The sequence below is a fragment of the Acinetobacter parvus DSM 16617 = CIP 108168 genome (assembly GCF_000368025.1).
GTDB classification, from domain to species: domain Bacteria; phylum Pseudomonadota; class Gammaproteobacteria; order Pseudomonadales; family Moraxellaceae; genus Acinetobacter; species Acinetobacter parvus.
The window spans coordinates 1,392,106-1,449,776 of sequence record NZ_KB849212.1 but is presented as its reverse complement, the minus strand read 5'-3'; the positions used below and the strand labels follow the sequence as shown (position 1 = coordinate 1,449,776).

The following is a 57,671-nucleotide window of genomic DNA, read 5'->3' as shown; positions in this document are numbered from 1 at the left end:
GTGGCAATCTGCGTGATGGGATATTGAAAGAAATGTGTGCGGTAGTTTTCACGTTTTTTCAATACGGTAATCCATGACAAGCCTGCCTGCTGCCCCTCAAGGCACAGCATCTCAAACAGCTGTGCTTCATTATGCTCGGGCTTGCCCCATTCTTTATCATGGTAGGTGATATAGAGCGGATCAGAGGAACACCAGCCACAGCGTTGAATTGTCATATTGGATGCTTCCTATTGTTATTATCAGGGAAAAATTTAGAGTTTGAATGTGACCCAGTCATCTTGACGGGTATCCCAATAATACAATTCCGCTGTGGTTAAATCAGTAAATTTAAGCCAAAAGTCCTTGCCTGATTTATCTGCAAAACCTGTGCTAATCAGCAGAGCATCTTCGGTAATTTCCATAATCCAGCCTTGATAGCTTGTACCATTGATGATGATTTTCTGTTGATTTCCAGACTCTGCAAATTTAACCAGTCGTTCAATCAATGCTTCTGACATGCTGTGTTCCTAACGTAAATATGAGTATGGATTGACTGCTCCACGCCCTTTGCCATTTAAATAAATACCATAATGTAAATGTGGGGCAGTCGCACGAGCATTGCCTGTATTGCCTACATAACCAATGAGGTCGCCCTTATGAACATAATCCCCCACATTAAGCCCCCGTTTATGACCATCTAAATGGGCATAGTAGTGCCAAGAACCAGATGGCCCAAGAATCCAGATGACCTTACCACCTAAATTATTATTACGTAAATCAGCCACTAAGCCCTCAGTGGCACTATACACTTTCGTGCCACGCTCCGCCATGATGTCAATGCCTTCATGGCTGCGACCATGACTGCGTGCCGAACCCCAGGTATCACGCAATTGATTGCGACTGATCCCCTTGACAGGAACAGGCAGGCGGCTGTCCAGACGCATCATTTTAAGTTTGTTCACCTGTGCATTTGGCAAGGATGCAGGCTTCTTTGGTGCAGTGGTACATGCTGAAAAGATTAGCATCAGCATGGCAAGAACCGTATAGCAAATCGGGTAACGCACACAAACTCCTTGCGTTCGAATTTACAGCATGCAGGTTTTAGGCCTTTTGTTTGGCTGTAATCAGTTTTTTCATGGCCGTTGGAATGCCTTTGGCAATCGCGGCTTCTGGACAGAGCCATATTCCATTCAGTTCAATGCTGAGCTGTTCTTTTTGGTCATGTTCCACGTGGAACAGTTTTTCATTGAGCACCCATGTGAAATGAGTGAAACTATGGCTAATCTGCAAAGATGATACTTGAGCTTGCAGCTTAAAGTGCTGCTCAATCTGTTGTAATTCGGTTGCCTGCTCAATGATCGGCAGGCAATACAATCCGCCCCATAACCCATGTGCCTCACGCTGTTGCCAAAACCATTCATCACCCGACTGGATCACAACCACATCAGCCGTTCTGACAGGAACGGGTTTCTTGGCCTTTTTGAATGGCAGTTCCTGTTCAAGCCCTTGTTGATAGGCCTGACAATGTTGCTGCATCGGGCAGTAAAGACATAAAGGCTTTTTCGGGGTACAAATCGTTGCACCCAAATCCATGATTGCCTGAGTATAGTCATGGTTGCGCTGTTCAGGGCAAAGTTGCTCGGCAATTTCCCAAAGCTTGCGTTCATTTTGTGGTTTGGACAGGTCATCTTCAATCGCAAAAAAACGTGCTAAAACCCGTTTTACATTGCCATCCATAATCACGCCATATTGTCGTAAGCCAAGAGACATTAATGCACCAGCAGTTGAACGACCAATGCCTGGTAATTCAATCCACTGTTCTAATGTTTCAGGAAATTTACCTTGTTGACTGACAATGGCTGCGGCTTTATGCAGGTTACGCGCACGGGCATAGTAGCCTAGACCTGCCCAATAAGGCGCAACATCCTCCCAACTGGCTTGGCCTAAATCCTGTACAGTCGGAAATCTTTCAATAAAGCGATCAAAATATTGCAGAACAGTTTTAACTTGAGTTTGTTGCAGCATTATTTCTGAGACCCAGACCTTGTAGGGATTATCGGCAATTTGCCAAGGCAGGTTATGGCGACCATGTTGGTCGTACCATGTCAGGAGTGCGTCAGAAAATGAAAAATCAGGCATGAATCAGAACAATCAAAAGCAGAGGGGTAGTATAGCGGAAATGGGGAGAGGGGTTTTGTTACTTTTGACCCGTCAAAAATAAGGCATCGCTTACGCAAATTATATTTGATTTCGTATGGCTTATGAGGCTGTATAGTTTCTTCTAAATGGAGTCATGCCGAGTACTCCTCCAATTTTAGGATAAGCTTTCAGCTGGACTTACTTTTCAAGGATGAAAAGTAAGCAAAAATCCTTTGTTTGGCTGACGGCACATCCTTGATGCCGCAGCCAAACAGGCGGCATCCATGCCGCCTTTGCACGAGCAAATATTTTCAAAATTTTAGATCTCAGATTTGCACTAGCAGCTATTTCCGAGAACCTAAATTTTGTATTTACCGATTACTTCAAATGCTTATCTAACAACTCATACATGGCTTCAAGACCCTGACGTTCAGCCTCGGCGTTATAGCCTAAGTCAACATTATTGGCTTTGGCCCGTTCATCAGCAAGCGGATTACTAAAACCGTGTTTGGCATCCTCAAAAATAATCACTTCATGATCCACTTCTGCGTCATGCATTTCCTGACGGAAGCTTTCGACATCATCCAAAGAAACCATGGTGTCAATCTCACCATGTAATACAAGAATTTCAGCCTGAATTTTTCCTTTTTGTGCAGGTGCTTTCGGGCTTAAATTCGCATGGAAAGTCACCACAGCTTTCAAATCGGCACCAGATCGCGCCAAATCCAGAACAACTTTACCACCATAGCAAAAACCAATTGCTGCCAATTTTTCAGTATTGACCTCTGGTTGTGCTTTTAAAGCATCTAAGCCTGCTTGAGCACGATCAACCACGGTGTCTACATGATCAAATGTTTGCATCATCCATGCTAAGGCTTGTGGTACATCCGTAGTAACTTTCTTGTCGCCATACATGTCAATCGCCAGCGCAGCAAAGCCATGCTCCGCCAACTCACGGGCGCGCTGTTCTGTATAGTCATTACGACCCCACCATTCAGGTGCAACAATCACACCTGCAACAGGTTCATCTGTAACAGGTGCAGCAAAATAGCCAATAAGGCGTTCGCCATCTGGAGCGCTATATTCAATTTCACGGGTATGGATGGCAAAGTTCATTCTATTGTCCTGATCTGTATTGTTAGAATGCATTGATTAAAACATAAAAATAATGGTTTGCTGGAGAAGAAATAAATAGAAACATGATTTTTATCAATAAAAAAAGAAGAATATTAAATTCTTCTTTTTTATTCTCTCTAAAATTTTTTTAGACTCGACCTCTGGAAATAAAACCAACAATTGCCAAAATTACGGCAACCACGAGTAAAATCACAGCAAAGTCTTTAGATAAACCTGCAACACCACCAAAACCCAACAAGCTGGCGATTAATGCAATAACTGCAAAAATAATAGCCCAACGGAACATATTAATATCTCCTCAATTTTTCGTTATGTTTAAAATATATCTTGACTTTTCTGAATAAAATGTACTGTTTCTGTGGTATGAGTGTGTAATAGTTAAAGAATTGTTAATGAACAGATCACTGCGCTGGCCCATCAGAAGTCTGGTCAATGTTATAATCAGCTCAAACTGAAACTGAAAAACGGCCTATGTCATCTGAACTCCGTCCAAACTTCTGGAAACACTACCCACTTGAGCAGCTTAGCCTGACTGAATGGGAAGCCTTGTGCGATGGTTGTGGTTTGTGCTGTCTGGTCAAGCTTGAGGATGAGGACACTGCTGAGGTGGCCTATACCAAGGTGGCATGTAAATTACTGGACTGTAAAACGGCACGCTGTTCAGATTATCCAAACCGCCAGCAACGGGTGCCTGACTGTATCCAACTCACGCCAGAACGCTTGCAGACCATTTCATGGCTGCCGCCAAGCTGTGCTTACCGTCGCTTAAAGGATGGGAAAAACCTGCCCTCCTGGCATTACCTGAACACAGGCTCACGCCAGAGTGTGATCAAGGCGAAGAAATCGGCCGCTGGACGTTGTATTTCAGAAGATGAGGTCGATCAGGAACAGATTGAGGACTATATTGTGCGCTGGGTGCGTTAAGCATGAACTTAACGATTGGTATTGCATAAAGCAACATTTCTACAGCATTGTTACTGGCTAATCTCCGTAAAATAAATCGTATAAACAGGGAGATAGACAGTGATTAAATGGATGGCAACCCCTTTTCTGTGCAGCAGTTTTTTATTTTTGCTGGCCTGTGGTTCCAGTGAAACCAATTCAGGAACTCCTAAACAGGACGCGGCACAAACAAGTGCCCAAAACAATATCGCACAAAGCTATCGTGTTGAAACGATTGCCCAGTTCAATGAACCGTGGGCCATCAGCAGCTTGCCTGACCAGCATCTACTGATCACAGAACGTAAGGGACAATTAAAATTATTCGATCCAAAAACCAAAAGTATTGTCAATGTCAGTGCTGTTCCTGCGGTGAGTTATGGTGGACAGGGCGGCTTGGGCGATGTCATTTTACATCCTGATTTTCAGAATAATCACTGGCTGTATTTAAGTTATGCCAGCAAAGGACAGGATGGCTATGGAGCGGAAATTTCACGGGCAAAGCTGGATTTATCCAATCCTGCACAGCCAAAACTGACCGATTTAAAAACCATCTGGCAACAAGTGCCGAAAGTCTCAGGGCAGGGGCATTACGGCCATCGGATGATGTTTGGGCCTGATGGAAAATTATGGGTCAGTTCAGGCGAGCGACAAAAATTTGATCCTGCTCAGGATATGCAAAGCAATCTAGGTAAGGTTCTGCGTCTAAATGACGATGCTACGCCAGTCAAAGATAATCCATTTATCCAGCAAGGCGGTGTCACGGCGCAAATTTGGTCACTGGGTCATCGTAATCCACTGGGCATGGCCTTTGATCCGCAGGGGCAGCTTTGGGTGGTGGAGATGGGGCCAAAAGGCGGTGATGAGCTAAATCGTATCGTTAAAGGAGAAAATTATGGCTATCCGATTGTCTCCAATGGTGATCATTATTCAGGCTTGCCGATTCCTGACCATCATACCCATCCAGAATTTAAGGCACCTGAGATTGACTGGACACCTGTCATTTCACCCTCCAGTCTGATGATTTATACAGGCAATCAATTTCCCTTGTGGCAACAAAAAGCCCTTATTGGTGGATTGTCCTCCGAGGCGATTATTGTGGTTGATCTAAATGCCAAGCCTGTCAGGGAAGTGCAGCGACTGGACATGAAACAGCGTATCCGTGGCCTGCATCAGGCACAGGATGGTTCAATCTGGGTGATTGAAGATGGCCCTAAAGCAAAATTACTTAAACTGAGTGCCAAATAAACTTAATTACTGATGTTACGCAGTAAGTGCATTTTTGGGCACTTTCACCACAATATGTTGTGTTTGAATTTTTGAAAATTTACAACATATAGGCTAGGTGCGTGGCATCAGTTATTCATGTACCTGAACAGCAGCAATCGCAATATGCATGAGGCTATAAAAATGATCAGCCGATTCGAGTGTCAGCAGGCATGTTTGATGCTGAAGCTGATGGCATAAAAAGCACCAGCTCGGATATGCTGAAATTTCTGGATGTCCATATCAATGTGCAGCAGTTAAAACAGGTGCCACCAATGGCTTTGCTGCTCATGTCGCCTTTATTCCCCAGCAAAAAATTGGCCTCGTGAAGCTTGCCAATACCAATTTCCCCAATGAGGCAAGGATTAAAGCCAGCTATGAAGTGGTGCAGCAGCTCATTGAAGCAAGCAGTGCGCAATAGAATGACGCAGTGCATGCAGATTCAAATTGTAGATTTGCGCCAGACGCAATAGACTAGGATAAAACAGCAGAAAGCCCTTGATGATGTCAGATACGCATATTCCACTTCCTGAACGCTTACGTCCCCGTGATTTATCCGAAATCATCGGGCAGGATCATTTGCTGGGTGAGCATGCACCCTTGCGCCAGATGATTGATCAAGGACATTTGCCATCGATCATTTTCTGGGGGCCTCCTGGAGTAGGTAAAACCACCATTGCCCTATTGCTGGCTCAGGCGGTGGATCGTCCTTTCATTAGCCTGTCTGCACTGAATACAGGTGTGAAAGAACTGCGCGAAGTGATTGCCGAAAGTGGTGATCTGCTTACGCCAATAGTGTTTATTGACGAAATTCACCGTTTTAATAAGTCGCAGCAGGACGCCTTACTGGGTGCGGTGGAGAAAGGCAAAATTACCCTGATCGGGGCCACCACTGAAAATCCATCCTTTGAGGTCAATAGCGCACTGTTGTCCCGTTGTCAGGTCTATACCCTGAACAGTCTGGATGCGGATGCGATTCAAACCCTGATCAATAGGGCGATTCAAACTGATTCATTTTTAAGGCAACGGCATATCCAGATTGAGGAATATGATGCGTTGGTTCAGTTTGCCGCAGGAGATGCCCGCAAGGCACTCAACCTGATTGACCTGATTGCCAGTACCTTTGAGCCCGATATTGAAAATATCGTGACCAATGCCATCGTGGTCAGGGTGGCACAGCAGAATATTGCGCGTTATGACAAGTCAGGCGAGCAGCACTACGACATTATCTCAGCATTTATCAAGTCGATTCGGGGCAGTGATCCAGATGCAACATTGTACTGGATGGCTCGCATGCTCAAGGGGGGCGAAGACCCTGTGTTTATCGCCCGTCGCATGTTGATTGCCGCTTCAGAAGATATTGGTAATTCCAATCCCAATGCCTTGTTGCTGGCAGGCGAATGTTTCCGTTCAGTGCAGGCGGTGGGTATGCCCGAAGCTCGGATTATTCTGGGGCAATGTGCGGTGTATTTGGCCACCAGCCCGAAAAGTAACAGTACCTATTTAGCCATCAATCGCGCGCTGGAACTGGCAGATAAAACAGCGAATTTGCCTGTGCCTTTGCATTTACGCAATGCACCGACCAAGTTGATGAAACAGCAGGGCTATGGCGTGGATTATCTGTATCCACACAATTTCCCAGAGCATTTTGTGATGCAGGAATATCTGCCGCCTGAGTTAAAAGGCACTAAGCTGTATGAATCTGCCAGAAACAAGCGTGAAGTTGAGGGCGAACGTTTGCAGCAACGTCGTTGGCAGCAGGAACAGCAGCAATAACTCTGAGCTGGTCTGGGTCTATAATGTAGCAGGCAAATGGACAGATATTTTTATAGTGATACTAGACACTTCATATAAAACAACGCATCATCGCCGTTTATCACGGATGATAAAGTTCCATCAATGTCCACCCAAAAAATTAATGCTGCGGAAAGTATACGGGGCCTTGCCTGTCTTGCGGTGGTGTTGTCACACCTGTCGCTGACATTCTTTCCACAACTTCATAATTTTGGTGAAAGTGCGGTTCCGCAATATGCTCTTTTCGCCCAGTTGCACAACTCGCCGCTGGCATTTTTCTATTCAGGAACAGGCGCGGTTTTTGTGTTCTTTGTCCTGAGTGGTGCGGGACTATGGGCAAGTCTTTTTACCGTGATCATGAGTATTATGCTGGCATATCCGTATAGCCGTTATGTGGATGATGCAGCAATCAAGATTTCAAACCAATTGGCGAGTCGGTTCTAGGTTCAATTGACCGATAATAAAAAAACCAGCCTAAATGGCTGGTTTTTTATATGAAAACTTAAGCTCTATAAAAGCTTAGATATCATCTAGGTTGATGCCCAAACGTGCAGCAACTTCTTCATAGGCCTCAACTACACCACCTAAACCCTGACGGAAACGGTCTTTATCTAGTTTTTTCTTGGTGTCTTTATCCCATAAACGGCAACCGTCTGGAGAGAACTCATCACCCAGTACAATACGGTCATGGAACACACCAAACTCAAGTTTAAAGTCAACCAGAATCATGTTGCCCGCGTCGAACAATGCTTTAAGCACATCATTCACCTGATAAGTCAGCTCTTTCATTTTTTCAAGCTGTTCAGCATTCGCCCAACCCAAGGCAATCGCCTGAGACTCGTTCACCATTGGATCGCCAAGCGCATCGTCCTTAAAGAACAATTCGAAAGTTGGTGGCGTCAGTTCCTTGCCTTCCTCAACACCCAAGCGACGGCACAGTGAACCCGCAGCATAGTTACGAATCACACATTCAACTGGAATCATCTGGAGTTTCTTAACCAGCACTTCAGTTGGAGAAAGCAGTTTTTCAAAATGCGTCTCAATGCCAGCTTCAGCCAGTTTTTCCATGATAAAGGCGTTAAAACGGTTGTTGACCTTGCCTTTACGATCTAGTTGTTCGATTTTTTCGCCATTGAACGCAGAGGCATCATCACGAAAGACTAAAATCAGGTGGTCAGCATGATCTGTTTCATAGACAGATTTTGCTTTACCAGTATAGAGCAAGGTTTGTTTTAACATGGGGGAACCTTTATTTAGAAAATGCCTAGTCAATCACTAGGCTGGCCAATTTTGGTAAATCTGGGTTAACACTTCCGTTGCCGTGGCTTGGTCTGCAAAGGTGGTGTCAAGTTTAAACAGGGCAACAGTGTTGCTTGTGCCTACGGCAGAGAGCTTGAGCAGGTAGTTCTGGTCGCCTACCTTGATGGTTGCCTCATAACCATTCTCCGCCTGTGAAACCACCTTGTAGTTGAGGCTGCTCAAGGTTGCAAAGGTATACTGCCAGGCGGTTGCGGTTGGTCCATCTACCTTAAGCAGTGGATTCTTGTTGCCATCCATCACCAGTTGTGGACGACCTAAAGTCGCAGTTGTGCTTGCAGCAGGATTGCCTGAACTCTGCATTGCCTCTGGACGGGGAAGCGCATAACGGTTGCCCGTCTTGTTTACAAAATTTGGCGCATGCTCGATGGCAAGCGCGTCAACCGTAGGAGCTGGATACAATGGTGTAAATGGTCTGACCGTTGCATTGTCAGGGAATTTGAGGGGTTCAAGTGCCTGCGCCTTTTTATAATCCAGAGAATGGTTATTCAGGGCAAAACGACCACAACCAGCCAAACTTAAAGCTGAAATGACCAGGACAACACCAAGACGTAATTGCATCATAAATTGCTCGTATTAGATAATTCCCGCAACTTTTAAACCATTGCGAAGAGGTTCACGATATTGTTCCGCAAGCGGGGTCAAAGGCAGGCGAATGCCTGTACCCATGTAGCCCATCTCATGCAACGCCCATTTCACAGGAATTGGGTTTGATTCGCAAAACAAAATATTGTGTAGATTTGCAATTTGCTGATTCAGGTCTTGCGCTTTCGCCTGTTCTCCCGCCAGTGCGGCCTCACACACTTCACTCATTTGCTTAGGTGCAACATTTGCGGTGACGGAAATATTGCCTTTGGCACCCAGCAGAATCAGTTCCCATGCGGTTGCGTCATCACCTGAATAAACGGCGATCTTGCCATTTAGACCGTCAATGAGTGCCTTGCCACGAGGAATGTCACCCGTTGCATCCTTAATGCCGACGATGTTCTTGACATCAGCAAGGCGGATCACTGTCTCATTTTGCATGTCCACGCCAGTACGGCCTGGAACATTGTAAAGAATCTGTGAAATTTCAACCGCTTCAGCAATGGCTTTATAGTGCTGGTATAAGCCTTCCTGTGTCGGTTTATTATAGTAAGGCGTGACCAAAAGCGCTGCATCAGCGCCAACATCTTTGGCTGCCTGAGTCAGTTCAATCGCTTCACGTGTCGAATTCGCACCTGTTCCAGCAATGATCGGAATGCGTTTATTGGCAACACGGATCACTTCCTGAATGACCTTGATATGTTCTTCCATGCTCAAAGTTGAGGCTTCGCCTGTTGTGCCGACAGCGACAATGCTATGTGTGCCTTGCTGGATGTGCCACTCAACAAGCTTCTCAAGACTCTTCCAATCCACACCACCATCTTCAAACATAGGGGTAACGATTGCGACAATTGAGCCTTGAATATTCTGTGCTAGCTGAGTCATTTTAAAAAAATATCCTATTTTCCCATCCGAATTTGAAGTGAATAAAAAACGAAATAATGGATGGTTGCAGTATTTTGATTGGTCATTCAGCAATGAGCTTGGTTGAATGACAATTATGCAAATTATGACTGATCGAGCGCATAAGAACAATATGCTTTAGTCAAACTGTGGAAAACTTTAATTCATCTCGATAAAAATTCAGAGAACAGTGGCGGTAAAGTCAGCAGCAGGGTAAGGTAAAAACAGCAGCTTAAGGTTGAATTATAAAATGCAGAAACATTCCAGACATAGCGCATTGATCGTGGTCGATGTCCAAAATGGCTTTACGCCTGGCGGTAATCTGGCGGTCGCCGATGCGGACCAGATTATTCCATTGATTAATCAGTTGGCGCAGCAGTTCGATACGGTTGTGCTGACACAGGACTGGCATCCTGAACAGCATATTTCCTTTGCGGAAAACCATAAGGATAAAGTGCCCTTTGAAACGGTTGAACTGGCTTATGGTACGCAGGTGCTATGGCCAAAACACTGTGTGCAGGGCAGCCATGATGCTGAATTTCATCCGAGCCTCAATATTCCAGCCGCGCAGTTGATTATCCGTAAGGGCTTTCATCCAGATATTGATAGCTATTCCGCCTTTATGGAGGCTGATCGCAAGACACCCACAGGTCTCAATGGCTATTTAAAGGAACATCAGGTGGATACCGTTTATATTGTTGGAATTGCCACGGACTTCTGTGTGGCATGGACGGCTTTGGATGCTGTACATTTTGGCTTTAAAACCTATGTGGTTGAGGATGCCTGTAAGGCGATTGACTTGAATGGCTCACTGCAAAAGGCCTGGCAGGAAATGTCTGGGCAGGGGGTTCAGCGGATACAGTCATCCAACCTGCTTGCCTAGGCTTGTGACGGCCATGCTAAAAACGTAAACTTTTGTTCACGAGTAAATGCCTTATTGTATTTGCGGACTAGAATAGTAATAGAGGGTGTTATGACTGAAGAAATAGATAATTTTGACCGCAAAATTATTCATCACCTCCAGCTTAATGGACGTTTGGCCAATCAGCAACTCGCTGAGTTGGTGGGCTTGTCTACTTCCCAGTGTTCACGCCGTCGGATTAACCTCGAACAGAAGAAAATTATCACAGGCTATTATGCGCAGATTGCCCTGGATGCTGACCCAACGCCGATTATGGGGATTATTGAGGTGAAATTGCAGAATTATAATGATGCAACCCATGATCGTTTTGTTGAGTTTCTTTTGCATGAGCCCGCAGTTAAAGATATTCATAAACTCACAGGCAGTTATGATTTTGTACTTAAAGTTGCGGTCAAGAGTTTGGATGAAATGGTGAAATTAATTGGTACTTTGTCATCCAGTAACTTTGGAGTCAGTAATTTAAATACATCTATTGTTTTAGAAAAATTAAAGGAAAATGGCATTGCGATTAAATAATAAATACTTTGCTACCCTTATAATGCCAGTCAAGATAACGTTATCACAGCGCAAACTTTTTGTATTTTAATGTGTTATTTTAATTATAAATTGCATTTATGATAAAAATATAATAATAAATTGCGTAAAAACTATAAAAATGATCAAATATATCAATCCGCATCCACATTCAGGATGCTCTCCCTGCTGTTGTCTTCTTTCTTGAGTTATACCGTTATGAGTACTGATCAACATGTATCTTTGCTAAGCCCAGCCGTGCCTGTGGTAGACCAACACTCAAGAGTGGAGGACGCTCTGGCGATGTTGATTGGAACATTTATTTTATCGTTTGCCATGACCCTGTTGCAGCAGGCAGGCATTATGACAGGTGGAACGGCAGGATTGTCGTTGTTGATTCACTACATCACTGACATCAAGTTTGGCATCTTATTTTTCTTGATCAACATTCCATTTTACTATTTTGCCTATAAAAAGATGGGTATTGCCCTTGTGGTGAAAACCTTTGTCGCGGTGGCATTACTGGCTGGGTTTACAGAAACCATTCCCCATTTCTTTCAGTTGTCAGAGGTCAATCCAATCTATGCCACGATTTTTGCCAATGTGCTAATGGGGGTAAGTTTCCTGATCCTGTTTCGGCATCGTTCAAGTCTGGGTGGCATCAACCTGCTTGCGCTGTATTTGCAGGAACATTTCAAGATTCCAGCTGGAAAGGTACAGATGGGAATTGATGTGGCGATCTTATTAACATCACTGTTTTTTGTGGACTGGAAACTGGTTTTAATTTCTATTTTAGGTGCGGTAATCCTGAATTCAATTATTTTGCTAAATCATAAAAATAGTCGTTATGTGGCATAAAATAAATTTTTTAAATTCTTAATTTATAGTTGAAAATGATGGTAAAGGGTAGAAGAAAGGCGAACTGTACGAGAGTAATAAAGTTTCATACTGATCCTAACCTATCTTATTGATATTTCTACTTCGTAATGAATGGAAGAAAAAATAAAGTTTCATACTCAGCTTTATCATTTCTTCCATTTTTACTTTTCATCGAGTAATAAAGTTTCATACTGAAATGAAAGTTTAGGCTCGTTCTATTTATTTTCATATTATATCAATGATGTTAGAAAGTCGGTGTAAGCTTTCAGTTTTTCAATATTTTGAAGTAATTGGTTTTTTCTTCTTAATATTTCAGTTTTTAGTTCTGGAAAGTCTATCAGTGCTTGTTCAGAAGCTTTGATTTGATTTTCATAAATCTTTTGCTTTTCTTTTAATTCATTAGTCTTGAAATTAAGTTTTTTTGAATCAGTTTTAACAATTGCTAAATCAAATTGTTTTCTAAATTCATACATGCTTTCTGTTTCAACAAATGTTGAAAGCCTTGGATTGTCAGAATGAATATGTTTAACTAAGTGTCCTTGTTGTACCATTTTTCTCAGAAGCCTATAAAGTTGCTGTTGGTTGATTCGTTCCTTTTCATCTTTTGAAAGATTCAAGTTGTTCCAAATTTTGTTTGATGTCCATCCATCAATTTGGTTGTGGGAAAGAAGTTCTAGAAAAGATTGAAAGATAGGAGAAGCAATTTGTTTCATGGAGAAAGGCTAGAAAACTTAAAAAGAGGATTATAATCCGTGGATATATAATCCTCAAATAGTGATAGTTCTGTTTTTTAAGCATTTGAATGTTTATGTCAGAACTTACTATTCAATTTGGCCAATTGGTTCGCAAATACAGAAAAGAAAAAAACATGTCACAAGAACAATTGGCATTGCTCTGTAATATGGATCGAAGCTATTTGGGACGGATTGAAAGAGGTGAGGTTAATCCCACTTTGGAAAAAATTTACGAATTGGCAAGTGCTTTAGAAACTTTACCATCTAAATTACTACCTTGATTTTTAATTATTTCTTTCTGATAATTAAGTAATTCTAGTTTTAGCTCATGACAAATATTATTAAATTCATTTAATAAAAATAACCCTATACCCTCTGCCATTAATGGGGGAATCGCATTGCCGACTTGAGTGTATTTAGGGCAACTTACTTTTCTTCTATCCCCACCAGTTGTATAAGGACCATGAAATTCGAACCAATCAGGAAAGGATTGCAAACGAGCGCATTCTCGGACAGTTAAGATACGTGGTTCATCATAGTGTAATAAATCATCTGGCAAAGTTGTGATGGTGGGAGCGCATTCCGATGCATCTAAAACTTTAGTAATCTGTTTTTTTGTATTGAAAGTATCTAATACATAATCTTTTGGTAAAGTCCTCATTCTTCTTAATTTATATTTTTCAGATAAATAAGGGCTATTTAGGTCTTTTAAAATTCGTTTAAATTTTGCTTTTATTATCGGGGTATGGTTGGCTAATCTCAGACCAGTAGGTAAAAAATCTTGACTAAGACCTTTTCTCATTAAATCAATATAACTTCTATTTAAATTTTGAGGACAATGCGTACTAGATATTTGTAAGAACCTATCACTTGGAATATCAGTGACATTTTTTAATTTATAAGCACGGTTATATTTGCTTAACGTTTTTAAATCAGCAATAGCTTCTTGAGCAGAAACTTTGATCGGCAAATTTTTATTAGCTTTAAAGTTTTTAGCAAATAGATTAAATTTCTCTTCAAATAAGGGAGTTACTTTTTTACTGAACTCTAATATTTGTTTTTTAGATAAAGATGGATTGACTCCAATTATCTCTTCAATATTAATACCAAATAATATGAATCGAATCCGATGTTGAGGGACTCCCCATACAGAAGAATCTTCAATAAATGTTATTGGCAGATAGCCCAGTTCTGCTAAGTTACTTTTGATGCTATTAGCGGTGGCTGGTTGATCTTTAATTTTATATGTTATTCCTTTAACATTTTCCATTAAAATAATCTTAGGACGTACTAAAGAAACTACTTTCAGATAATCATATACTAGTGTACTTCTTGGATCATTGGGATCTCTACGTCCAGCAGTTGAGAAACCTTGGCAAGGAGGGCCTCCAGCAATTAAATCAATAGATTTAGTACGACCTAATTCTGCTAGAAGATGAGATTTTTCTAATATAAGATTGTGTATGTCATAAGGTTGAATAGGTAGATCTTGTTGATTCCACTGATATTGTTTAGAACTTGTTCCATCAATCAAGTTGAATTTTAAAGATTTAAATGCATCTGGATTTTTTTCTATAGCAAAAGTACCTGTAAGACCTGCCTGAAGAAGTCCTAAGGAAAGCCCGCCACAACCTGCAAATAAATCTATAAAGTGCATAACTTTACTTCATAACCAAACATAAGTAATTTAAAGGACAAGGTTGAAGAAGTCCAGGAATATTATGCATTATCACTACTCATGATTTCAGCTGAGATTAACTGTTGAGGTTGTTCTATTGCTTCCATAATACTATTGAGTTGCTCAGCAGTTGTTTGTAGTTTCGCCAAGTCATTAGTACATATCTGATTTAAATAATCATCAGTGTGATAACCAGCCTCTTTTAAAAGATCGATTTGTTCTTTAACGAATTGGGCATAATAATTGATGCCACCACTGATCATTATGTCATCTAAATTGCTAATATTGGCTAGTTTATTTAAAGAATTCTTGGCTTGTTCAGCTTTGGTGGGAAGAGGTGGATTAGCATTCGGAAAGTTCATGACACGTGTAAAGACAAAACACATAGACATCATATCATTAGTGTTCTCGCCAGTAATATCGTAACGAACTACGTTACTCAATTTTACTTTAAAATGTCTGTTGTGTGCAGTTTTAACAAGCCAATTCATTAAACCAACAACAAGCATATTAATATGCTTTTGATTTTCTAAATCAGATCTAACAATCGAATTATTATTCAAAAGAATACTGGAAAAAACCCTAATAAACTCTTGGAAATAAATTACCTCACTTAAATTCTCATCAATACAGGCAACTAGTTCTTCATAGAGTCCTGAATTTGTAGTGTCCTTTGATGATCTTGTAGTGATAAATAGTACCCAGTTTTCTGAAATTTTTTGAAATTGATACTCCATAAAGTTGTGCAAAGCTTTTAAACGGTTCTCAGTAGCATTAGGGATAACATTTTCACAAAAATCCAAATTTACTACATCGAAGCAGCCAAACTCCATTAACTTATCAAATGCAATGGATGAAGTATTTTCAAGATAGTCAAAATTTAGTTGCTCAACTTTAGAGCTTTTATCAACTCCATCTAAATCCATAATTTTACTAAGTTGAGTTTGTGCAGATGACCAACCTATTTCAGTGTTAATCAAACCAAACAAACAAATCTTTTTTTGAAGTGATGGCAATTTTTGCTGAAAAAAACGAATATCCAATAAATCATTACCTGGTAATCCAAAATACTTAATAGTATCTATGCCAGGTTTTAATTTTTTTACAATATGCTCATCAATTTGAGTCCACCATTGTTTGTGGCGAATCCACTGTTTTCTTGGTTTATGCCATGGTAAAAACTCTTTTTTTTCAATGACATTTTTTGTGGTTTCTTCAGGTGTTCCAAAATCATCAAATGTAGTATCAAAATCATCAAATTTCATTTTCGCTACTCTCAATCTACATTTAAAACTTTAGAAATCATTTCAAATATGGTTTTTCTATCATCAGCCGATAAACTATCGAGTAAATCAAAAGAGTCAAGAACTTGAATAATAGCTGATACTTTTTCCTTTAATGCTTCTTGGCGCGGATTAGGTCTTTCATCACCAACCCATCTTGAGAATTCATTCTGATCTATTACATAACTATCAATTTTAATTTCATTATTTGAAACAAATTCAACGGGTCTAATTTCATCAATTTCTTTACCTTGTTTACTAGCAGTAGCAATGACCAAATCGGATAATGATTGACTACGAAAATTAGTCAAAGTTTCTGAGTTTTGAAGTCGTTTTTCTCTTTTAATTTCTTTATATTTACTAATAACTTGCCTTAAAGCATCGTGAAGCCAACGCATAATAAGTTGATAGTGTGGATGTGATATATTAAATGATTCTCTATCAATATTTAATGCTGAATCTAAACCTTCATTTAAAAAAATCTCAGCTGTTAACTGTCCTCGAATTGTATATTCTGAAACTTGATACTTCATAAACGTAGTATCAAATAGAATACCAGAAGCATTATTTATTCTAAGAATAACTCCATTATGCTCTTTGGGAATTACTTTTGGACACCATAAAATATAAGCATCAAAGGATAATTCTCCACCAGTAATATTTGGTTCATACCTACTTAAGTCTGGTTTTGCTGAACCAATAAATAGTATCGGTTCTTTTACGATGGCTTGAGTAGAGGGTAGCTGAGTAAATTTAATAGGCCTAAATAACTCAATATCATCTATAAAAACTTGGAAACCAGTGGAATTTGTTTCAGTTTTAAGAGTAAATAAATCTTTAATAGTAGTGTTATTATTTAATGAAATTTTTTCAGATTTCCCACCTTTTTTATTACTTAGTTGAAAAACATGCGGATAATCTTCATTAGTTAATAAAAATGGGTGTTTTTCAATGTAATCTACAGGAACAGATAAGCCTAATACCCATAGCATATTTAAGTAGTTATCAAGGTCTTCTTCTAATTTTGGTGTAACAGTCGTATTGGTCCTTTCAATCATAGAATTATAAAATTTAATAAATTTTTCCTTTGGATTATCATGCTTAGCCCATGGTAACTTTGGTTCAATTTCTAACTTTTCATGATCATTTATATCTGTACATCCTATATGAAAGGTTCGTGGTATCACTTCACTTTCATCGTCTACAGATTCTTGGAGCCAGAGATCGACACTCTTAAGTTGGTCTTTAGCACTTTTTTTTATATTTTTTAAAATAATATCAGTACCGTGAGCCTTAGTATTAGATGTTTGCTCAGTCTTAATTTTTACTACGCCAGTATCGAAACTCTCTCCTCTTTTTTCTTTTGAAGAAATAACTTGTTCTGAATAATTATTAAGTTCGATGTCTGCAATTAGATAATAGTCAGTATCAGCTTGTTTTGTTACAATAGTAAAAGTTCGAGTAAGTTGAGCAACACTAAATAAACCAATCCCAATTTTACCTATAAGTTTTCTTTTTTTCTTAGGACTTAAAGTAGGATCATCTTCATTTGTTATACCAAGAGATGTATTTTTGGGATTGGCGCTTCTCTTTGCGCTGCCACCTATGTGATAAATTAAATTTGCCAAAACTTCAATAGACATACCATTTCCATCATCTCTGATAGTCATATGGTTAAATCTAGGGGCGTCTGTATCTATATAGACGGTTTCAGCATCAGCATCGTAGGCATTTGAAATTAACTCACGAATTGCTGAAGATGGCTGACGATAGATACCATCGGTAACTCTTGCTAATACTTTTTCATCAGTGGAAAGTTTTGCTTCAGAAACTTCTCCATTTTTTAATTTGGTTATTATGTCTGTAACTAGAGTAGTTTGTTCTTTATTTATGTCATCTGATGGCGTTCTACTTTCAAGTTTGCTTGTCACGATCAAATCCCAAATTTAAAATATGTTATTTATTAATTTAGACATAATATATGAAAATTTACGTAAATTTAAATTTCTAGACATTTATTTAGTCTATTAAGCCATGTTTCTAATTCATTTGCAGAAATTTCTTGTTTATCGATATCCATCCTTGGATGATTCAAAGTACTACTCTTGAAGCTTATTTTTTTCAGAGTGCCTTTTGGCCATCGTAAACATTGAGTGACTATAAGTTCCAGTACTTTAGCTCTATCAATAGTATGCCACTGATTTGTATTCTTAAGCGATAAAATACGAGTTGAAAGAGGTTTTTTATTATCAGAAGTATCAACCTCTAAGATCACGATATTTTGACCATGGAATTGGAAACTAACTTCGGCCACACATCTCGGATTACCATCAGTTTTTATATGTTTGGAGTGACCTTGAATGTTGGGTAATTTATGGAGTTGGAAAGTAAAATTTTTGATCGAATTTTCTTTGCAAAACAAATCAATCATTTGTTGAAATGCAGAGAATCGATCAAGATACAAATGAAGATCTTCAGTTTCATCCTCAACACCATTAAATTCAGCGGAGGGGACAGTACCCTCAAAAATAGGCTCGTTGGTGCTAACTTCCGAAGTCGCATTGTTAGATGGTAAATCTTGATCTTTTATACCATGATTTCTATGCCTAGTTTTTTTCGAAGTTTTCCTTGTTTCAATGGCTTCTAGGAAGTCGAAGTGTGTCGGTACAACATCAATGATTTGAACATCATCGCTATTGCCTTCCTCATCATCTTTAATAGTGGACTCTTTGCCATCATTTTTAGTTCCTGAAGAATTTTCACCTTTACCACCCGATTTGGACTCTACAAATTTATCGCTATAAAACTCAACTTCTTTAGAAATCTGGCTTGAGATTCTTTCAAAACCTGATATTTCATTGACAAAAAACTCTGAAGTTTCAGCTTTGTAATAGCCAAATGTATTAAAGATCACTCCATTTAGTTGGGGCGGATTAAAACAGAAACTCCATATACGGTATTGGTCAACGTCATAGCCATATTTGGTACAAAACTGGCTGATACTTTCAAAAGATTGTCGAATATCAGAATCAAGAAGAATCCAAGATAAGATCCGTCGTATGCCTGCATCATTGAAATGAGAGGTAGGATAGGAGCAAGCAGGCAAAATATTGATGAGGTAGTGATCTGGGTTTGAAACAATATCAAAATCAATACTTAGACTATTTTCTAAAACTGCTGATCTTGCAAGATATGGAGTATAGAAAAAGAGCGATCTAGCCAGTTCAAATTGTGGAAGTCGAACTTTGATTGTTTCGGACATTGGCTGCCCAAACTGATCGACTCGAACAGCATCAAACAAGAAATAATGCTCTATAAACTTTCCTTTAGGTAGGTTTGAATCATAGACAGAGGATAGCCAATCTTGTGTTGAACTAATTTTAAAGCGTAAATTATAGCCTTTAGGGTATTCTTGTGTAGGGTTGATGTGACTATTTTTTCTTAATAACTTTGCATTAGAAAAGTTAGTGTAAGTTGTCTCAGTTACTTTATTTTCATTTTCCAAAGCTAGATTTGTTGCCCAACTGCCTGAATTATGTTTTTTAAACAAAGAGCCAATCTTTTTTATTTTCATATTCTTAGCGATGTGACTTATTTTAGCCATGATTCATCCTTTTCATTTGATTTAGGAATTTGAGGGCTTCATCTGTTAATCGTTCTTCACTTAATCCTGAATGTCGTAATAATTGCCAATTCGCTGGGTGTTGATTCATTTTTTTAAATTGAATAATTGTTCGAGTGATTCTTCGGATTTGATAACTACTAATATCTTCTGAAAACGTGTTCAGAAATTTATGTGTTAAGGGCAGCTGATATAGGTTTTTCTCTACGGTGGAGTGTTGCGGTAGTTGCCTGAGATACCAGTTTCTAGATTGCCTAGGCAAATTCAAATCATTCAATGATTGATAAAATATTTTGAATAATCGCCTCACCATTTGCCAATCTCTCAGAGGCCAATTGATCTTCTTACGGCCTAGTGTCGGTAAAACGTGAAATTTTCTATTTTTATTTAACAACCACATTTTATCATTGCGATAAAGCCATGCGTATAAGGCGGCATTTTTGACTCTAGATGGCTTTATTCCATAATTTTGAATCAAAGACATCCATTCATTACGTTTTTCTTTGAGCATCAATATGTCTTTATACTTATTTTTTAGAATTGATGTATCAAGCTTAAAGGGATTAGAAGGTAACTGATGGATTTCACTTAGAATGGCAGTCCATGTCCAGTTTTTAGTGAAAAACGTCTCTAAGACGATAATATGTTCAAGATAACTGAATGACTTACGATGCTTTCTAAAGATAGCTTTAAGCCAACTTGTTTCAGATTTCAGTTTATCTAGGTGATGTTCCTGTAGCCATTTTAGATCCCATGTTTTTATAACTGCTGAATAAATTTTTGAATGATCAATATGACTAGAACCTTTGTTGAAACCTAATCGCTTTGCAATAAGTTGATAAAATTGACTCCATTGATGAAACGTAGGAGATGTTGATGGAGGAAGGTTTAACAGTTCATCAACATGCCTACTCACGATTAGATCTAATTCGTGAGCAGGGTTATGAGATTGCTTGTGATTCAGAATAGAACTTGCAGGAATAAATTGATGTCGTCCATTCAAATGGACTGGTTGCAAAAATTCTGACAATTTAACCTTATGTTTGCTACAGCAATTTGCGCCTTGAATGTACCAAAGTCTTGACCAAAAAAATTCTCCATATTGATCATATTGCTCTTCTAAGCAATGTCGACAATATCGATGTGTTGATATCTGCTTAACTTTGGATGCCGCCACTCCTAATGTTAAATGAATAGAACCTTTTGATTGATTCCTCATCCATTGAAGGCATTTTAAACGTGTGTTTTCTGGAGAAAATAAAGCGTGGATGGGAAAAAGCGTATGTTTATAAGCAAGATTTTCAAGCGTGTAGTGTGGTGGTAAATGCTTTAAAAGGCATCTTAGATGGCTAGGTAAATCAATCGTGGCAATAACCTTACGATTAGCAAACACTTCTTCAAGTAATTGTTTTGGACTTGTAATAGCATGGTGAATTCCAGCTCGTGCTATCGTGCTGTAAATTAACTCATTGGGATATGGTGTAGGAAAGTTCAACATGACAATTCTACTATTACATTGATTGTATCCAAGTTTGCGTATCAAAAATCAACTCACTTGATTGAAGAACGTCATAAAAATTTTGTGATTTTTGCTTTTGCGAAAACTTAAACCTTAAATCATCTGACGGTAAGGTTATCCATTCGCTCTGTTTTATTTTTCTCAGATTCGTTGTTTCAGGTTTGATTTCTTTATCCGCCTCAACTTCAGTGAGCCAATTCGAAACGATAGGCATGAGTTCTTGCATATTGAGATGAGGAAAATCGATAAAGGCTTTTTTTATTACAGAAATTACTTTAGATTCTGGATATCCAGTGGCAATCAGTAGATTATGCAATCTTTGTGCATGTACATTTCCATTATATTGTTCAACTTTTTCTTGTTCTTCCTCTATTTTTTTCTGAAGTAGAAGTAAAGTTTTGTCCACATATGGAATAGTTAAGTCAGAATAGAGTGCGATGCGATTAGGATCTCCAGACTTGAGTGCTTCTATCATTGGATGGACAAATTTGAGTTCATCCTCATAGACTTGTCTAAGCAAATTTGGCGTTATTCTTTCTAATCCTGTCATGATCGCTCGACACTGAGCCAAAACAAAAAGTTTGACGACAATATCCAGTACGCCTTGAGACAGTTCATACCAGCAGTCTCGAATTTCGTCACTCAGTTGTTCTTTATTCGTTAGCCATTGATATTTCCAAAGGGCATTGGTGAAAGCCATCCATTCTGTTCTAGTCGCAGTATTTGATAATGGGGGATTGTTCTTCATAGGTTCCCATATAACAGCCCCGAAACCAGCCCCACGACGCGCTGAACGCAAATCACCATCAAATATAAACTTAGCTTTAGGTGTGCCGACCATAACCACTGGCAAACCTACAACATTGATTAAGGTGACAAAGAAGTTCAGCATTTTTTCAGCACCACCTGAATTTTTAACACTCAGGTGTTGGATTTCATCAATGACAAGAACACCAATAGCGTAGGTGTTGGTAATTTGACGCATATAGTTGAGTAGAGCTTCGATTCCTAATCTTTTTAAGGCTACTTTTCTTTCAAAATCTGTTCCTAATGCAACATCAATCGCCTTAAAGAAATGCAAACATAGATTTTTTAATGAGCCATCATGAGGGCAGTCTATTTTGAGATAAACGAGTTGAGTGAAGTTATATTTTTCATGATAAATAACTTGAGGATAAAGGTTTAGAATTCGCTGTAGGGTTGTGCTTTTGCCACTTCCTGAACAACCGATCAATGAATAGCTTAAAGCTGTAGATTTTGGTGCATCAAAACGAAAGGCATTAATATCTCCCGACATAATACGTTCATAACCATTTTGCAAATGCTGGTGTAATTTCCCATCAGCAATATTGCGCCCGACATAGCCTTGACGAATTAATATTGCAATTTTTTGTTCTAATGAAATATGCCGAGTAATCGGTTGAAAAAATTGATGAAGAAGTTGAGACGAAAGATGAATTCTTTCGTTCTTAGATCTCAGAATATCCTCAGGGTTAAAATCAACTTTACCAATCAGATTAGCTTTGATATCTGCAATTTCCTGCATGATTGGTGGTAGGGCTTCAATAAATGGATTGTCTTTATATTCACCAAAACTAGACGTGTAACGTGCTTGAATAAAATTTAATGGCAAAGTCATTTAGTCATCCTCACCAAATAATTCGTCTGTTAAGTCTGGATAATGAACTGCTTCAGCATCTTGAGGCTTAATTGAGGTTTTCAGTTTAGGCATTGGAATAATATTTGTATCCATTATTCCTTGCTGTTTTACCTTAGCTTTGCGTTCACTATTTTTTTCTTTTGCTTTATTTTCAGTTATTTCAGCGATTCGCTGAGATGATTTAATTGGACTCTTCGGATGCTTAGTTTTAAGTTTTTCACTGATAAAAGCTTCAAGCTCTCTTCGTTTTTTCGAAGCCTCTAGTTCGTGCTGTGCAAGGTGCTCTTTTTGGGCTTTTTGCCTTTCTTTAACTTCCCACAAAGTACAATCCATAAATTCTCTCGATCGATCGGAGAGAGACCCTATCCAATATTCAAGACTATTATCTTTTGGAAAAATATAAATTTTATTCATTGAGCAAGGATCATATGCAGCTTCAAGGTTTTGAGGACGAGAACTTTCTGTCTTACGGTGTAACCAACCAAGATCGAGTACTTCTTTGGCTAGGTAGTAAAGACCAAATGCTTTGATGCCTAAGTCTGATATTGTGATTTTAGTACGTGGCAATAATGCAATTCTTAGTGCTTCCTCTGGAACACTCCTCAATTTTCCAGTTCTGTTTTGAATACCCCAATTCCATAAATGTAAGGGAATGGTTGGTAAGTCATTAGGCATGTCTGGCTCACGATCATACGTCTTTAGCACATGAAATTGATTATGCGAGATGATGCAAGCAAGAATGATTTCAGTAAATTGGTGAATATTTAATGTGGCATCTTGACGGTAATCATTACCACCAGTTTTTTTTACAGTAGTGCCTTCAACAACACCTTTTCCTTTACCTTCTTTTTTAAAATAAGCCTGATAGGTATTGAAAGCTTGTTCTACTATGCCTTTAGCATCGCCACGTCTAGCTGGTGCATTTTCAAGTCTTACAGCGAAAGTTTTTTCTAATGCTTCAATTTGATAGCCTAATAGTTCTCCTCGATCCGCGAGTAAAGCATCGGGTAAACCAACTGCTGGCCAATCTTCTGGCTGAATTGAGATCCCATACTCAGCACAATACTGAACCTTATCTATCATCGCTATATTCAATGCTTGTATTGCAGCTAAATATGAAGGTGATTCAAAACCTATATAAAAACCTGCGACTAATCTACTGAAAACGTCAATCACAAAGTAAATGGTGGGTCTACCCACAATACTTTCGGGATTTGAATAAGAAACTAGATAAATGTCAGCAATAGTTGCATCAATTTCATAACGTGCACCAGGGCCTAAGGCTTGAGCGTTAGACGTTGATTGCAAAGGACGATAGTCCTTTCGGTAGTTGGATGTGCTAATACGAGCTTTTATGCTTTCAATTTTTTTGAATTCTTTTTCATAGTAATACCTAAATTGCCATATTGTTGGAATATCTGATTCGGCTTTATCAGGATAAAGATTTTTATAAGTGGTTTGAAATTTTCGATATACAAATGGGAGTGAATGTTTATTGTCTTTTAAAAAGAATAATTTAATCGTGCGATAGAAAAGTTTTTCAATGTCTTCATTAACATTAATGCCTTGTTCACTATTATAGATACGAGGTCGACCTAATTTTTTATCTTTAGCTGTTCTTTTTTGACCTTTAGCTCCGCTATTTCTGTAATCAGGGAGTAATGCATTAGGAGTTTGTCCTCTTTGCCAATATCTTCGTGCTAAGCGATAAATAGTTTGTTTGGTAACTTCATATTGATTCATGATTTCACTAATTATTTTTCCTCTTTGCGCTGGAATATAAAATAATTCATGAGAGATCAGAGGGTAAATAAGAGCATAATTTTGGTCACGTTTTATTTCTTGTATTGATGCTTTCTCAGGCTGAATGAAAGCAAGTGCCTCATGTGGGTCTATTGCTCTTTCAATATTGCCATCTTCTAAACCTTTTAATATTTCAGTTCTATTAACTTCAATTGGAAAAGCATTTTCAAGACCAAGACTAATCCAAATCACAGAGTCAGGGAGGATCGTTAAGATCCTAAATAAAGAGCTTTCAAAACTTAATACTTCATTGATTTTCAGCATGAAGTACCTCGTTCCAAATATTAAGCTCGCCCAATTGAATATGATCTGTGTTCAAATCCTTAAAAGAAATATTAAGATCAAATATGAAATACCTTTGAGCAAGTAAGTCTCTAATTTCTCTTAACGATTGTCCTAACTCAAAATGATATTTTTGATCAATGGTTCTCGCTAATTCATTAATCTTTTTAGATTTATGTTTAATGAAAATATCTGAATAAAAGTTAAGTTTATCTAACGTATCTTGTTCACTCAGTTCCATGGTATTTATTGAACTGTACAACCATTGAATGTTCTGGCTGACAGTTTTAGGAACTTGGTGCTCGGTAAAAATATAAAAAGGTATGTTTTGCTGTTTCCAATATTGTCGTTCAATTTCAATTTTTTCTATTGTGCGTGGGTCATTGAGAGCATTTGAATACTTAACTTGGAGTACAAACTTAGGTGTGATTGAATTATGTATATCCACTAAAAAATCGCTTGTCATGATTTGATAGTATTTCCCAAATTTAGGGTGAGGGATTCCAATTGTCTTCGCAATTTCTAGGGTTTGTTCGAGGTCTAAGGGATATTGTTCTCGAATATCGATAGTCGTTGAATGCCATTCTAGTAATAGAAAAGTAGAAAGTTCTAGATCAGACAAAAGATGATGGGTTCTTTGGCTTTTATGACCAAAAACTCGATGAGATCGACCTTCTGAACTCACATCTCTAATTGTGAGCCAAGGCTTATAGTTATTTCCAAAACCCTGTCCTCGTCCTTCTTTAATCCATTTTTGAATTTTGAGTTCATGATTTTGTGTGTTCTTAAAGTTAGACATAAAAAAATCCACACATCATGCTGTTTAGAGCATAGCTTGTGTGGATTTTTTGAGCAATTCAGTATTACACTTTATTACTCAGTATGAGACTTTATTACTTAGTATGAAACTTTATTACTCTCATACACGAACCTTCCTTCTACTTTATCATTTTATTCTACAGTCACACTCTTCGCTAAATTACGTGGCTGATCCACATCAGTTCCGCGTAATACCGCAACATGGTAAGAAAGTAGCTGCACAGGGATACTGTAAACAATTGGCGCCAGCCATTCATTGACAGATGGAATGTGAACCACATGCTGACGGTCTTTACCGTGAATACCACTGTCTTGGTCAGCAAATACAAACAGCTCACCGCCACGAGCCTGAACTTCTTCCATGTTCGACTTGAGTTTATCCAACATCTCATCCTGAGGAGCTAGGATCACCACAGGCATTTCATTATCGACTAGAGCCAATGGGCCATGTTTCAGTTCGCCTGCTGCATAACCTTCGGCATGAATATATGAAATTTCTTTCAATTTCAATGCACCTTCCAGCGCGATTGGGAAATGTGTGCCACGTCCCAGGAAAAGGCAATGGTTTTTCTCAACAAAGAGGGTCGAGAGACGCAAAATCTCAGTATTATGCTGCAAAGTATCCAGAATCACTTTTGGACAATGCCATAATGCTTCCACAATCTCATTCAACTGATCTGTCGCAAGCTGCTGTTTGACTTGACCAATTTTGAGAATGAGCAACATTAATGCGGCAAGCTGTGTGGTAAATGCTTTTGTTGAAGCAACCCCGATTTCAGGACCAGCCAGTGTCAATAAATGATGATTGGTTTCGCGCACCATCGATGAGGTGGCAACGTTACAGATTGTCATGGTGGTGATGTCAAGGTTTTGTACCTTGGCGCGTTTTTGTGTTTCACGTAACGCTGCCAGTGTATCTGCTGTTTCACCAGACTGGGAAACACAGATATACAGTGTATTGGCCACAATCACTGGCGTGCGGTAACGGAATTCACTGGCGATCTCGACCTGGCAAGGTACACCGATCAACTGTTCAAACCAGTACTTGGCAATCATGCCCGCATGATAACTGGTGCCACAGGCAATGATTTGTACCTGCTGGATTTTGTCAAAATCCGCATTGGCATGATTAAGGAAATCGTCACGTAACGTATTACCATTCAATGCCTGGGAAATCGTTTGTTGAATTGCTTCTGGCTGCTCATAGATTTCCTTGAGCATATAATGCTTATATTCACCTTTAGACGCATTGCTAATCGTGGCATCCAGTTCTTTGACAGGACGTTCGACCAGTTCACCATTGACAAACACTTCAATACTGGTACGGGTTAAACGGGCAATGTCGCCTTCTTCCAGATAAACAAAACGATTGGTTACAGGCAATAAAGCCAATTGATCAGAACTAATAAAGTTTTCACCAATCCCGACTCCGATCACCAGAGGGGAACCCTCCCGTACAGTGATCAACTCATCGGTATGACCCGTATGAATAACCCCCAGTGCATAGGCACCTTTAAGGCGAGGAACAATATTCTGTACGGCTTCAAGTAAACTATCGGTTTGCTTAAGTGCATCATGCACTAAATGTGCAACCACTTCGGTATCGGTCTGGGACGTAAAGATATAGCCCAAAGCCTGTAATTCTTCTTTGAGTTCCTGATAATTTTCAATAATACCATTGTGTACAACAGCCACATCACCTGAAACATGTGGATGAGCATTATCTTCAGTCGGTTTACCATGGGTTGCCCAACGGGTATGTGCAATACCTACATGACCAGTCAAATGCTGCTCAGATACTGCTTCAGCTAAATTTGCAACTTTACCTACACGACGTTCGCGTAAGATTTGTTGATTATTCAATAACGCTAAACCCGCAGAGTCATAACCGCGATATTCAAGACGTTTTAATCCTTCAATCAGAATATCAGTTACACATCGTTCAGCAACGCCACCAACAATACCACACATAATTTTATCCTCTTATTTTTTCAGCTTTTGGGGACGTTGATAATTTGCTTTCTCAAACTGTTTAGATCGTTCGACAGCTAAACTATGCTCAGCCACATTTCGAGTTAAGGTTGAGCCTGCACCTGTGGTTGCACCTTGAGCAATTTTAATTGGTGCAACCAATGAGTTATTGGTACCAATAAATACATTGTCTTCAATAACAGTACGATGTTTATTTGCGCCATCATAATTACAAGTGATTGTCCCTGCACCAATATTACAATCCGCACCGATGTCAGCATCACCCAGATAAGTAAAGTGATTGGCTTTAGAACCGAGTCCAATATTTGAATTTTTAACTTCGACGAAGTTGCCAATATGCACATCATTGGCCAGATTTGTGCCAGGACGTAAACGGGCAAAAGGCCCAATCTGGGTATTTTCACCCACAACCGCATTTTCAAAAATGCTATAGGCCTGAACTTTGGTACCTGCGGCAATACGGGTATTTTTTAAAATACAGCCTGTGCCAAGTTGAACGTTGTCACCTAGTTCGCAATCACCTTCAATAATGACATTGACATCAATTTGTACATCTTGACCACATTTCACAGTTCCACGCAGGTCAAAACGATTTGGATCAATTAAATGCACCCCTTGCTGCATCAGTTCTTTGGCCTGTTGCTGCTGGAATTGACGTTCCAGGGTTGCAAGCTGTAAACGGTCATTCACTCCTTCAACCTCGAAAGCCAGTTCAGGTTGAATTGAGGCGATTTCCAGGCCATCAGCAACGGCCATCGCCACAATATCAGTCAGGTAATATTCGCCCTGTGCATTATTATTGGAAAGTTTTGGTAACCATTGATGTAGCTTGGCATTGCTGACACAGTAAATACCAGTATTAATTTCCTGAATTTGACGTTGCTCGTCATTGGCATCTTTATGCTCGACAATGGCTTGAATTTTGCCCGCTTGGCGAACGATACGGCCATAGCCTGTTGGATTTTCAACGTTTAGTGTGATCATGCCAATGCCAGACTCACTTGAGGCTTCAAGCAGCTGCTCAAGGGTACTTTGACGAACCAGTGGGACATCACCATATAGAATTAGGGAAATTCCATGCTGTGGCAGGACAGGCAGAGTCATTTGCACTGCATGGCCTGTTCCCAATTGCTCAGCTTGTTCAACCCATTCAATGGCTTGATTAGCAAAACTTTGCTTAACCAGCTCACCGCCATGTCCATAAATGGTAATAATGTTTTCAGCATGCAATTTTTTTGCGGTTTGAATCACATGTCCTAAAAGTGGTCGACCTGCAAGGGGTTGTAGTACTTTTGGTATTTGTGAACGCATTCGCGATCCTTTCCCTGCGGCAAGAATAATAACAGTTGTTGACATAACTAACCCTAATATCAATGGTTTAAGTCAAAAAATAAAAATGAATCATAAAAATACAAAGCGCAGCCCAAAGACCTGCAATGATGTCATCAAGCATAATCCCTAGACCACCAGTAACTTTTTGGTCTGCCCAACTAATCGGAAATGGTTTCCAGACATCAAATATACGGAATAATACAAATCCAGCAATGACCCACAACCCATTCATTTGCTGTAAATAAAGCAAAGGCAGGAAAGTAATGGACTGTCCTGCGAACTCATCCCAGACAATACGTCCGTCATCATGCACATTGAGGACTTTGGCGGTTTGTCCGCAGATATAAATGCCCACAACTGACATGATCAGGATGGCAATCAAGCTGCCATACAAACCCAATTGTAGCCACAATGGTACAAACAGCAGGGCAAAGGCTGAACCAAATGTTCCAGGTGCCTTGGGTGCTAAACCAGAACCGAAACCGACACCGCAAAAAACGATGCAACGGTTGAACCAGCTCATTTGTTTAAAGTGAATCGGTGGCTTATGCAAAGTGTTGATATCCCTGAACAGCTAATGGGTGATTTTCGCCCATATACACAAATGACAATCCAGTTTGTTGGGTGATTTTACCAATTATTGTAAGCGGAACATCTAATTGTTGTCGAAGTAGTTTTTCAAAATTTTGCGGTGATATTGTAAAGCACAGCTCATAATCGTCACCACCTGCAAGGGCGTAGTGCCATGCCTGCTGTTTTTCCAGCTTTTTGAGTGATTCATCAATCGGAAGCTGATCAAGTTGTAGTTTTGCACCGACATTGGACGCTTTCAGAATATGTCCCAAGTCCTGCGCCAATCCGTCCGAAACATCAATCATACTGGAGGCCAGACCTTTGAGCTGCTGCCCTAAATTACAACGTGGCGTTGGGTAGTCCAGTCGTTGCTGTAGGGCATGACCAGGATGTTTTAATCCAAATGCGGCATCACCAACCTGACCACTGACACAAATGTAGTCACCTACTTGTGCACTTGATCGGGTAATGGCCTGACCGTGTTCAATCCAGCCCAGTGCCGTGACCGTGATGGTCAGTTGGGAATTCTGTGTGGTATCACCACCAATCAGGCTGACACCAAATTGATCGCAGCAATCGAACAAGCCCTGACTAAAGCCAGCCAGCCAGCCATGATCAACTGTTGGTAGGCTTAATGCCAGTAAAATACTATGCGGTTTTGCACCCATGGCGGCGAGATCAGATAAATTGACCGCGACACTTTTCCAGCCAATTGCATGGGCTGTGGTATCTAATGGAAAATGACGACCAGCAACCAGTATATCGGTACAGATCACCAGTTGCTGTGAGGGAGCAGGAGTCACAATGGCTGAGTCATCACCAATTCCTAAACTGACATCGGATTTTGATGCACGTTTAAAGTATTGATCAATAATTGAAAACTCAGCCATGACACAAGCCTGTTATTTAGCTTGCTGTTTTTCAGCTTCACGAAGCTTTGAAGAAAGACGGTCCAGTACACCATTGATGTATTTATGGCTGTCCGCACCACCAAAGTGTTTTGCTAGCTCAATTGCTTCATCAAGTACAACGCGGTATGGAACTTCGAGATGATCTCGTAATTCATAAGCACCAAGTCGTAAAGTGGCAAGCTCTACACCATCGAGGGCATTTAACTCACGATCAAGTACAGGGATGAGTAACTCATCCAGAGCGTCATGTTGGGCAACCACTTGAGTGAGCAATTCATGGTAATAGTTAAGGTCAACCTTGTGCATGGCATTTTCAACACGGGTGCGTGCCTCAATTTCATGGACAGGGTTCTGACTCATTTGCCATTCATAAATCCCTTGTACAGCAAAACGACGTGCTTTGCGTTTCGCTGCATAAGCGGCCTGAAGTGTTTGCGACATGCTTTAAATTGCCTTTAATAAGTTAACCATTTCGATTGCAGTCAATGCAGCTTCGCTACCCTTGTTTCCTGCTTTCGTACCAGAACGTTCAATTGCCTGCTCAATGCTGTCTGTTGTCAACACACCATTGATTACAGGCATAGTGCTTTCAAGTGCAACCACACCTAGACCTTTGGCACATTCACCCGCAACGAAGTCAAAGTGTGGTGTGCTACCACGAATCACTGCGCCCAAGGCAATGATGGCATCAAACTTGTTTGAGGCAGCTAGCTTTTTCGCAACGATTGGCAGTTCCCACGCACCTGGTGCATGAATCACGGTGATCGCATCTTCTGCAACGCCGTGACGTTTTAAGGTGTCAATCGCACCTTCCAGTAAATGTTCAACCACGAAGCTGTTGAAACGACCAACCAAGATCGCATAACGACCTTCGCTTGCGAGATGTAATAAACCTTCAATTCGGCGAATTGCCATAACAACCTCGATTATTTTGCTGTGACTTGATCGGCAGTGATGTATTCCACTACCTCTAAATTAAATCCTGATAGTGCATTGAAACGAAGTGGTGAACTCAACAGTTTCATTTTCTCAACACCCAGATCACGTAAAATCTGTGCACCGACACCAATGGTCTGATATTGCTGGGAGAGGGCGGCATTGGATTTCAAAGGCATTGGTTGATTCAGGTGATGAATTGCATGACCGAGATCTTCCAGATGGTCCTGTCCAATCCATACCAGCACTCCACGGTCGCTCTCTGATATGGTTCTCAGTGCGAGGTCCAGACTCCATGCAGTGGAGCCATCTGCTTTATTGAGTTTTAGCAAGTCACGTACAGGGTTGAAACCATGCACACGAACTGTAGTGACCCCTTGTTTTGGTTCACCTTTCACCAACGCCAGATGAATATCTGGATTACCGATTTCACGGTATTTATACAGTTCAAACGCACCATATGCAGTCTGAATGGTTTCTTGCGACAAACGCTCAACCGTTTGTTCATTGGTCATACGGTAATGAATCAGATCCGCAATCGTACCGATTTTTAAGCCATGTTTCTCTGCAAATACTTCTAAATCAGGGCGACGCGCCATAGTGCCGTCATCATTAATGATTTCACAGATCACGGACGCTGGCTCAAGACCCGCCAGACGGGTTAAGTCGCAACCTGCTTCAGTATGGCCTGCACGGTGCAGTACGCCACCTGGCTGTGCCATTAATGGGAAAATATGGCCTGGCTGAACGATATCGCTTGGCTTGGCATGTGCCGCAACCGCGGTACGGATGGTATGCGCGCGCTCAGCAGCGGAAATGCCTGTGCTGATGCCTTCAGCTGCTTCGATTGAGAGGGTGAAGTTGGTCGCGTGCTGTGCGCCGTTCTGGTCAACCATCAACGGAAGATTCAGTTGTTTACAACGTTCGCGGCTGAGTGTGAGGCAGACCAAACCGCGTGCATGGGTAATCATGAAGTTAATATCTTCAGGGCGCACATGTGTTGCAGCGATGACTAAGTCACCTTCATTTTCACGATCTTCATCATCCATCAGGATGACCATTTTGCCTGCACGAATATCTGCGACAAGCTCTTCAACACGACTCAGCGGCATTCGCTTTCACCTTTTTATTGCCTTTCAAGGCACTCATATTCGATAAACCACGCATAGTTTACCGCATTTTAACAAATTTCGCCTGTGCTTCTTGATCAATTAAAAAGCCTAATGCCTTAGAAAAGCGATCAGGGTAATCAGGAAACAGATGATAATGGATTATGACGCTGGAATATCAGAAGATTCACTTGAAACTTTTGCTTTCTTGCCCATCAGGATTTCAGTGCGAAGATTCTGTGCCAAAGTCGCACACTGCTCATTCATGCCATTAATCATAAAGGCATGGCGGGTCATGATATTGCTTGGATTTGGCATGGCAACCAGTTCATAACTGTTTTGAATGGCTTTAAGCTGGTCGTGGCTTAGATGCAAAGCGGCCTCTTTTGCATGCAAATGCTGGGTAAGGCGTTTCGATGCCTCAATTGCGTCCAGTTGCATCGCATCCACCGCACTTGCCACCGCGCCACGGGTCTGTAGTGCAAAGCGTTTATCTTCACGGTATCGCTTGTACAGCACCTCTGCCAGCAACTGGAACACTGCACCCACCATCATCAGGCATTCAAGCGCATGTGGCTTTTCCAGTGTGGTTGATAATGTGGCACCCTCGGCATTAAATTGCTGTACCACATGAATATGTGAGGCATCCATTTGATAATGTCTACTACACAGATCAATACTTTTATCTAAAAATAACTGGCAAAGCTTGAAGTAGGGAACAGAGACTGACTGGTTTACACTGCTTAACAACTGCTTTGGATCATAAAACTGGATATTCAGCGCCAGCGTTGCGTGGTCAAGCTGGGTTTGTTCGGCTGGCTTCTTCTCAGTGCGTGGTTTTGGCTGGGCTTTCGCCTGCTGCTGGGCTTGTGCGACCAGCGTCACGGTATTCTGTTTTTCCAGTACCAATGCCTGAGTTAAACGCTGAATCTCATGTTTAAGATGATTTTCCTGATTGATACGGGCTAAATATTCACTGCGTGTTGGACGGGCAATGGCACGGTAAGCCAGCCAAATCAGGAAGTGGATAAACAATGATGCTAAAATCGCCAGCCATTGTGTGCGTAAGATTTCACCAATACTTGGCTGGATCAAGGTGATTTCGACCGTTCCTACTTTCTTTTCATTTTGTAGGGCATCACGCACAAAGACTTCACCCTGACGGGTTTTGGCCATACCACTGGTTGCAAGCACCTGTTTATTGGCATCGAGGATACGAATGGATGCGACACTTGGGTTGGTTGCATAACGGTTGGCCACCAGTGCCAATGAGACCGTGTTGGCGGGTTCCAGTTCTGAAAGGCTATCTGCCACAAGCTGACTGGTCATCAGTTGTCCCTGACTGGCGCGGTTTTCATTGAGTTGATGTGTCGTTGCAATCACCAGTAAAAAGGTATGCAGTGCAAAACTTACGATCAGCAGGCTAGCAAATAGCCCTTGGCGTGGCGCATTCAAGTTAAACTTCCAAGATAAATAAGAGTCAAATAGATTCAGGTCAGGTTATGTTATGATTCTTACATACAATAGTTGTCGCTCAACCACGAGTCAATTCATGCGAGAAATCATTCTTATATCCTTTTTAGGACCAGATCAACCGAATCAGTTTACTCGATTAATGCAGGTGCTCTCCGTACATTCTTTGCAAATACTCGATGTGGGTCAGGCTGTTATCCATAATCAACTCACCCTTGGGATTGTTGTGGCATCGGATAATGAGACTGCAACCGCATTGGCAATGAAAGAGATCCTGATTTTAGCACATGATATTGGCTTAACTGTGCGATTTAAACCAATCTCTAACGCAGAATATGAGCAATGGGTGAGTGAGGGTGGACGGACCCGCTATATCGTGACTGCGCTTGCCCCAGAACTCACGGCGGCACATTTGCAGGCAGTGACCAAAATTGTGTCGAGTCAGGGCTTTAATATTGAAACGGTGACACGTTTGTCGGGTCGGTTGGATTTGCAAACCGATAGCCCATTTCCACGCCGTGCCTGTGTCCAGTTTGGTTTAAGTGGACAAATGTTGGATGCACAAGCGATGCGAGCTGCATGTTTGAGTTTGTCAGGTGAGCTGAATATTGATGTTGCGGTACAGGAAGACAATGCCTATCGCCGTAACCGTCGTCTGGTTTGCTTCGATATGGATTCAACCCTGATTGAGCAGGAAGTGATTGATGAGTTGGCGCTGGAGGCGGGTGTGGGTGCTCAGGTAGCTGAAATTACTGAGCGAGCCATGCAGGGGGAGCTGGATTTTCAGCAAAGTTTCCGCGCCCGTGTTGCCTTGTTAAAAGGTCTGGATGCTTCGGTTCTACCAAAAATTGCAGAACGTTTAACTGTGACCGAAGGCGCAGAGCGTCTGATTTCAACCCTGAAAGCATTAGGCTACAAAACCGCTATTTTGTCGGGTGGATTTCAGTATTTTGCCGAATATTTACAAGCGAAACTTGGGATTGATGAAGTGCATGCCAATATTCTGGATGTACGGGATGGTTTAGTCACTGGTGAGGTTAAAGGTGCGATTGTCGATGGCGCACGAAAAGCTGAATTACTGCGTCAACTTGCCGATAAAATGGGTATATCACTAGAGCAAGCGATGGCGGTAGGCGATGGGGCAAATGATTTGCCAATGCTGTCTATTGCAGGCTTAGGTGTGGCGTATCGCGCAAAACCATTGGTTCGTCAAAATGCCAATCAGGCAATTTCAAGTGTTGGTTTAGATGGTGTTTTGTACTTATTGGGTATGCATGATAAAGATTTAAATCGTGCTTAAAAGCTTAAAACACTTCCTGTGCATCATGTCGTTTTGTCACGATATGGTGCATTTTTATGGTGTCATGATTTGTTCATAATCATGTCTAAATGTATAGAAATACAACGATAAAAAAATTCAAGAAAAAGTTTTTCTACACAAAAAATATCGGCTATTTATTTGTAATGACACGCGGTAATTGATGCCATATAGCAATATTGATGTTTGATGATTTTAAAATGTGTAATGACAAAAACATATTGCGACAGCTTGTGTCGTAGCATTGGTTTTTACCTCTTTTCTTCTTAAAAAAAACTTCCATAATGCATAAAGACCTAAATGCAATGAGTTAGTAAGCGTTAGAAATTACACAACAATAGCGGTCTGAACAGAACAGACTAATTTTTTTAAGACGGAGGTTTATATGGAAGCAGCGAATTTCACCATGTGGGTTGGATTTGGCTTGATCGCTGTCGCAGTTATTGCTGTTTTCTTTTCTCCTTATCGTCGTTGGCTAGGTTTTATGTTGGCAGGTATGATGTGCTGGGGACTGCTGGAAGTGGTGCGCTTTGGGGTGCAAACCCTGTTTGAAATGTCCGTCGCATATAGTTATCTCACCGCATTGAGCTTCGCGATGATTACGGTCACATTTGTTTTATTACGTGAAGATAAACAGGCGCAAAAACAATTGGCAACACGTCAATATATTGAACACACCCCTGTGTACAAGGATGACCAGCAACAATGCTCTAGCCGATAATTTATAATAAGATAAATCACATTAAAGGCATGCTCGGCATGCCTTTTTTGCACTAACTTTCTGAAACAAAGCTTTTACCGCCTTTGCAACAATTGTGCTAGGATACAGTTGTCTTAATTTTCATCATAATACTGTGGGCATAAATGTCATGAAGCTTTCTTCTTTACCTGTGATTCAGTTACCTATTGTTGATGTAAGCACTGATCCGTTAGATTTGTTGGTGACAGGTTTGGCGTTACGTATGAAGCAATTGGCACGTACTAGCCCAAAGTTTATTGAATTGGTTCATGATCGTGAATTCCGTATCCAGATTGGTACGGATGCAGGACTGGCACGTCAGATTATTGTCAACCGTGGCAAGATTGATACGGTTGCAGGCAGTCCAGAAAAGGCTGACTTTATTTTACAGTTTGCTTCAAGTGAGCAGGGCGTGAAAACCTTGGTGAAAGGTGATCCAACGGCTTTCATGACAGGCATGCAGGATGGCAGCATTAAAATGGAAGGTGACTTTAGCCTGCTGGTTTGGTTTAACCAGGCGGCAAAATTGATTCCACCGAAAGTACCAAAAGCTGTAAAAGAAAAAATTCGTCAGGCGCGTGCCTTTATTAAAGAAAAAACAGGCAAATAAGCCTAAATAAAAAAACTCCCAATTCGGGAGTTTTTTATGGCTTAAACTTATTCAATTTCCAGATTAAAGGTTACTGGGCCATCATTGACCAAATGCACTTTCATGTCAGCGGCAAAAATACCTGTTTGGACATTTGCAAATTGTTGGCGTGCATATTCAACCAGTTGTTCATACAGCGCTTTGGCTTCGGCTGGCGGCATGGCAGACCCAAAGTCAGGGCGTAAGCCTTTTTGTGTTTGCGCCATCAAAGTAAATTGTGAAACTAATAAAAGTCCGCCCTGAGCTTGGCTTAGATTCCACCCCATCTTGCCATTCTCATCATCAAAGATTCTATATTTTAAAATCTTGTCAAGCAGCTTCTGGCCTTTTTCCAGGGTATCTTCTTTACCGACTCCCAAAAATACCAGTAAGCCGTGCTGAATTTCGCCAGTGGTTTGGCCCTCAACCACGACTTTCGCTTCTAAAACTCGTTGAATTAATGCGCGCATAACATTGAAAGATAGATGAAAAAGACAGGGAATTTTAGCAGACAAATGGTCCTGAAAATTGACTGTGCAGCAAAAGTCTACTATTCAATCCCAGCCATTTGGTTGTATAACAACTTATATTATGCAAAAAAATTGGTTAAAACCATCGCCTATGTCTGCCGTTATTCAATCTTTACTGGACACCGACCTGTATAAATTCACCATGCTGCAAGTGGTGCTGCACCAGTTTCCACAAACGCACAGTGTTTATTTATTCCGTTGCCGAAATCTGCAGGATACCGCCTATCCCTTGACGGAAATTTTGGGTGATCTCAACCATCAGCTCGATTTGCTGTGTGAACTTCGCTTTAAAGAGGATGAATTGCAGTATCTCCGTTCACTGCGTTTCATCAAGAGCGACTTTGTTGACTATCTGGAGTTGTTCCAGCTCAAACGACGTTTTATTCAGGCCAGTATTGATGCGGCAGGGCGGCTGGATATTCGGATTGAGGGGCCGATGGTGCAGGCCATGATGTTTGAAATTTTTGTCTTGGCCATTGTCAATGAACTGTATTTCCGCCGTATCCGTACCGATGAGGTACTGGCGGAAGGTGAACGTCGCTTACAGCACAAGCTGGTGCAACTGCAACACTATGCCCAGCAACAGCAGGACAATGATCCCCCATTCTTGGTTTCAGACTTTGGCACCCGTCGCCGTTATAGTTTTGATTGGCAGAAGCATGTGGTGCAGGCGTTTCATGATGCTGCACCGCAAGTATTCCGTGGCACCAGCAATGTACTGCTGGCGAAAGAGTTGGGTATCAGCCCGATTGGAACCATGGCCCATGAGTTTTTACAGGCATTTCAGGCGCTGGACGTGCGGTTGCGCAATTTTCAGAAAGCCGCGCTAGAGGCATGGGTACAGGAATATCGGGGTGACCTGGGGATTGCCCTGACCGATGTGGTGGGGATGGATGCGTTCCTGCGTGATTTTGATCTTTATTTTGCCAAGCTGTTTGATGGCTTGCGCCATGACAGTGGTGATCCCTATGAATGGGGTGACAAGGCCTATGCACATTATCGTCAATTAAAGATTGATACTAAGACCAAAATGCTAACCTTTAGTGATGGTCTTAATCTGGAAAAAGCATGGTTATTGCATCAATATTTTAAGGACCGTTTTCAGGTTAGTTTTGGAATTGGCACCAACCTCACCAATGACATGGGGCAGACACCGCTGAATATCGTGTTAAAACTATTGGAATGTAATGGGCAGTCAGTGGCAAAAATTTCCGATAGTTCAGGTAAAACCATGACCGATAATGAAACATTCCTTGCTTATTTAAGACAAGTGTTTGAGATTGAGCCAGTGATTTAGTTTATATCTCCTTTTTTGCTAAACCAATGCAAAAAATCAGACAAAGATAAAAAGTAGGCTATGTTAAAATCATTCCAGTGCTGTGGCGACAAGACCCCCTAACCATGACAGATGTAGACTTTAAACTTGATTTACTGATTGAACCTGAGCAGCTTGTGCCCTACTTGGGGCACGAGTTGATTCGTATTGTTGATTTAAGCCGAGCATCGGTTTATGAGCAACTACATATCCCGCATGCGATTCATTTGCAGCCAAAGTATCTGGTGGCGCAACAGGAACAGGCCAATGGTCTATTGCCCGATGTACAGGGATTAAAAACCCTGATTGAAAAGCTGAATATCTCACCGCAGCATCATGTCGTGGTTTATGATGATGAGGGCGGTGCTTGGGCGGGGCGGCTGATCTGGAATTTACACTGCCTTGGTTTTACCCGTACCAGTTTGATCAATGGCGGAATTCATGGCTGGTTGGGCGCTGGTTTACCCACCACCACAGAGGTTGAAAAAGTCACGCCTGTCGCTGATGTGCTACAGGTTGATCTGGATAGTGTGCAACAGCATCGGATTGAATACAACGAGCTATTGCAGCAGGTTCAAGAACAGAATATTCAGCTCTGGGATTGTCGTACCAATGAAGAATATACTGGACTACGTTTAGCTGCGCGTCGTGGGGGTCACATCCCAAATGCACTGCATTTTGAATGGAGTACTGCCCTTAATCGTGAAAATCATCTAAAATTGCACCCGCTTGAACGCACTCAACAACGTTTGGAGCAATTAGGCTTTAATTTACAACAACCTGTGGTGGTCTACTGTCAGTCGCATCACCGTTCGGGTTTGGCGTATATATTGGCAAGATTGCTCAATTGGCAAGTCAGGGCCTACGATGGTGCGTGGAGTGAATGGGGCAATCGCCTCGATAGTCCTATTATTTCAGGGGAGTCACCATCTTGAGTTTTTCAGCAGATTTAAAAAAACAACTGTTTATCAAAGTACAGAATCTTGTGCCACAACACCAACTGAGCCGTGTCATTGGCAAGGTTGCCGCAAGTGAAAATGTTTTGGTGAAAACTGCTGTTATTCAGGCGTTCAAAGCAAAATATGGCATTGATATGAGTATTGCTGAACAAACGAATCCGAATCAATATAAATCATTTAATGAATTTTTCACCCGTGCATTAAAACAGGGTGTGCGTGGTGTAGATGAGCGTGCCGATAGTATTGTTAGCCCTGCGGATGGTACGATTTCTCAGCTCGGTAAAATTGAAGCAGGTGATATTTTTCAGGCCAAAGGTCAAAGCTTTTCAGTTGAGAAATTAATCGGTGATCCACAACTTGCCAAGCCATTTATCAATGGTCAGTTTGCAACAGTTTATTTATCACCGAAAGACTATCACCGCGTACATATGCCATTTGCTGGAACATTAACGGAAACCTTGTATATTCCAGGCGAGTTATTTTCAGTCAACCAAACCACTGCTGAAAATGTATCAGGTTTGTTTGCCCGTAATGAACGTATGGTGTGCCTGTTTGACACTGAGCTGGGCCGTATGGCAGTAGTTTTGGTCGGTGCGATGATTGTGGCTGGGATTGAAACCGTTGCGACAGGTAAGGTGAAGCCATCAGGTAAAGTTGAGTTACAGCATCATCAACTGCAACTGGATAAAGGTGCGGAGCTTGGACGTTTCTACTTGGGTTCAACAGCCGTTGTTTTATTTGAACAAGATAAAATGGTGTGGGAAGAGCAGTTTAAAGCCAATTCAACTGTGGTGATGGGTGAGCGGTTGGGGCATTCGGTTTAAATTTGCAGATAAAAAAGCCCCTGAAAATTTTTAAGGGGCTTTTTTAAATAATTGTTGTATGGCTATTTTAAAAGTAGTGGTATTTCAATAATGCCTAACTGTTGTTTTGTTGCATAAGATAAATCCGAAATATTCTCATAAACCCAATCAATAAAATCAGAACCAACCATAACTCTAATGTTGTTTTGAGAAGCTAGATCCAATGATGAATCAGTCATATCTGCTGTAGTTATAAACCACTTTTGGTATTCCATATCCTCAAAATCGTTGAAAGCCATCAATTGCTTAAGTCCGTGACTACCTGATATATTTGCATGGTGTTTAACTTGTATCAGTAAATTAGATTCCGAAAAACGGTCTACTCGACTTGCGATAATATCTATATCAGAGATATCAGAAGATTGATTTTTAGGTTGAATAGTTGCCGTATAACCTTCAATAACAAGAAGCTCTTTAACCAGTTGTTCTAGTCCATTTCCACCAGCAGACAACCAGGTTGTTCCAGATGTTATAGAGTCAAGAAGATCTTTTTTAAATTTTTGCTCTGCTTCTGATATTTTCTCTAGCAGGTATGTTTCTTGTTTATATGCACCATTAGATTTTATAGAATCAATGATTCTAGTAATTTCTTCTTAAAATCAGTCAGGTTTGTATTTGACTTTCTTACTTTTAGACGACTTTCAAAGCCTTGGGTGAGGGATTTTCTAGGTATTCGTAGAATATGCCCATTATTAGTTCTAAAGAAATTTACTGAAATAAGATTGCAGGCTTTAGCCTTGGCCAGGTTTTGATCAAAGGATTTTTTACCATTTACGATACCAATGGCAATTGCTTTGGATAATGGTACGACAACAATATCTCCAGTAGTTAAGTTAAAAAATCTTTTTATACTATTGGAATGTCTACCAATACCATTGGTATATTCTTCATTAATTTTGGCAATTACATCAGTGGCATTTTCATATTTTGAAAAATTTACTTTAGTCCAACCGTATCCAATATGATCTTTTTCTAGCACAGACATTGGACTTCTAATCATTATTACTTTCATTAATTTCCCCTTTTTTTAAATATGTAGGACTTACGCACTGTTATTTATAGACTCTCTGTGGTAGCAGATGATTTTTATCGAGAATAAAGTCATCAATGAAGTTTTTGATCATTGGTCTAAATAATTTCTTCTGCCAATGATATACATTTTCAAAGATCCCCTCAAACTGGTTCTTTTGTATCTCGACGTAGGCCATCAAGGCTGAAAAAATATGATTCAAAATCAGTTTAGATCGTCTTACTTGAAACTTTTCAATATGACAAACCTGTTTAATCACTCGGTGATATTGTTCTATTTTCCAATGACTTGAATGTAATTCATGAAAACCCTCAAAGGACAATAAATCATCTTCATCTTGATGCACAATATAAAACCTCTGCTGTTCTTTTAACTGAGTCTTAAATAATTGTACAAAGCCAAAATCTTTGAGCCAGACCACTTGACCCTGATGGAAATCTGGCAATAAACGCAGTTGAAACCATTGTCCTTTTTCTGGGGAAACCTTACGGTTACAGTCGATACCAAACATAAATCGAATACCATGTTTTCTTATGGTTTTTAGATTTGCAGTCGATGAATACCAACTATCACCTGTAATAAATTGAATCTTTGCACCCCAACTAAGTACTTCACTTAACATATCCATAAAGTAATCATTCTTGGTTTTACCCTCAGATTTGTCATAAATTCGGAAATTAATTGGAATATTTTGACCATTCTGATCTGTCGCATACAAGGTAATGAGATTAATACCCTTGACGGATCGGTGGTGTTTGCCTGACCAAAAATAGCTAACTAAGTCCATATGTTGACTATATGGTTTATCTAAAACAGTATCATCAATACTGACTATAAGTTTATTATTATCAATATGTTGAATTGCTTCTTGATATAGGTCGTGAGGTGTGTAGTCTTCACGCTCTAGAAAGCGATTTACACTATCATGCGAGATATTATAAGTCTCGGCAAGTTGTGTGCAGCTAATAGAGTTCGGTTCTGTCATGAGAAAGCCCATATAAATGGGTAATGTACAAGTTGCTGTAGAAGCATGTTTAGTTCGTCTGATCACAGATACTTTATAAACTATTTTAATACTTTTTTGAATCCGTCAATGCGTAAGTCCTAATATGATTATGTAATTATCTGTGATTTATAGTAAAGTACGAATTTATCTACTACGTCAATTGATGTCGTTAGGTTTTGAAAAGAATATTGGATAAGACAAAACCCTGTACGCTTTTTCTTACACCAATTCCAGTGAATGGCGCATTTTCATACACTAGAAAATTGCCTATTATGAACCCATCAGGAACAGGAAGTTCCAGAACATAAAACAAAAATGATAAGTTCAGGCATCAGGACGTGAGGTAGGACAGGAGTTATACCTAAAGTGCGAAATACAAAAAAGCCCGACAGGATGTCGGGCTTTTTTACATTTGGTACAACGTGGGTAGCTCTTTATATCATACGATATAAACGTTCTTTCGGAAAAACTGCGGTAAAGGTGGAACCCTCATTTTCCTTCGAGCTGATTTCCAGATATGCGCCATGTTGCATCAGCACATGTTTGACAATGGCGAGGCCCAGACCTGTTCCGCCTGTCTGGCGGCTACGTGCGCTGTCCACCCGATAGAAACGTTCGGTGAGGCGAGGCAGGTGTTTGGGGTTAATACCAATACCAGTGTCCTGCACTGTAAAGTAGGCGTGATCACCATCTTCATGCCAGCCAATGGTGATAATGCCACCTTTAGGGGTGTATTTAATGGCATTGGTAATCAGGTTGCTGAATGCACTGGCAATTTCCATATCTGAACCGATGAGGTCACAGTGGCTATCAATATCCAGATTCAGGGTATGACCATAATCCAGATTATAGGCACGGGCATCATCGAAGATCTGGTTCATTAAATTGGCCATATCAATAATCTGATTTTTTGCCACTTTCTTATTATTTTCTAAATTGGAGAGTAATAATAAATCGTTGACCAATGCATTCATCCGCTTGGTTTGTGACTGCATTTGGGTAAAGGCACGTTTCCAGCGTGGGGTAATGTCATCCTGATCGGTAAAGGTTTCGATATAGCCACTGAGCACGGTCAATGGCGTTCGTAGTTCATGTGAGATGTTATCGACAAAGTCCTTACGCATTTGTTCAAGATTGTGCATGCGGGTAATGTCATAGGCGACCAGCAACCGACTTTCACCCCCAAAACGGGTCAGTTTCACCTGTACATAATGTTCTTCATCCATTTTGACTTGTAGACGAATGCCATCGGGTGCCTGATCACTATGCTTGAAATATTCAATAAAGTTGGGTTGGCGTAAAATCGCCAGCAAGTTACGCCCTCGGTCCAATGGGCTAATCCCCAGTAATTTTTCCGCAGCGGGATTCCACCATTCAATTTGATGCTGGTCATCAATCAAGACCACTGCCTCAGCCAACGCCACCAGAGATGATTGGGCGCGGTCGATCAGTCCGACCATTTCCGCCTGAACAATACGTTCCTGACGCTGGGCACGGTAGACATTGAACAGCAATGCACCCCAGATACCATTGAGGTTGGGTGGCACATCGTAGGGGCGATTGGAAATCCAGTCATTGACCAGATAAAGCGAGCGTAGCTGGAGGGCAAAAAAAACCACGAACGCGATAAAAACACAGCTCCAGAAGTATCCGACCCCGAATCCAATCAAGCTTGCAATCAATAAGAAAAACAGCAGCAGCCTTAAATCCTGTTTTGCAAACGTCCATAAACTGCTGTAGCGAAAATGCTGGTGTTCACGTGCCAGTTCAGGCACGGGATAGGGTTCATACATAAAGGATTTTAACCTGCTGCCAAATCAGCGCGTGTAGAGAAACGATAGCCTGTACCGCGTACCGTCTGTACAAAACGATCCACCCCAAATGGTTCCAGCACCTTGCGCAGGCGACGGATATGCACATCGATGGTGCGGTCCTCAATATAGACATTACCCCCCCAGACCTGATCCAGCAATTGGGCACGGGTATAGGCACGTTCAGGATGGGTCATAAAGAATGCCAACAAGCGGTACTCAGTCGGGCCCATCTCAAGGATACTGTTTCCAAAACTAACTCGCTGGCTGACAGGATCAAGCATCAGGCCGTTGGCATCAATCACTTTTTCACCGCTGAGCGCATTGGCACGGCGCAACACCGCCTTGATGCGTGACACCAGTTCACGGGTGGAGAATGGTTTGGTCATGTAGTCATCCGCACCTGCATCGAGACCCTGTACCTTATGGTCTTCCTCCCCACGAGCCGTTAGCATAATGACTGGGATTTCTGCCAGATTTTCATCACGTTTCAGGCGACGGCACAAATCCACACCGCTGACTCCCCCTGGAAGCATCCAGTCCAGCAAAATAAGTGCGGGGCGCTGATCAACGATGATCTGGTGCGCCTGTTTGGCATCTTCCGCCTGTAGACACTGGAAGCCCGCCATATCCAGAGAGGTATGGATCATTTCGCGGATTGGTAGCTCATCATCGACAATTAAAATATAGTCATCTTTCACAGCGCAATACCCTTAAATATGGTTTTTTAGTTATGACAGGCTTATTACAAAGATTAATTATGACAATATCATTGCAAAAGAGCTGATAAAGTCGAATTTAGCAATAAATTGTGACAGTTTTGGGGCAGAGCAGTGACCAAATGATGACAGTTAAACGATCAATAAAGCCATGCAATTCATTTGCTTAACTCTACCTCGGTTTTAGGGCTGTATCTGTCATAAAACTGTAAAACGACTTTAATTTTTTTTGGCTGTGGTCTCGATAAAGGACTGGAACACTGCACAGCAGGCCGCCAAAACATCCTCCAGTGGCTGCTTAAAGCCCTCGGAAACCCAACGGATAATGATATGCGTGACATAGCCATTCAGCCCTGTTGCCATTAAAGACACTCCTTCAGCACTCTGTGGGGCATTGGGCATGGTGATCATCACGAAGCCCTGAATAATACGGTCAAACTGGGTCAGGGTTTCCTGAATGGTGGCCTGGTTATGTAAATCCTGCACCAGCATGGCATCAATATAAATGATCCGTGCCATGCGTGGATCATCCTTAATGGTACTGAGTAAGGCGGACAATCCCGCCGTGACCATGTTGTTCGGTTCAGGCGCAGCCATGAGTACCGCCTGGGTCAGGCAGGTCTGCATTTTCTCAATCATTTTCAGGAAAACCGTCTGAAATAGTTCCTCACTTTTCTTAAATGATTCATAGAAATAGCGTTCAGTCAGCTTGGCTTCATTACAGACATCCTTAACCGTCACGGAGAAGAATCCCTGTGTGCCATACGTGGCAATGCCTGCCTCAATTAGTTTTTCACGGCGTGCTTGCTTGCGCTCAGTCAAGGAGAGACCCTTGAACTGACGTTCTTTACTATCAGTCGTATTTTTCTTGCGTATCGATCGATCTTGAGTTGCCATTGAGAAAACCGTTCCTTAATAAAAAGTCTTTAAATCATGTAGATCATGGTTATCTGTATTTCAACAATGTTGTGCTGACCTGGCATAACCAAATTTTGAAAATCCATCTTGTCTCTTTTAACCATGTTCGGCCATAAAATGTAAATAGGCCTATTATGACATGTAAGGTGTTGGTTATTGCCATTTGTCTTAAAGGTCCATTGTACTATATTGACAACATGTATTGTCAAAATTATATTGGTTACAGCTTAAACTGCACATGATAACGCATGATTGGGGCGAACTATGTGCATCTCATTCATAGGGTCTGTTGGCATTTCACAGACCCTTATACAAAGGATAGGCAATGAAAAACTTTAAAAATAAAGTCGCGGCGATCACAGGTGCAGGTTCTGGGATTGGGCAGCAACTCGCAGTTTTATTGGCTAAACAGGGCTGCCATTTGTCATTGAGTGACATCAATGAAAAGGGACTGGCGCAAACTGTTGAGCTGGTAAAACAATATCCAGTGACTGTAACCACCAAGGTGCTTGATGTTTCAAACCGTGATGCGGTGAAACAGTGGGCGCAGGAAACGGTACATGATCATGGTGCAGTAAATATGATCTTCAACAACGCGGGTGTGGCTTTGGGCTCAACTGTGGAAGGTGCAAGCTATGAAGATCTGGAATGGATCGTAGGTATCAACTTCTGGGGCGTGGTTTACGGCACCAAGGAATTCTTGCCATTCATTAAGCAAACCAAAGATGGTCATATCATCAATATCTCCAGTATTTTTGGTCTAACCTCGCAGCCAACACAGTCTGCCTATAACGCAACCAAGTTCGCGGTACGTGGTTTTACTGAATCATTGCGTCAGGAGCTTGATATTGAAAAGAGTGGCGTAAGTTCTCTTTGTGTACACCCAGGTGGTATACGCACCAATATCGCAAAAGCAGCGAAGATGAATGACAGCCTGAAGAGTCTGGGCATGGACCCGAACAAGTCCATCAAGCAGTTTGACAAGTTCCTGCGTACTCCACCAGAAGAGGCGGCACGTCAAATTCTTAATGCGGTATTGAAAGACAAACGCCGTCTGCTGATTGGTACAGATGCGCGCGTTGTGGATACATTCCAGCGTTTATTCCCAACGGGTTATCAACGTCTTGCAGCGATTGCAACGAAAATGATGTAAGTTTCAAGCATAAAAAAGCCATTCTTAAAGAATGGCTTTTTTATTTGAGGATCAAAGAAATTTTTAAATAAGGACTTTGATCTTGGTTTTCTTCCAAACGAACTGATAATAAGAGGCTTGTAATACACATAAGCAGACAAAAGAAAGTGCGTAAGCCGTCCAAATGCCCGTTAAGCCCCATAACGAACTAAACCAATAGGCACAAGGAACTTCAATTAAAATAATGGTCAGAATATTGATCATCATTGGGACATTCACTGTACCACTAGCCCGCATGATTGATGCAAAAATCGCGCTAGCCCCAAAGAATAAAACAGCCCACAGTACAATAAACAACAGTTGCTGCCCAAGCTCAATCACGCTGTGATCGGTAATAAACAGCGCCATTAAATATTTGGAAAATAAGTAAGCCAAAGTGATCAAACTGCCAGTAAATATGACATTCATTCCTAAAGCCGTTCGGGTGACTTTGGCCAGTAAATCGGGCTTGCCAGCACCAATCGCCTGTGCGGCAAAAATAGAAGCCGCAATTGAAATGGATAGCGCTGGAAACTGGATATAGTTCAGCACCTGATTGACTGCTCCATAAGCCGCAGTGGCATGTGCACCATAATGATTAACCAAACCAATAATGACTAAGCCTGCCAATGAAGTTGTCACCATTTGGATGCCTGTTGGGATACCAAGCTTTAGGATTAGTTTACTTAATGTTGCATCATGGCGAATGCTTTGCAAAAGTCGCGCATCTATTTTCAGTGGATGGTTTTTATAATTGAGATAAAACCCTAGAAAAATCAATACGGCTGCATAACCCAGAATGGTTGCGATGGCTGGTGCAACAATCCCGAGGGCGGGAAAGCCAAAATAGCCTTTTAGCAACACAGGCGTAACCGCCAGACCAATCAGGCTGGTTAGGCTCAATGCGATCAGCGGTGTCACACTGTCGCCGACACCGCGAAGAATTGAGGTGTAGATAATATAGACAAATAACAGTGGGCTACCTGCCAGCATCCATTGCACATAGGGTAGCGACAGGTGCATGACCTTGGCATCTGTACCCAGCAATTTCAACATGGGCTCAGCCATCATCACGCCTAAAACCGCAATCACACTCCCGCCAATCAGGGTCATGAACAGGGTTGAACCAATCACACAGCGCACTTTCTCAAGATTCTGTGCACCCCAGGCCTGTCCCACCAACACGGTTGTTCCCGCCGAGATCCCAATCACAAAGGCAAGCAGAAAGAACAGGATTGGAAAGAACACTGAAACTGCGGCAATGGCATCCACGCCCATCATTTGCCCAACAAAGATGGTATTAATCGTTCCCGACAGGTTCTGCAAAATATTGGTAGCAATCAAGGGAACCAGAAAGACAAAAAAGGTTTTCCAGAGGTTTGGCTGCATCACCAGAGGTTGGTGTGGTGTCATTCAGTTTGCTTCATCCTGAAACATCTATTTTTTCACCATACCATCATCAGTCAGGTGGAAGTCATGATTGTTCGGTTTATTTTTTTGTTGATCAGCAACGCACCAGAATTTCACCTGCATGTTGCAGCGTTTGGTCGGTTTTGGCAAAGCAGAAACGAATCAGGCGTAGTGATTCGGGCGCTTGTTGATAAAAAACGGAAATAGGAATCGCGACGATTTTATGCTGTTCCGCTAAAAACTGGCACATTTCAATGTCATTCAGGTCAGGACGGATTGCACTGTAGTCCAGACTTTGGAAATAAGTACCTTGCGATGGAATCAATTTAAAACGTGAGTTTTCAATCTGGGCATTAAACAGGTCGCGTTTCGCCTGATAAAAGTCGGGAAGCTCCTGAATATGCTCAGGATGCTGTTGCATATAATCAGCGAGCGCAATCTGGCAAGGTGTGGTGCCGCAGAAGTTGGCAAACTGGTAAATCTGGCGAAACAGGCGCATCAGGTTGGCTGAGGCAACGCAATAGCCCGTTTTCCAGCCCGTCACATGATAACTTTTGCCAAAAGAGCCAATTACATAACTACGCTCACGCAGTTCTGGAAACTGTAGCGCGCTGTAGTGTTTCCGCCCATCAAACACCAGATGTTCATACACCTCATCAGACAGCACCACAATATTTTTATCTTGAATGAGTTCAATCAACTGCCGCCAGTCCTGTTCCGACCAGATGGCACCCGTTGGGTTATGCGGCGTATTGACAATGATCATGCGGGTTTTTGCATTGATACAATCTTTAACTTTTTGCCAATTCACCTGAAATGTTGGTGCTTCTAAATGAATATGAACGGATTTCCCCCCTGCCAGTTGTACTGCAGGGGCATAGCTGTCATAGCTCGGGTCAAAAATAATCACTTCATCACCTGCATGAATACAGGCCTGAATAGCACAGAAAATTGCGATGGTTGCGCCTGGGGTAATGGTGATCTCAGTGATGGGATCAAGCTGTAGCTGGTCACGCTGTAGAAATTGCTGCGCCAGTTGCTCACGTAATGCCAGTAGACCATCACCCGCAGAGTATTGATTGTATCCTGACTGGGTGGCCTGACAGAGGGCTTCAATCAGGGCAGGCGGTGCTGGGAAATCGGGAAAGCCCTGTGACAGGTTTAGGGCATTGAGCCGTTGTGCAAGTTCAGTCATCACGCTAAAAATGGTCACGCCTTGGCTTGGGAGTTTTGACTGAAGCTGCAACATTGTTTTTTAACCTGATTGACGTTTTGTTTTGCAGTGATTGTATAGTAAATGTTGAGGTTTGCCGTTAATTGACTGAAAAATGTGGCTTAGGTCAGTAAAAACAGGTAATTGTGTCTGAAAAAAAAACAATAGTGACGGAATTGGTCATTTTTTATTGAAAATTGTCTAAAAAATTTGTTGTTTTTCATGATGATACGCTATTTTAGTTGCTGCTGTAAAGCGCTATAATTTCTATCGAGCGGTTCAATTAAATACCAATTATAGTGAAATGGGACATCAGGCAATGGACAGTTTCGATTTAAAAATACGCTATCCGCATCATATTGATCTCAATGATGTGGAGCAGTTTGGGACTTTGAATACCATTGGGATATTGACCAGATTTGACCGAATGGGCTGGAAACAGCAGTTAAGCTGCTGGTTGCAACTGGATGGTGCCAGTCCGACCTTTACCATCACAGATGAGAAGACCCAACGGACCATAGAAATTGTATTGAATACCTACGGATCATCTCAGGAACTTAACTTTATCATCAAGACAGACATTCCTGTAGTTGTTGCTAAAAAACAAATATTTGGGTTGATTACGCTTCAGGCGAAAGAGACGGTTCAGTTTAAGCAGCTTTCTCTGGTACAGGTCAAAACCTACCTCACTGCGTTCCTAAAGCAGGACACCGATGCACTGGTTCGATATTACCAGCAAAGCAAGCAACAACTGGCGCAATCTGCATAACGATGAGGAGTAAATCCCCTATCGTTATATTGCTATTTATAAAACATTTTCAACAATGGCACGAATCACACCCAGTGCCAAGCCAATAAATGCCCCGACAATCACGCCATTGACGCGAATCATGTGTAAGTCACCACCGACCTCACTTTCGATTTTGGCAATCATTTCCCGTGAATCCCACTCGTGGATACGTTCGCTGATATAACGGATGATCTTGTCGCTATATTGTTCGCTAAAGTTGGTTGCCAAACCGACCATTTTCTCATTCAGAACCTGACGCACTTTTTCATTCTGAACCAGGCTTTCGCCCAATTGTTGTAATGCCGCCTGTAAATTGCTGGCAATACCTGAATCTGCCTGCATCAAGTCGGTTTTGACCGCATCACAGAGAATGGCAATTGCACCACTGATAAAGTTCAGCACCTGTGGACTGTCCAGCACATCATCCTTGCTCTGATTTAAGCGCTTGCTGGCTTCACTGTTGCTGTCCGCAAGCTGCAACATCAGATTATGCGTGGTGGTTTCAATGTCCTGCCGCCACGGATGTTCAGGATTAGCCAGCATGGACTCAACCTTTTCAATCAGTGAGTCAATGGTGCGCTGCTGCACATCAATGCCAATCCAGCTTGCGCCTTTGGCAAGTTTCCAGACACCGAGTTCCTGAAACAGTTTGCGTGACAGGTTGCGTGCCTGTTCAGGATGCGACACAATCCATTGATGGGCCAGATCAAGGCCACGCTGTAGCACATCCTGATGGAAGTCATTTTCCAGAACGGCACGTAACATTTCGCTGGCTAATTTATTGATTTTGGTACTGCGTACCCATTGCACACTATTGTTTTGCACAAAGTGGGCAATTTGATCTTGGCTCACAAATTCAAAAATTTTCGGTACAGTATGTTGAATCATCTGTACGACTTGCTGGTTATTTTGAGGGGTAGCTAGCCATTGACCGACGGCCAAACTGAGGTCGGCATTTTTTAAACTGCGTTCAACAATTTGAGGAGATAAAAAGTTTTCTTGTACAAAACGACCCATTGATTCTGCAATTCGAGCCTTATTCCGTGGAATGATTTCGGTATGGTCACGCAATAGTTTGGGTAAAGGCATTTTTCCAAAAGGATTACGGAAAAGCACAGTGACAGCGTACCAATCAGCTAGCCCACCAACTACACCTGCTTCCGCACCTAACATAAAAATATGAATGACCCATTTATATTCAGGTAAAAAATGCGCCGCGACCATTAAGCCAATCCATGCTATAACCGCAATGATCAATGCCATAGTGGCGAAGTACTTACTTTTTTGCAGGCTCGGTACGTGAATTTCTTCGACTGAATTCATTGAGTCATCCTTATCAATTTACTTTTTGCTTTGAGATGGCGCAGGGGGCTGCAACACGTCTCCTGTTGGACTCAATCCGTATTTTTGCCCTAATGATTGCAAAATGAGGTGCGCATCAAATGCGTCAGGCGATTGCTGCTGAGTCTGAAAACACTCAATAGTATACGACACTTGGATTGGATCAAGATTGACCACTTGAGGCATATCATAGAATGGATCAGGCCAAAAGGCAGGATGTCGGCGATAATAACCATATGGGTAATAAGAGGGTGTCGGATAAATCACAGCTTGGCGTTGTGTCTTGTGACGTGCATTACTTGGATCATCAACAACGGTAAAATAACGGAAACCGTTTTTGACAGTGGTTTGTGCCGCCTTTAACAACGTTATCTCCTCGGCTGTACCATAACTCAAATTACGATCAGCCTGAAAACCCACACGGTAAGTTTTGTTATTTAATGGATAAGCGGTGAACTGTCCAAGTTGGTCGAATGTTCTGGGTTGTGATGGGACACTGGCACAGCCTGTAAATGTCAGTGCGACAAGGAGCGGTGTGCACATCAATAAGGTTTTCATAGGCAATTCCTGTTTTTCAGCGTCTGGGAAGATGGTCCTAAAAGCTACTGTTCGGTTGGGTTAAAAATTCAAGTTCCTCTGCGCTTGAGCTTCGCCCTAAAATCGCATTGCGATGTGGATAGCGCCCAAAACGGTCAATAATCACTTTATGCTTTTTTTCAAAGCTCAAATTAATTTCGTTCCCTAAACGTTGGAACAGTTTTAAAGCAAACTCATGCATTAATTTAGATTCACTATGCATAAATGGCATATATAAAAATGAGCGATGATCAGGGCTGAGCTGGGCATCCAGTTGCAGGCTAATCGCCTCCTGCGCCAGCATCAGTGCCATGCTGTCATGGGCAAAAGCCTGTGGCTGGTCGCGATACAGGTTTCGGGAGAATTGATCCAGCACAATGATTTCTGCCAAGCGTCCCTCGGCGGTCTTGCGCCATGACCACAGTTCAGCCTGTATAGCCTGATGATGAATTGCTTGAAAACGCTCACGAATTTTTGCATCAAATTCATCACTTTTGGCGAACCAGAGTGAACGGTGGTCAGGATCAAACCAGAAATCAAGAATGTCTTGGGCTTGCATGGGTGGATATCCATCGGAAGATTTATTTTTAATAAAATCACAATTTCAGCGTGTTTTATATAATCGGATTGTGTTAAAAATTGCCAAGCTAAACCAATACAATCAGGTGACTAGGCCATAATTGTCGTTATAATTGGCTGAGTCGAAAGGATTGCTATTATTCAAATCCAATCTACTCGACAAAGTCGTTGCCATTTCGTTGGTCGGCTGATCTTGAACAAGCGAGCATATAATATGAATCAACCCAGCACACTTTCCGCCTCTGTGATACCAACGTGGGTAGATGCCTCGCTATTCAAGGGGATGCTGCGTGGTATAGAGCGTGAAAGTCTGCGTATGCAAAGCAATGGATTTTTATCACAAAAAAATCATCCAAAAGCTTTAGGCTCGGCACTGACCCATCCACATATCACCACAGATTATTCCGAAGCGTTGATGGAGTTTATCACCAACCCACAAACTAGCATTGCCGCCGCGTTAAATGAACTCAGGGATATTCATAGCGTGGTACATCAGCAGCTAGAAGATGGTGAGCGTCTATGGCCACTGTCCATGCCGTGTATGTTGGATGATAATGAAGAAAATATCCGATTAGCACAGTACGGCACTTCTAATATTGGCCGCTTTAAAACCTTATACCGCCGTGGTTTGGGTGTGCGCTATGGTCGCCGTATGCAGACCATTTCAGGGGTGCACTACAATTTATCTTTTCCTGATCAATTATTTGTAGTATTGCAGCAACATGAAAGCAATCCAGAATTAAAGCAGCTCAGTCCGCAAGATTACCGTAGTCACCGCTATTTTGGCCTGATTCGGAACTTTATCCGACTTACCCCATTGGTTATGTATCTTTTAGGGGCAAGCCCATCGGTTTGTCGTTGCTTTTTAACAGGGCGTGAGCATCACTTGCAGCCTTTGGTTAAAGGAACATTATATTTACCAGAAGCCACTGCATTACGCATGGGGCGCTTGGGATACCAGAATTCAGCGCAAAAAGAATTAGGTATTCATTACAACGATCTACACGATTATCTTGAGGGATTACAAAAAGCGGTGCATACCCCTTATCCTGAATTTACCAATTTAGGTCTGGATGATGAGAATGGTGAACCGATTCAGATCAATGACCATGTGCTGCAAATTGAAAATGAATACTACAGTCTAGTTCGCCCAAAGCAAGTACCACAAGCGGGTGAAACTCCATCACAAGCATTGAAGAATCGTGGTGTTGGATATGTAGAATTACGTGCTGTAGATGTGAACCCTTATAGTGCGATTGGAATTGATGAAATTTCAGCGGGTTTTCTTGAAAGTTTAGCATTGTATTGTTTATTAAATGACAGTCCTGATTTGTTTGCAGAAGAGCAAGAGCAAATTGATCATAATCAAACTGAAGTGGTTAATCGTGGACGTGCAGTAGATGCTAAAATTATAGAAGGTGAAACAATAGTTTCACTTCATGATTGGGCTCAGCGTCATTTAAATGCGATTCAAGACTGCGCTATTTTGTTAGATCAAATGGATGGTTCACAGTTATATTCTGAGGCAATCCAAGTGATGCAGCAGCGTTTAGATCATGTTGACAATACGCTTTCCGCGCATGTGATTAAAGATACTTTGGATCATGGTGGGACATGGAGCTTTGGGAGTGTTATGGCTCAACAACATGTCAATCGTTATGAGCAACATCAGCTGAGTGCAGAAAGACAACAATATTTTGCAGAATTAGCGCAAACATCGTTGCAAAAACAGGTGCAACTTGAACAAGATAACGACATCAGCTTCGAACAATATCTTGCACAATACCGTTAAAATTTTAGAGGACTTCTCATGCGATGGACTTACCGCTTAGTTAGTGCATTACTGGTACTAACGAGTATTATTGGTATCTCGTTTGCGTTGTATTTAGAACATGTGCAAGGTTTAGAGCCTTGTCCACTATGTATTTTCCAACGTATTGGCTTAATTGGAATGGGATTGATTGCCTTAGTCGCATTTATTCATAATCCGATTTCAAACGCCTTTAAACGTTTTTATGCACTATTAGCGACTTTATCCATCGGTTGGTCAGTCGGCGTGGCATCTCGCCATGTTTGGCTACAGCATTTACCACCCGACAAGGTGCCAAGTTGTGGTCCAGGTCTGGACTATCTAGTGGATGCCCTGCCAATGAAAGCGGTGTTTAGGGAAGTGCTTTCAGGATCGGGTGAATGTGCTGCAATTGACTGGACTTTCCTGGGACAGTCATTGCCTGTCTGGTCTTTGCTCTATTTCAGCCTTATTCTGTTGATCTGTTTATGGCAACTGTTTAGAAATTATCGTGCAGCTTAATTGACATCCTCCCCGACCTAAAGGACGGGGATTCCTACTGCTAGATGGCAATGTCCTGCCACGAAACAGATACTATAGTTCTCTGCTTCTTATTCCAATGTAGTCCTACCTTTCGGATTGCAAAGAGTGCACGGATTACAATGGGGAAAACTGTTTTTTTCGTGTTGTATCAGTCTGCTAACTAAAAATATACAACGTAATTATCATAGCACATGGATTACTAGATTCAAATGTTTTTAGCAATCCTAGCTAATCCCCACAAGGGGGACTAGCGGATTGCAGCCTTATATCCTCGGGCTAAACCCCGAGGTTTTACGGCTATTCGGATAAAAGAAGCTCGGCTTTGGCCGAGCTTTTTACTTTAAGTCTCAACAATGCCGTCTAAATCATCGAAAGTATAATTATGTTGCATATTCACCATATGTGTTTGAACGCCTTCTTCAATCACTTCACCCACTTCAGGATATAACCAGCGGGTAATCTGCTCCGCAACACTGGAATGATACTGAATTTCAAAGTGATTCAGTCCATAAAACACAGCTTTATGCGTTTCTGGTAATTTAAGCTGGAAACGAGGGTTTGGATGCTCTCCCAAAGCACTCTTGACACTGACCATTGAATCTCCAATCAGCTTGAGTGCCTTGTTGCGCAACTTCTCAAATTCTAAAGTACCTGCGATTAAGAAGGTATTGATATGAGAGGGTAATGGCGCAGGTTTGCGGTTGTCGTCTGCAAACCCGATACGTGCGTCATTATGTTCCCAGTCGTCATCACGGACACTGCCATAGCGCAGATCCAGAATACCGTTACTACGGATATTGACCAACTGACCAATCAGGTTAATAAAAGGAAATGCACCAAGTTTGTCCTGCAATACAAAACCGAAACGCTCAAGCGCTGCACCATGGTGAGGTGAACCAATACAAACCAGATTCTCAACCATATGAACCCATTGATACAGGTTCTGTTTGCCATAGAACAGCGCGCTGCGTGAAACCAGCCCACCCATACTGTGGCCAATCAGGTCGATACTGGTGATGCGTGGATTGCGTTGCACCAGATCTTCAAGCGTATCGGCAAAACTATGGCCATTAGCGGAAATGCGTCGTCCTGTATTGTAGTTCAGGTACAGCATGGTGTTGTTGTCACGCTGTGCCAATAACCGTTCACCGATACCGCCATAACGCTGATTTGACCAGGTTAAATGGTTCATGCACAGACCGTGGGTCAAAATCACCACACGCCCAGTTAACTCACCTTGCTGTAGTGATCCATAATGGTCATACAGCACCATCGGCAAAGCCATTGGATTATGCTGCTTAAGGAAAAAATCCCCAAAAATCCCATTTAGCGCCCCCACCACAAAATGTAGGGTCGGGGTCAGTGGTTTGTCATGTAGGACAGGGAATCGTTCAATGATGCGGCGCAGACTTGGTGCAAGAAAACAGCGACCATATTTCTGGATGGCATCATAGGAAAAATGATAAAACTTTTGTAATTGTGGAAGTTTTTGTAAATTTCTGGCTTTTTGTGCACTTAAACCGAGTGTCGTCCGTAACACTTCAGTTTGTACCAACTGCACCAATTCATGAACCCCACTTAAACTGGTACTCACAAGTTGTGCGAAACCTTCCAAAACATCTGCCTGACTTGGGGGTGTACGGTCCCACTTACAGTAGGTTTCATGCAGAGGTGTTAAACTTGGCATATTAATTTCCCCATCCTTTTGTATATACCGAAGGTTTGATGTTATTCAGTTTAATACTGTTTAGATAAACTACAACAAACGCTTACATCTTATTTGTTTCATAAGTAATTTTTTTAGAATACTGATGAACGGAGTGCACTATCGTTTTTTATGTCAGACAATATCAAGCTTAAATGTAATTTATATTGTTATTTGATTAACTGTTGTGATTAATAATGTGATTTATTCCACTATAAGTCAAGCTGGTGTCTATTTTGGTGCATATGCAAATTATCTATCTACATGGTTTCCGTAGTAGCCCCATGTCAAAAAAAGGGCAGCAATTGAGTCAATATTGTGCAAATCACGATCAGTTTCAAGTGCATTTGCCCGATCTGAATCGATCTCCCGATAAGGTGCTGCAAAAAATCTCTGGGTTGATCGAAAGTCTACCACGTGACCAAGTGGTGTTGGTTGGAAGTAGCTTAGGGGGATTTTATGCGACATATTTTGTCGCTAAATATGCTTGTCCTGCTGTACTGATTAATCCAGCCATGCAACCATGGCAACTGTTTAAGGATTTGTTTGGGATTGAGCAAATTCCACTCAAGGTGACTGAATCATGGACACTTGATACTGACCAATTGCAGCAACTACA

General features: G+C 41.4%; 57 protein-coding genes and 2 pseudogenes (2 of these 59 only partly in view). 20 read left to right on the top strand and 39 right to left on the bottom strand.

The window, feature by feature from the left end:
- From F988_RS13615 to F988_RS14885, 6 genes are all read right to left on the bottom strand, one after another.
- Positions 1-215: the start of a DNA-3-methyladenine glycosylase I gene (locus F988_RS13615; protein WP_004683659.1), read on the bottom strand. Its footprint begins 340 nt before the window's first position; the window shows 215 of its 555 coding nt (coding positions 1-215); the start codon lies at positions 213-215; its stop codon lies beyond the left edge, outside the window.
- Positions 216-251: 36 nt separating this feature from the next.
- Positions 252-497: a hypothetical protein gene (locus F988_RS13610; RefSeq protein ID WP_004679184.1), complete on the bottom strand. Its 246-nt coding sequence runs from the start codon at positions 495-497 to the stop codon at positions 252-254.
- Positions 498-506: 9 nt separating this feature from the next.
- Positions 507-1,010, bottom strand: a complete 504-nt coding sequence (locus F988_RS13605; protein ID WP_171055683.1) for a M23 family metallopeptidase — start codon at positions 1,008-1,010, stop codon at positions 507-509.
- Positions 1,011-1,080: 70 nt separating this feature from the next.
- Positions 1,081-2,118 (bottom strand): A/G-specific adenine glycosylase, encoded by a 1,038-nt coding sequence (gene mutY, locus F988_RS13600; RefSeq protein WP_004683656.1) that lies wholly within the window; start codon positions 2,116-2,118, stop codon positions 1,081-1,083.
- Positions 2,119-2,496: 378 nt separating this feature from the next.
- On the bottom strand, positions 2,497-3,267 hold the full coding sequence (locus tag F988_RS13595) for a dienelactone hydrolase family protein (protein WP_228127127.1): 771 nt from the start codon (positions 3,265-3,267) through the stop codon (positions 2,497-2,499).
- Positions 3,268-3,382: 115 nt separating this feature from the next.
- On the bottom strand, positions 3,383-3,541 hold the full coding sequence (locus F988_RS14885) for a DUF1328 domain-containing protein (RefSeq protein ID WP_004679179.1): 159 nt from the start codon (positions 3,539-3,541) through the stop codon (positions 3,383-3,385).
- A gap of 185 nt (positions 3,542-3,726) precedes the next feature.
- Here F988_RS14885 and F988_RS13585 point away from each other — a divergent pair, with 185 nt between their 5' ends.
- The 5 genes and pseudogenes from F988_RS13585 to F988_RS15525 form a co-directional block, all read left to right on the top strand.
- On the top strand, positions 3,727-4,179 hold the full coding sequence (locus tag F988_RS13585; RefSeq protein WP_004683652.1) for a YcgN family cysteine cluster protein: 453 nt from the start codon (positions 3,727-3,729) through the stop codon (positions 4,177-4,179).
- 111 nt (positions 4,180-4,290) lie between these two features.
- A complete protein-coding gene (locus F988_RS13580; protein ID WP_378251336.1) occupies positions 4,291-5,442 on the top strand; it encodes a PQQ-dependent sugar dehydrogenase in 1,152 nt (383 codons plus the stop codon).
- Positions 5,443-5,549: 107 nt separating this feature from the next.
- Positions 5,550-5,881 (top strand): annotated as a pseudogene (locus F988_RS15255) (hypothetical protein); the annotation flags it as partial.
- Positions 5,882-5,964: 83 nt separating this feature from the next.
- A complete protein-coding gene (locus F988_RS13575) occupies positions 5,965-7,236 on the top strand; it encodes a replication-associated recombination protein A (RefSeq protein WP_010589201.1) in 1,272 nt (423 codons plus the stop codon).
- A 123-nt stretch (positions 7,237-7,359) separates the two neighbouring features.
- Positions 7,360-7,602, top strand: a pseudogene (locus tag F988_RS15525) (hypothetical protein); the annotation flags it as partial.
- Between the two features lie 171 nt (positions 7,603-7,773).
- Here the strand turns inward: F988_RS15525 and purC are convergent.
- The 3 genes from purC to dapA are packed head-to-tail and all read right to left on the bottom strand — an operon-like array spanning position 7,774 to position 10,041.
- Positions 7,774-8,493 carry a phosphoribosylaminoimidazolesuccinocarboxamide synthase gene (gene purC / locus F988_RS13565; RefSeq protein ID WP_004679174.1) on the bottom strand — a complete coding sequence of 240 codons (720 nt, stop codon included), beginning with the start codon at positions 8,491-8,493 and terminating at the stop codon, positions 7,774-7,776.
- Between the two features lie 36 nt (positions 8,494-8,529).
- Positions 8,530-9,132, bottom strand: coding sequence for a hypothetical protein (locus F988_RS13560; RefSeq protein ID WP_004679173.1), 603 nt, complete (start codon positions 9,130-9,132; stop codon positions 8,530-8,532).
- A 15-nt stretch (positions 9,133-9,147) separates the two neighbouring features.
- The gene (gene dapA, locus F988_RS13555) at positions 9,148-10,041 is read right to left on the bottom strand and encodes a 4-hydroxy-tetrahydrodipicolinate synthase (RefSeq protein ID WP_004683646.1); all 894 of its coding nucleotides are present in this window, start codon (positions 10,039-10,041) and stop codon (positions 9,148-9,150) included.
- Between the two features lie 268 nt (positions 10,042-10,309).
- On the opposite strand from dapA, the gene pncA reads away from it, so the two are divergent.
- The 3 genes from pncA (at position 10,310) to F988_RS13540 (ending at position 12,352) form a co-directional block, all read left to right on the top strand.
- Entirely contained in the window at positions 10,310-10,942 is a 633-nt protein-coding gene (pncA, locus tag F988_RS13550) for a bifunctional nicotinamidase/pyrazinamidase (RefSeq protein WP_004679171.1), read from the top strand.
- A 90-nt stretch (positions 10,943-11,032) separates the two neighbouring features.
- The gene (locus F988_RS13545; RefSeq protein ID WP_004683644.1) at positions 11,033-11,497 is read left to right on the top strand and encodes an Lrp/AsnC family transcriptional regulator; all 465 of its coding nucleotides are present in this window, start codon (positions 11,033-11,035) and stop codon (positions 11,495-11,497) included.
- A 216-nt stretch (positions 11,498-11,713) separates the two neighbouring features.
- On the top strand, positions 11,714-12,352 hold the full coding sequence (locus tag F988_RS13540) for a YitT family protein (RefSeq protein ID WP_004683641.1): 639 nt from the start codon (positions 11,714-11,716) through the stop codon (positions 12,350-12,352).
- Positions 12,353-12,603: 251 nt separating this feature from the next.
- Here the strand turns inward: F988_RS13540 and F988_RS13535 are convergent, their stop codons facing one another.
- Positions 12,604-13,086, bottom strand: a complete 483-nt coding sequence (locus tag F988_RS13535) for a hypothetical protein (protein ID WP_004756853.1) — start codon at positions 13,084-13,086, stop codon at positions 12,604-12,606.
- An 89-nt stretch (positions 13,087-13,175) separates the two neighbouring features.
- On the opposite strand from F988_RS13535, the gene F988_RS14875 reads away from it, so the two are divergent.
- The gene (locus F988_RS14875; RefSeq protein WP_004683639.1) at positions 13,176-13,388 is read left to right on the top strand and encodes a helix-turn-helix domain-containing protein; all 213 of its coding nucleotides are present in this window, start codon (positions 13,176-13,178) and stop codon (positions 13,386-13,388) included.
- Here F988_RS14875 and F988_RS13530 read toward each other — a convergent pair.
- The 16 genes from F988_RS13530 to F988_RS13455 form a co-directional block, all read right to left on the bottom strand.
- Positions 13,337-14,764: a DNA cytosine methyltransferase gene (locus tag F988_RS13530; RefSeq protein ID WP_004683638.1), complete on the bottom strand. Its 1,428-nt coding sequence runs from the start codon at positions 14,762-14,764 to the stop codon at positions 13,337-13,339. The genes F988_RS14875 and F988_RS13530 overlap by 52 nt on opposite strands.
- Positions 14,765-14,826: 62 nt before the next feature.
- The gene (locus F988_RS13525; RefSeq protein WP_004683636.1) at positions 14,827-16,050 is read right to left on the bottom strand and encodes a PP_RS20740 family protein; all 1,224 of its coding nucleotides are present in this window, start codon (positions 16,048-16,050) and stop codon (positions 14,827-14,829) included.
- A gap of 11 nt (positions 16,051-16,061) precedes the next feature.
- Complete coding sequence (locus tag F988_RS13520; RefSeq protein ID WP_004683635.1) at positions 16,062-17,999, bottom strand: ATP-binding protein; 1,938 nt, start codon at positions 17,997-17,999, stop codon at positions 16,062-16,064.
- Positions 18,000-18,067: 68 nt separating this feature from the next.
- A complete protein-coding gene (locus F988_RS13515) occupies positions 18,068-19,672 on the bottom strand; it encodes a Tn7-like element transposition protein TnsE (protein WP_004683633.1) in 1,605 nt (534 codons plus the stop codon).
- On the bottom strand, positions 19,665-21,188 hold the full coding sequence (locus F988_RS13510) for a TnsD family Tn7-like transposition protein (protein ID WP_004683632.1): 1,524 nt from the start codon (positions 21,186-21,188) through the stop codon (positions 19,665-19,667). The genes F988_RS13515 and F988_RS13510 overlap by 8 nt, the downstream gene beginning before the upstream one ends.
- 13 nt (positions 21,189-21,201) lie before the next feature.
- Positions 21,202-22,848: an AAA family ATPase gene (locus tag F988_RS13505; RefSeq protein WP_004683630.1), complete on the bottom strand. Its 1,647-nt coding sequence runs from the start codon at positions 22,846-22,848 to the stop codon at positions 21,202-21,204.
- Complete coding sequence (locus F988_RS13500; RefSeq protein ID WP_004683628.1) at positions 22,849-24,936, bottom strand: DDE-type integrase/transposase/recombinase; 2,088 nt, start codon at positions 24,934-24,936, stop codon at positions 22,849-22,851.
- Positions 24,920-25,753 (bottom strand): heteromeric transposase endonuclease subunit TnsA, encoded by an 834-nt coding sequence (locus F988_RS13495; RefSeq protein WP_004683627.1) that lies wholly within the window; start codon positions 25,751-25,753, stop codon positions 24,920-24,922. The genes F988_RS13500 and F988_RS13495 overlap by 17 nt, the downstream gene beginning before the upstream one ends.
- 152 nt (positions 25,754-25,905) lie before the next feature.
- Positions 25,906-27,744 (bottom strand): glutamine--fructose-6-phosphate transaminase (isomerizing), encoded by a 1,839-nt coding sequence (gene glmS, locus F988_RS13490; RefSeq protein WP_004683626.1) that lies wholly within the window; start codon positions 27,742-27,744, stop codon positions 25,906-25,908.
- Positions 27,745-27,756: 12 nt separating this feature from the next.
- Positions 27,757-29,121: a bifunctional UDP-N-acetylglucosamine diphosphorylase/glucosamine-1-phosphate N-acetyltransferase GlmU gene (gene glmU, locus F988_RS13485; RefSeq protein WP_004683620.1), complete on the bottom strand. Its 1,365-nt coding sequence runs from the start codon at positions 29,119-29,121 to the stop codon at positions 27,757-27,759.
- 22 nt (positions 29,122-29,143) lie between these two features.
- On the bottom strand, positions 29,144-29,620 hold the full coding sequence (locus F988_RS13480) for a phosphatidylglycerophosphatase A family protein (RefSeq protein WP_050994563.1): 477 nt from the start codon (positions 29,618-29,620) through the stop codon (positions 29,144-29,146).
- Positions 29,621-29,642: 22 nt separating this feature from the next.
- Entirely contained in the window at positions 29,643-30,560 is a 918-nt protein-coding gene (gene thiL, locus F988_RS13475) for a thiamine-phosphate kinase (RefSeq protein WP_004683617.1), read from the bottom strand.
- Between the two features lie 12 nt (positions 30,561-30,572).
- Positions 30,573-31,022, bottom strand: coding sequence for a transcription antitermination factor NusB (gene nusB, locus F988_RS13470; RefSeq protein ID WP_004683615.1), 450 nt, complete (start codon positions 31,020-31,022; stop codon positions 30,573-30,575).
- 3 nt (positions 31,023-31,025) lie between these two features.
- Positions 31,026-31,496: a 6,7-dimethyl-8-ribityllumazine synthase gene (gene ribH / locus F988_RS13465; RefSeq protein WP_004637206.1), complete on the bottom strand. Its 471-nt coding sequence runs from the start codon at positions 31,494-31,496 to the stop codon at positions 31,026-31,028.
- 11 nt (positions 31,497-31,507) lie between these two features.
- The gene (ribBA, locus tag F988_RS13460; protein WP_004683612.1) at positions 31,508-32,629 is read right to left on the bottom strand and encodes a bifunctional 3,4-dihydroxy-2-butanone-4-phosphate synthase/GTP cyclohydrolase II; all 1,122 of its coding nucleotides are present in this window, start codon (positions 32,627-32,629) and stop codon (positions 31,508-31,510) included.
- A 159-nt stretch (positions 32,630-32,788) separates the two neighbouring features.
- Entirely contained in the window at positions 32,789-34,081 is a 1,293-nt protein-coding gene (locus tag F988_RS13455) for a hypothetical protein (protein ID WP_004683611.1), read from the bottom strand.
- Between the two features lie 97 nt (positions 34,082-34,178).
- Here F988_RS13455 and serB point away from each other — a divergent pair, with 97 nt between their 5' ends.
- The 3 genes from serB (at position 34,179) to F988_RS13440 (ending at position 36,766) form a co-directional block, all read left to right on the top strand.
- Entirely contained in the window at positions 34,179-35,399 is a 1,221-nt protein-coding gene (gene serB / locus F988_RS13450; protein ID WP_004679119.1) for a phosphoserine phosphatase SerB, read from the top strand.
- A gap of 403 nt (positions 35,400-35,802) precedes the next feature.
- Positions 35,803-36,138: a ciprofloxacin tolerance protein AciT gene (gene aciT, locus F988_RS13445; RefSeq protein WP_004683610.1), complete on the top strand. Its 336-nt coding sequence runs from the start codon at positions 35,803-35,805 to the stop codon at positions 36,136-36,138.
- 148 nt (positions 36,139-36,286) lie between these two features.
- A complete protein-coding gene (locus F988_RS13440; protein ID WP_004679115.1) occupies positions 36,287-36,766 on the top strand; it encodes a hypothetical protein in 480 nt (159 codons plus the stop codon).
- Positions 36,767-36,813: 47 nt separating this feature from the next.
- Here F988_RS13440 and dtd read toward each other — a convergent pair whose 3' ends face one another.
- Positions 36,814-37,254 (bottom strand): D-aminoacyl-tRNA deacylase, encoded by a 441-nt coding sequence (gene dtd / locus F988_RS13435; protein WP_004683609.1) that lies wholly within the window; start codon positions 37,252-37,254, stop codon positions 36,814-36,816.
- Positions 37,255-37,405: 151 nt separating this feature from the next.
- Between dtd and pncB the strand changes: the two genes are divergently transcribed.
- The 3 genes from pncB to asd all read left to right on the top strand — a co-directional run bounded on the left by pncB (position 37,406) and on the right by asd (position 40,412).
- A complete protein-coding gene (gene pncB / locus F988_RS13430; RefSeq protein WP_004683608.1) occupies positions 37,406-38,611 on the top strand; it encodes a nicotinate phosphoribosyltransferase in 1,206 nt (401 codons plus the stop codon).
- Positions 38,612-38,715: 104 nt separating this feature from the next.
- The gene (locus tag F988_RS13425; protein ID WP_004683607.1) at positions 38,716-39,564 is read left to right on the top strand and encodes a sulfurtransferase; all 849 of its coding nucleotides are present in this window, start codon (positions 38,716-38,718) and stop codon (positions 39,562-39,564) included.
- Positions 39,561-40,412: an archaetidylserine decarboxylase gene (asd, locus tag F988_RS13420; RefSeq protein WP_004683606.1), complete on the top strand. Its 852-nt coding sequence runs from the start codon at positions 39,561-39,563 to the stop codon at positions 40,410-40,412. Before F988_RS13425 ends, asd begins: the two co-directional genes overlap by 4 nt.
- Positions 40,413-40,474: 62 nt before the next feature.
- Here the strand turns inward: asd and F988_RS15520 are convergent, their stop codons facing one another.
- The 6 genes from F988_RS15520 to F988_RS13395 form a co-directional block, all read right to left on the bottom strand.
- Positions 40,475-40,903: a restriction endonuclease gene (locus F988_RS15520; RefSeq protein ID WP_004683604.1), complete on the bottom strand. Its 429-nt coding sequence runs from the start codon at positions 40,901-40,903 to the stop codon at positions 40,475-40,477.
- A gap of 110 nt (positions 40,904-41,013) precedes the next feature.
- Positions 41,014-41,463: a hypothetical protein gene (locus F988_RS15515; protein ID WP_004683603.1), complete on the bottom strand. Its 450-nt coding sequence runs from the start codon at positions 41,461-41,463 to the stop codon at positions 41,014-41,016.
- A 40-nt stretch (positions 41,464-41,503) separates the two neighbouring features.
- Positions 41,504-42,532 carry an IS701 family transposase gene (locus F988_RS13410; RefSeq protein WP_081399038.1) on the bottom strand — a complete coding sequence of 343 codons (1,029 nt, stop codon included), beginning with the start codon at positions 42,530-42,532 and terminating at the stop codon, positions 41,504-41,506.
- Between the two features lie 389 nt (positions 42,533-42,921).
- Positions 42,922-44,280, bottom strand: coding sequence for a phosphate regulon sensor histidine kinase PhoR (gene phoR / locus F988_RS13405; protein ID WP_004683602.1), 1,359 nt, complete (start codon positions 44,278-44,280; stop codon positions 42,922-42,924).
- Between the two features lie 8 nt (positions 44,281-44,288).
- A complete protein-coding gene (phoB, locus tag F988_RS13400) occupies positions 44,289-44,999 on the bottom strand; it encodes a phosphate regulon transcriptional regulator PhoB (protein ID WP_004679100.1) in 711 nt (236 codons plus the stop codon).
- Positions 45,000-45,236: 237 nt separating this feature from the next.
- The gene (locus tag F988_RS13395) at positions 45,237-45,914 is read right to left on the bottom strand and encodes a TetR/AcrR family transcriptional regulator (protein ID WP_004683600.1); all 678 of its coding nucleotides are present in this window, start codon (positions 45,912-45,914) and stop codon (positions 45,237-45,239) included.
- Between the two features lie 346 nt (positions 45,915-46,260).
- Here F988_RS13395 and F988_RS13390 point away from each other — a divergent pair, with 346 nt between their 5' ends.
- The gene (locus F988_RS13390) at positions 46,261-47,088 is read left to right on the top strand and encodes an SDR family NAD(P)-dependent oxidoreductase (RefSeq protein WP_004683598.1); all 828 of its coding nucleotides are present in this window, start codon (positions 46,261-46,263) and stop codon (positions 47,086-47,088) included.
- 63 nt (positions 47,089-47,151) lie between these two features.
- Here the strand turns inward: F988_RS13390 and F988_RS13385 are convergent, their stop codons facing one another.
- Positions 47,152-48,519: an MATE family efflux transporter gene (locus tag F988_RS13385; protein ID WP_004683597.1), complete on the bottom strand. Its 1,368-nt coding sequence runs from the start codon at positions 48,517-48,519 to the stop codon at positions 47,152-47,154.
- Positions 48,520-48,610: 91 nt separating this feature from the next.
- Positions 48,611-49,765: a pyridoxal phosphate-dependent aminotransferase gene (locus F988_RS13380; protein WP_004683595.1), complete on the bottom strand. Its 1,155-nt coding sequence runs from the start codon at positions 49,763-49,765 to the stop codon at positions 48,611-48,613.
- Positions 49,766-50,048: 283 nt separating this feature from the next.
- On the opposite strand from F988_RS13380, the gene F988_RS13375 reads away from it, so the two are divergent.
- On the top strand, positions 50,049-50,498 hold the full coding sequence (locus tag F988_RS13375; protein WP_004683594.1) for a hypothetical protein: 450 nt from the start codon (positions 50,049-50,051) through the stop codon (positions 50,496-50,498).
- A 36-nt stretch (positions 50,499-50,534) separates the two neighbouring features.
- Here F988_RS13375 and F988_RS13370 read toward each other — a convergent pair whose 3' ends face one another.
- The 3 genes from F988_RS13370 to F988_RS13360 are packed head-to-tail and all read right to left on the bottom strand — an operon-like array spanning position 50,535 to position 52,995.
- Entirely contained in the window at positions 50,535-51,842 is a 1,308-nt protein-coding gene (locus F988_RS13370) for a DUF445 domain-containing protein (RefSeq protein ID WP_004683592.1), read from the bottom strand.
- An 18-nt stretch (positions 51,843-51,860) separates the two neighbouring features.
- Positions 51,861-52,418: a CC0125/CC1285 family lipoprotein gene (locus tag F988_RS13365; protein WP_004683590.1), complete on the bottom strand. Its 558-nt coding sequence runs from the start codon at positions 52,416-52,418 to the stop codon at positions 51,861-51,863.
- A gap of 37 nt (positions 52,419-52,455) precedes the next feature.
- Complete coding sequence (locus tag F988_RS13360; protein ID WP_004683589.1) at positions 52,456-52,995, bottom strand: DUF924 family protein; 540 nt, start codon at positions 52,993-52,995, stop codon at positions 52,456-52,458.
- Between the two features lie 234 nt (positions 52,996-53,229).
- On the opposite strand from F988_RS13360, the gene gshA reads away from it, so the two are divergent.
- Both gshA and F988_RS13350 read left to right on the top strand, forming a co-directional pair.
- Complete coding sequence (gene gshA, locus F988_RS13355) at positions 53,230-54,807, top strand: glutamate--cysteine ligase (protein ID WP_004683588.1); 1,578 nt, start codon at positions 53,230-53,232, stop codon at positions 54,805-54,807.
- An 18-nt stretch (positions 54,808-54,825) separates the two neighbouring features.
- Positions 54,826-55,326, top strand: coding sequence for a disulfide bond formation protein B (locus tag F988_RS13350; protein WP_004683586.1), 501 nt, complete (start codon positions 54,826-54,828; stop codon positions 55,324-55,326).
- A 361-nt stretch (positions 55,327-55,687) separates the two neighbouring features.
- On the opposite strand, the gene F988_RS13345 is transcribed toward F988_RS13350, so the two are convergent.
- Positions 55,688-57,034, bottom strand: coding sequence for a PGAP1-like alpha/beta domain-containing protein (locus F988_RS13345; RefSeq protein ID WP_004683584.1), 1,347 nt, complete (start codon positions 57,032-57,034; stop codon positions 55,688-55,690).
- A gap of 263 nt (positions 57,035-57,297) precedes the next feature.
- Between F988_RS13345 and F988_RS13340 the strand changes: the two genes are divergently transcribed.
- Positions 57,298-57,671: the 5' portion of a YqiA/YcfP family alpha/beta fold hydrolase gene (locus F988_RS13340; RefSeq protein WP_004683583.1), read on the top strand. Its footprint extends 214 nt past the window's final position; the window shows 374 of its 588 coding nt (coding positions 1-374); it begins with the start codon at positions 57,298-57,300; its stop codon lies beyond the right edge, outside the window.

Bases quoted from the DNA above. Each gene is read 5' to 3' on its own strand.
- F988_RS13440 (WP_004679115.1), top strand. From the start codon at position 36,287: ATGAAGCTTTCTTCTTTACCTGTGATTCAGTTACCTATTGTTGATGTA.
- F988_RS13380 (WP_004683595.1), bottom strand. From the start codon at position 49,765: ATGTTGCAGCTTCAGTCAAAACTCCCAAGCCAAGGCGTGACCATTTTT.
- F988_RS13535 (WP_004756853.1), bottom strand. From the start codon at position 13,086: ATGAAACAAATTGCTTCTCCTATCTTTCAATCTTTTCTAGAACTTCTT.
- glmU (WP_004683620.1), bottom strand. From the start codon at position 29,121: ATGTCAACAACTGTTATTATTCTTGCCGCAGGGAAAGGATCGCGAATG.
- nusB (WP_004683615.1), bottom strand. From the start codon at position 31,022: ATGTCGCAAACACTTCAGGCCGCTTATGCAGCGAAACGCAAAGCACGT.
- F988_RS13350 (WP_004683586.1), top strand. From the start codon at position 54,826: ATGCGATGGACTTACCGCTTAGTTAGTGCATTACTGGTACTAACGAGT.
- F988_RS13575 (WP_010589201.1), top strand. From the start codon at position 5,965: ATGTCAGATACGCATATTCCACTTCCTGAACGCTTACGTCCCCGTGAT.
- F988_RS13515 (WP_004683633.1), bottom strand. From the start codon at position 19,672: ATGGCTAAAATAAGTCACATCGCTAAGAATATGAAAATAAAAAAGATT.
- F988_RS13495 (WP_004683627.1), bottom strand. From the start codon at position 25,753: ATGTCTAACTTTAAGAACACACAAAATCATGAACTCAAAATTCAAAAA.
- F988_RS15515 (WP_004683603.1), bottom strand. From the start codon at position 41,463: ATGAAAGTAATAATGATTAGAAGTCCAATGTCTGTGCTAGAAAAAGAT.
- F988_RS14885 (WP_004679179.1), bottom strand. From the start codon at position 3,541: ATGTTCCGTTGGGCTATTATTTTTGCAGTTATTGCATTAATCGCCAGC.
- F988_RS14875 (WP_004683639.1), top strand. From the start codon at position 13,176: ATGTTTATGTCAGAACTTACTATTCAATTTGGCCAATTGGTTCGCAAA.
- aciT (WP_004683610.1), top strand. From the start codon at position 35,803: ATGGAAGCAGCGAATTTCACCATGTGGGTTGGATTTGGCTTGATCGCT.
- F988_RS13605 (WP_171055683.1), bottom strand. From the start codon at position 1,010: ATGCTGATGCTAATCTTTTCAGCATGTACCACTGCACCAAAGAAGCCT.
- F988_RS13480 (WP_050994563.1), bottom strand. From the start codon at position 29,620: ATGAGCTGGTTCAACCGTTGCATCGTTTTTTGCGGTGTCGGTTTCGGT.
- ribBA (WP_004683612.1), bottom strand. From the start codon at position 32,629: ATGCCGCTGAGTCGTGTTGAAGAGCTTGTCGCAGATATTCGTGCAGGC.
- F988_RS13595 (WP_228127127.1), bottom strand. From the start codon at position 3,267: ATGCATTCTAACAATACAGATCAGGACAATAGAATGAACTTTGCCATC.
- F988_RS13560 (WP_004679173.1), bottom strand. From the start codon at position 9,132: ATGCAATTACGTCTTGGTGTTGTCCTGGTCATTTCAGCTTTAAGTTTG.
- thiL (WP_004683617.1), bottom strand. From the start codon at position 30,560: ATGGCTGAGTTTTCAATTATTGATCAATACTTTAAACGTGCATCAAAA.
- F988_RS13545 (WP_004683644.1), top strand. From the start codon at position 11,033: ATGACTGAAGAAATAGATAATTTTGACCGCAAAATTATTCATCACCTC.
- purC (WP_004679174.1), bottom strand. From the start codon at position 8,493: ATGTTAAAACAAACCTTGCTCTATACTGGTAAAGCAAAATCTGTCTAT.
- F988_RS13540 (WP_004683641.1), top strand. From the start codon at position 11,714: ATGAGTACTGATCAACATGTATCTTTGCTAAGCCCAGCCGTGCCTGTG.
- F988_RS13500 (WP_004683628.1), bottom strand. From the start codon at position 24,936: ATGCTGAAAATCAATGAAGTATTAAGTTTTGAAAGCTCTTTATTTAGG.
- pncA (WP_004679171.1), top strand. From the start codon at position 10,310: ATGCAGAAACATTCCAGACATAGCGCATTGATCGTGGTCGATGTCCAA.
- F988_RS13530 (WP_004683638.1), bottom strand. From the start codon at position 14,764: ATGCACTTTATAGATTTATTTGCAGGTTGTGGCGGGCTTTCCTTAGGA.
- serB (WP_004679119.1), top strand. From the start codon at position 34,179: ATGCGAGAAATCATTCTTATATCCTTTTTAGGACCAGATCAACCGAAT.
- F988_RS13425 (WP_004683607.1), top strand. From the start codon at position 38,716: ATGACAGATGTAGACTTTAAACTTGATTTACTGATTGAACCTGAGCAG.
- gshA (WP_004683588.1), top strand. From the start codon at position 53,230: ATGAATCAACCCAGCACACTTTCCGCCTCTGTGATACCAACGTGGGTA.
- F988_RS13345 (WP_004683584.1), bottom strand. From the start codon at position 57,034: ATGCCAAGTTTAACACCTCTGCATGAAACCTACTGTAAGTGGGACCGT.
- F988_RS13390 (WP_004683598.1), top strand. From the start codon at position 46,261: ATGAAAAACTTTAAAAATAAAGTCGCGGCGATCACAGGTGCAGGTTCT.
- mutY (WP_004683656.1), bottom strand. From the start codon at position 2,118: ATGCCTGATTTTTCATTTTCTGACGCACTCCTGACATGGTACGACCAA.
- dapA (WP_004683646.1), bottom strand. From the start codon at position 10,041: ATGACTCAGCTAGCACAGAATATTCAAGGCTCAATTGTCGCAATCGTT.
- F988_RS13505 (WP_004683630.1), bottom strand. From the start codon at position 22,848: ATGACTTTGCCATTAAATTTTATTCAAGCACGTTACACGTCTAGTTTT.
- F988_RS13370 (WP_004683592.1), bottom strand. From the start codon at position 51,842: ATGAATTCAGTCGAAGAAATTCACGTACCGAGCCTGCAAAAAAGTAAG.
- glmS (WP_004683626.1), bottom strand. From the start codon at position 27,744: ATGTGTGGTATTGTTGGTGGCGTTGCTGAACGATGTGTAACTGATATT.
- phoR (WP_004683602.1), bottom strand. From the start codon at position 44,280: ATGTATGAACCCTATCCCGTGCCTGAACTGGCACGTGAACACCAGCAT.
- dtd (WP_004683609.1), bottom strand. From the start codon at position 37,254: ATGCGCGCATTAATTCAACGAGTTTTAGAAGCGAAAGTCGTGGTTGAG.
- F988_RS13360 (WP_004683589.1), bottom strand. From the start codon at position 52,995: ATGCAAGCCCAAGACATTCTTGATTTCTGGTTTGATCCTGACCACCGT.
- F988_RS13585 (WP_004683652.1), top strand. From the start codon at position 3,727: ATGTCATCTGAACTCCGTCCAAACTTCTGGAAACACTACCCACTTGAG.
- F988_RS13375 (WP_004683594.1), top strand. From the start codon at position 50,049: ATGGACAGTTTCGATTTAAAAATACGCTATCCGCATCATATTGATCTC.
- F988_RS13525 (WP_004683636.1), bottom strand. From the start codon at position 16,050: ATGAAATTTGATGATTTTGATACTACATTTGATGATTTTGGAACACCT.
- F988_RS13395 (WP_004683600.1), bottom strand. From the start codon at position 45,914: ATGGCAACTCAAGATCGATCGATACGCAAGAAAAATACGACTGATAGT.
- F988_RS13510 (WP_004683632.1), bottom strand. From the start codon at position 21,188: ATGTTGAACTTTCCTACACCATATCCCAATGAGTTAATTTACAGCACG.
- ribH (WP_004637206.1), bottom strand. From the start codon at position 31,496: ATGGCAATTCGCCGAATTGAAGGTTTATTACATCTCGCAAGCGAAGGT.
- pncB (WP_004683608.1), top strand. From the start codon at position 37,406: ATGTCTGCCGTTATTCAATCTTTACTGGACACCGACCTGTATAAATTC.
- F988_RS13385 (WP_004683597.1), bottom strand. From the start codon at position 48,519: ATGACACCACACCAACCTCTGGTGATGCAGCCAAACCTCTGGAAAACC.
- F988_RS13365 (WP_004683590.1), bottom strand. From the start codon at position 52,418: ATGAAAACCTTATTGATGTGCACACCGCTCCTTGTCGCACTGACATTT.
- F988_RS13610 (WP_004679184.1), bottom strand. From the start codon at position 497: ATGTCAGAAGCATTGATTGAACGACTGGTTAAATTTGCAGAGTCTGGA.
- F988_RS13580 (WP_378251336.1), top strand. From the start codon at position 4,291: ATGGCAACCCCTTTTCTGTGCAGCAGTTTTTTATTTTTGCTGGCCTGT.